Annotated in this window: 54 protein-coding genes (2 of these 54 running past the window's edge); 18 read left to right on the top strand and 36 right to left on the bottom strand. The window is 53.3% G+C overall.

From position 1 onward, the window contains the following. On the top strand, window positions 1-257 hold the 3' portion of the coding sequence (locus tag PYCH_RS08465) for a TIGR00288 family NYN domain-containing protein (protein ID WP_048058298.1). It extends 220 nt beyond the left edge of the window; 257 of the gene's 477 nt are visible here — the last part of the coding sequence; its start codon lies off the left edge, out of view; its stop codon occupies window positions 255-257. Here the strand turns inward: PYCH_RS08465 and cobO are convergent. After that, on the bottom strand, window positions 254-781 hold the full coding sequence (gene cobO, locus PYCH_RS08460; RefSeq protein ID WP_013906443.1) for a cob(I)yrinic acid a,c-diamide adenosyltransferase: 528 nt from the start codon (window positions 779-781) through the stop codon (window positions 254-256). The genes PYCH_RS08465 and cobO overlap by 4 nt on opposite strands. An 88-nt stretch (window positions 782-869) precedes the next feature. On the opposite strand from cobO, the gene PYCH_RS08455 reads away from it, so the two are divergent. From PYCH_RS08455 to PYCH_RS08445, 3 genes are read left to right on the top strand one after another with little or no spacing between them, the layout of a single operon-like run. Continuing rightward, entirely contained in the window at window positions 870-1,733 is an 864-nt protein-coding gene (locus tag PYCH_RS08455) for a DUF835 domain-containing protein (protein WP_148236230.1), read from the top strand. Further along, the gene (locus PYCH_RS08450) at window positions 1,730-2,815 is read left to right on the top strand and encodes a DmpA family aminopeptidase (protein WP_013906441.1); all 1,086 of its coding nucleotides are present in this window, start codon (window positions 1,730-1,732) and stop codon (window positions 2,813-2,815) included. The genes PYCH_RS08455 and PYCH_RS08450 overlap by 4 nt, the downstream gene beginning before the upstream one ends. Further along, on the top strand, window positions 2,812-3,882 hold the full coding sequence (locus PYCH_RS08445; protein WP_013906440.1) for an SPOUT family RNA methylase: 1,071 nt from the start codon (window positions 2,812-2,814) through the stop codon (window positions 3,880-3,882). Before PYCH_RS08450 ends, PYCH_RS08445 begins: the two co-directional genes overlap by 4 nt. Here the strand turns inward: PYCH_RS08445 and radA are convergent. Together radA and PYCH_RS08435 are read right to left on the bottom strand one after the other, a co-directional pair. Then, window positions 3,879-6,239 carry a DNA repair and recombination protein RadA gene (gene radA / locus PYCH_RS08440; protein WP_048058297.1) on the bottom strand — a complete coding sequence of 787 codons (2,361 nt, stop codon included), beginning with the start codon at window positions 6,237-6,239 and terminating at the stop codon, window positions 3,879-3,881. The two genes, PYCH_RS08445 and radA, sit on opposite strands and share 4 nt — an antisense overlap. Before the next feature lie 131 nt (window positions 6,240-6,370). Next, window positions 6,371-7,372, bottom strand: coding sequence for a potassium channel family protein (locus PYCH_RS08435; protein ID WP_013906438.1), 1,002 nt, complete (start codon window positions 7,370-7,372; stop codon window positions 6,371-6,373). A 200-nt stretch (window positions 7,373-7,572) separates the two neighbouring features. Here PYCH_RS08435 and PYCH_RS08430 point away from each other — a divergent pair, with 200 nt between their 5' ends. Continuing rightward, complete coding sequence (locus PYCH_RS08430) at window positions 7,573-8,031, top strand: PPC domain-containing DNA-binding protein (RefSeq protein ID WP_013906437.1); 459 nt, start codon at window positions 7,573-7,575, stop codon at window positions 8,029-8,031. Here the strand turns inward: PYCH_RS08430 and PYCH_RS08425 are convergent. Genes PYCH_RS08425 through PYCH_RS08405 form a run of 5 tightly spaced genes read right to left on the bottom strand, consistent with a single transcriptional unit; the run spans window position 7,985 to window position 11,722 of the window. Next, window positions 7,985-8,944, bottom strand: a complete 960-nt coding sequence (locus PYCH_RS08425) for a 5-oxoprolinase subunit C family protein (protein WP_013906436.1) — start codon at window positions 8,942-8,944, stop codon at window positions 7,985-7,987. The two genes, PYCH_RS08430 and PYCH_RS08425, sit on opposite strands and share 47 nt — an antisense overlap. Then, window positions 8,937-9,587 carry a 5-oxoprolinase subunit PxpB gene (gene pxpB / locus PYCH_RS08420; protein ID WP_013906435.1) on the bottom strand — a complete coding sequence of 217 codons (651 nt, stop codon included), beginning with the start codon at window positions 9,585-9,587 and terminating at the stop codon, window positions 8,937-8,939. Before pxpB ends, PYCH_RS08425 begins: the two co-directional genes overlap by 8 nt. Continuing rightward, window positions 9,584-10,348, bottom strand: coding sequence for a LamB/YcsF family protein (locus PYCH_RS08415; RefSeq protein ID WP_013906434.1), 765 nt, complete (start codon window positions 10,346-10,348; stop codon window positions 9,584-9,586). Before PYCH_RS08415 ends, pxpB begins: the two co-directional genes overlap by 4 nt. Next, window positions 10,338-10,964, bottom strand: a complete 627-nt coding sequence (locus PYCH_RS08410) for an HVO_0476 family zinc finger protein (protein WP_013906433.1) — start codon at window positions 10,962-10,964, stop codon at window positions 10,338-10,340. The genes PYCH_RS08415 and PYCH_RS08410 overlap by 11 nt, the downstream gene beginning before the upstream one ends. A gap of 59 nt (window positions 10,965-11,023) precedes the next feature. Next, window positions 11,024-11,722, bottom strand: a complete 699-nt coding sequence (locus tag PYCH_RS08405; protein ID WP_013906432.1) for a DUF92 domain-containing protein — start codon at window positions 11,720-11,722, stop codon at window positions 11,024-11,026. A gap of 330 nt (window positions 11,723-12,052) precedes the next feature. On the opposite strand from PYCH_RS08405, the gene speD reads away from it, so the two are divergent. From speD to PYCH_RS08390, 3 genes are all read left to right on the top strand, one after another. Further along, entirely contained in the window at window positions 12,053-12,475 is a 423-nt protein-coding gene (speD, locus tag PYCH_RS08400) for an adenosylmethionine decarboxylase (protein ID WP_013906431.1), read from the top strand. Window positions 12,476-12,634: 159 nt separating this feature from the next. Beyond that, entirely contained in the window at window positions 12,635-13,378 is a 744-nt protein-coding gene (locus PYCH_RS08395; protein ID WP_013906430.1) for a KaiC domain-containing protein, read from the top strand. A 12-nt stretch (window positions 13,379-13,390) separates the two neighbouring features. Beyond that, complete coding sequence (locus PYCH_RS08390; protein WP_013906429.1) at window positions 13,391-14,146, top strand: transcriptional regulator; 756 nt, start codon at window positions 13,391-13,393, stop codon at window positions 14,144-14,146. A gap of 39 nt (window positions 14,147-14,185) precedes the next feature. On the opposite strand, the gene PYCH_RS08385 is transcribed toward PYCH_RS08390, so the two are convergent. From PYCH_RS08385 to PYCH_RS08360, 6 genes are all read right to left on the bottom strand, one after another. Next, window positions 14,186-15,313 carry an ABC transporter ATP-binding protein gene (locus PYCH_RS08385; protein ID WP_013906428.1) on the bottom strand — a complete coding sequence of 376 codons (1,128 nt, stop codon included), beginning with the start codon at window positions 15,311-15,313 and terminating at the stop codon, window positions 14,186-14,188. Between the two features lie 28 nt (window positions 15,314-15,341). Then, complete coding sequence (locus tag PYCH_RS08380) at window positions 15,342-18,638, bottom strand: glucodextranase DOMON-like domain-containing protein (RefSeq protein WP_013906427.1); 3,297 nt, start codon at window positions 18,636-18,638, stop codon at window positions 15,342-15,344. Window positions 18,639-18,648: 10 nt separating this feature from the next. Then, on the bottom strand, window positions 18,649-19,890 hold the full coding sequence (locus tag PYCH_RS08375) for an ABC transporter permease subunit (protein WP_013906426.1): 1,242 nt from the start codon (window positions 19,888-19,890) through the stop codon (window positions 18,649-18,651). Beyond that, window positions 19,887-20,786, bottom strand: coding sequence for a carbohydrate ABC transporter permease (locus PYCH_RS08370; RefSeq protein WP_048058296.1), 900 nt, complete (start codon window positions 20,784-20,786; stop codon window positions 19,887-19,889). The genes PYCH_RS08375 and PYCH_RS08370 overlap by 4 nt, the downstream gene beginning before the upstream one ends. Window positions 20,787-20,824: 38 nt before the next feature. Then, window positions 20,825-22,111, bottom strand: a complete 1,287-nt coding sequence (locus PYCH_RS08365) for an extracellular solute-binding protein (protein ID WP_048058295.1) — start codon at window positions 22,109-22,111, stop codon at window positions 20,825-20,827. Between the two features lie 109 nt (window positions 22,112-22,220). After that, window positions 22,221-24,191, bottom strand: coding sequence for a glycoside hydrolase family 13 protein (locus PYCH_RS08360; RefSeq protein WP_013906422.1), 1,971 nt, complete (start codon window positions 24,189-24,191; stop codon window positions 22,221-22,223). A gap of 77 nt (window positions 24,192-24,268) precedes the next feature. Here PYCH_RS08360 and PYCH_RS08355 point away from each other — a divergent pair, with 77 nt between their 5' ends. Then, window positions 24,269-25,111 carry an SDH family Clp fold serine proteinase gene (locus tag PYCH_RS08355; RefSeq protein WP_013906421.1) on the top strand — a complete coding sequence of 281 codons (843 nt, stop codon included), beginning with the start codon at window positions 24,269-24,271 and terminating at the stop codon, window positions 25,109-25,111. Window position 25,112: 1 nt separating this feature from the next. Here PYCH_RS08355 and PYCH_RS08350 read toward each other — a convergent pair whose 3' ends face one another. The 4 genes from PYCH_RS08350 to PYCH_RS08340 all read right to left on the bottom strand — a co-directional run bounded on the left by PYCH_RS08350 (window position 25,113) and on the right by PYCH_RS08340 (window position 28,870). Then, the gene (locus PYCH_RS08350) at window positions 25,113-25,625 is read right to left on the bottom strand and encodes an NIP7 pre-PUA domain-containing protein (protein WP_013906420.1); all 513 of its coding nucleotides are present in this window, start codon (window positions 25,623-25,625) and stop codon (window positions 25,113-25,115) included. After that, complete coding sequence (locus tag PYCH_RS09990; RefSeq protein ID WP_158306794.1) at window positions 25,615-25,791, bottom strand: hypothetical protein; 177 nt, start codon at window positions 25,789-25,791, stop codon at window positions 25,615-25,617. Before PYCH_RS09990 ends, PYCH_RS08350 begins: the two co-directional genes overlap by 11 nt. Window positions 25,792-25,876: 85 nt before the next feature. Beyond that, window positions 25,877-27,403 (bottom strand): dihydropteroate synthase-like protein, encoded by a 1,527-nt coding sequence (locus PYCH_RS08345; protein ID WP_013906418.1) that lies wholly within the window; start codon window positions 27,401-27,403, stop codon window positions 25,877-25,879. Then, window positions 27,404-28,870, bottom strand: coding sequence for a DHH family phosphoesterase (locus tag PYCH_RS08340; protein WP_013906417.1), 1,467 nt, complete (start codon window positions 28,868-28,870; stop codon window positions 27,404-27,406). It lies immediately after the preceding gene. A gap of 108 nt (window positions 28,871-28,978) precedes the next feature. Between PYCH_RS08340 and PYCH_RS08335 the strand changes: the two genes are divergently transcribed. Next, window positions 28,979-30,667: a hypothetical protein gene (locus PYCH_RS08335; protein WP_148236229.1), complete on the top strand. Its 1,689-nt coding sequence runs from the start codon at window positions 28,979-28,981 to the stop codon at window positions 30,665-30,667. 46 nt (window positions 30,668-30,713) lie between these two features. Here the strand turns inward: PYCH_RS08335 and PYCH_RS08330 are convergent, their stop codons facing one another. Further along, window positions 30,714-31,307, bottom strand: coding sequence for a DUF7411 family protein (locus tag PYCH_RS08330; RefSeq protein ID WP_013906415.1), 594 nt, complete (start codon window positions 31,305-31,307; stop codon window positions 30,714-30,716). 116 nt (window positions 31,308-31,423) lie between these two features. Here PYCH_RS08330 and PYCH_RS08325 point away from each other — a divergent pair, with 116 nt between their 5' ends. Genes PYCH_RS08325 through mce form a run of 3 tightly spaced genes read left to right on the top strand, consistent with a single transcriptional unit; the run spans window position 31,424 to window position 33,254 of the window. Continuing rightward, window positions 31,424-31,855, top strand: coding sequence for a cobalamin B12-binding domain-containing protein (locus PYCH_RS08325; RefSeq protein ID WP_048058294.1), 432 nt, complete (start codon window positions 31,424-31,426; stop codon window positions 31,853-31,855). A gap of 40 nt (window positions 31,856-31,895) precedes the next feature. Then, the gene (gene meaB, locus PYCH_RS08320; protein WP_013906414.1) at window positions 31,896-32,852 is read left to right on the top strand and encodes a methylmalonyl Co-A mutase-associated GTPase MeaB; all 957 of its coding nucleotides are present in this window, start codon (window positions 31,896-31,898) and stop codon (window positions 32,850-32,852) included. Beyond that, the gene (mce, locus tag PYCH_RS08315; protein WP_013906413.1) at window positions 32,853-33,254 is read left to right on the top strand and encodes a methylmalonyl-CoA epimerase; all 402 of its coding nucleotides are present in this window, start codon (window positions 32,853-32,855) and stop codon (window positions 33,252-33,254) included. 40 nt (window positions 33,255-33,294) lie between these two features. On the opposite strand, the gene PYCH_RS08310 is transcribed toward mce, so the two are convergent. The 4 genes from PYCH_RS08310 to PYCH_RS08295 form a co-directional block, all read right to left on the bottom strand. Beyond that, entirely contained in the window at window positions 33,295-33,573 is a 279-nt protein-coding gene (locus PYCH_RS08310; RefSeq protein WP_013906412.1) for a hypothetical protein, read from the bottom strand. 3 nt (window positions 33,574-33,576) lie between these two features. Continuing rightward, entirely contained in the window at window positions 33,577-34,224 is a 648-nt protein-coding gene (locus tag PYCH_RS08305; protein WP_013906411.1) for a phosphoribosyltransferase, read from the bottom strand. A 46-nt stretch (window positions 34,225-34,270) separates the two neighbouring features. Then, window positions 34,271-35,155 carry an asparagine synthetase A gene (locus tag PYCH_RS08300; protein ID WP_048058409.1) on the bottom strand — a complete coding sequence of 295 codons (885 nt, stop codon included), beginning with the start codon at window positions 35,153-35,155 and terminating at the stop codon, window positions 34,271-34,273. Window positions 35,156-35,292: 137 nt separating this feature from the next. Next, window positions 35,293-37,191, bottom strand: a complete 1,899-nt coding sequence (locus tag PYCH_RS08295; RefSeq protein WP_013906409.1) for a phosphoadenosine phosphosulfate reductase domain-containing protein — start codon at window positions 37,189-37,191, stop codon at window positions 35,293-35,295. Window positions 37,192-37,293: 102 nt separating this feature from the next. Here PYCH_RS08295 and PYCH_RS08290 point away from each other — a divergent pair, with 102 nt between their 5' ends. Then, a complete protein-coding gene (locus tag PYCH_RS08290) occupies window positions 37,294-37,827 on the top strand; it encodes a CBS domain-containing protein (RefSeq protein ID WP_013906408.1) in 534 nt (177 codons plus the stop codon). Here PYCH_RS08290 and PYCH_RS08285 read toward each other — a convergent pair. From PYCH_RS08285 to PYCH_RS08250, 8 genes are all read right to left on the bottom strand, one after another. After that, window positions 37,810-38,613: an RlmF-related methyltransferase gene (locus PYCH_RS08285; protein ID WP_013906407.1), complete on the bottom strand. Its 804-nt coding sequence runs from the start codon at window positions 38,611-38,613 to the stop codon at window positions 37,810-37,812. The genes PYCH_RS08290 and PYCH_RS08285 overlap by 18 nt on opposite strands. 37 nt (window positions 38,614-38,650) lie before the next feature. Then, window positions 38,651-39,859, bottom strand: coding sequence for a M20 family metallo-hydrolase (locus tag PYCH_RS08280; RefSeq protein WP_373419038.1), 1,209 nt, complete (start codon window positions 39,857-39,859; stop codon window positions 38,651-38,653). Window positions 39,860-39,932: 73 nt separating this feature from the next. Further along, the gene (locus tag PYCH_RS08275) at window positions 39,933-40,259 is read right to left on the bottom strand and encodes a PqqD family protein (protein WP_013906405.1); all 327 of its coding nucleotides are present in this window, start codon (window positions 40,257-40,259) and stop codon (window positions 39,933-39,935) included. 32 nt (window positions 40,260-40,291) lie between these two features. Continuing rightward, window positions 40,292-42,169: an OPT family oligopeptide transporter gene (locus PYCH_RS08270; protein ID WP_013906404.1), complete on the bottom strand. Its 1,878-nt coding sequence runs from the start codon at window positions 42,167-42,169 to the stop codon at window positions 40,292-40,294. Between the two features lie 98 nt (window positions 42,170-42,267). Next, window positions 42,268-43,224 (bottom strand): radical SAM protein, encoded by a 957-nt coding sequence (locus PYCH_RS08265; RefSeq protein WP_013906403.1) that lies wholly within the window; start codon window positions 43,222-43,224, stop codon window positions 42,268-42,270. A 5-nt stretch (window positions 43,225-43,229) separates the two neighbouring features. Further along, window positions 43,230-44,402 (bottom strand): MFS transporter, encoded by a 1,173-nt coding sequence (locus PYCH_RS08260; RefSeq protein ID WP_048058292.1) that lies wholly within the window; start codon window positions 44,400-44,402, stop codon window positions 43,230-43,232. Continuing rightward, window positions 44,403-45,323 carry an isoaspartyl peptidase/L-asparaginase family protein gene (locus tag PYCH_RS08255; protein ID WP_013906401.1) on the bottom strand — a complete coding sequence of 307 codons (921 nt, stop codon included), beginning with the start codon at window positions 45,321-45,323 and terminating at the stop codon, window positions 44,403-44,405. A 53-nt stretch (window positions 45,324-45,376) separates the two neighbouring features. Beyond that, window positions 45,377-46,297 carry a phosphate signaling complex PhoU family protein gene (locus PYCH_RS08250; protein ID WP_013906400.1) on the bottom strand — a complete coding sequence of 307 codons (921 nt, stop codon included), beginning with the start codon at window positions 46,295-46,297 and terminating at the stop codon, window positions 45,377-45,379. A gap of 85 nt (window positions 46,298-46,382) precedes the next feature. On the opposite strand from PYCH_RS08250, the gene PYCH_RS08245 reads away from it, so the two are divergent. Beyond that, window positions 46,383-47,552, top strand: coding sequence for an MFS transporter (locus PYCH_RS08245; protein WP_013906399.1), 1,170 nt, complete (start codon window positions 46,383-46,385; stop codon window positions 47,550-47,552). Here PYCH_RS08245 and PYCH_RS08240 read toward each other — a convergent pair whose 3' ends face one another. Then, window positions 47,553-48,134 (bottom strand): indolepyruvate oxidoreductase subunit beta, encoded by a 582-nt coding sequence (locus PYCH_RS08240; protein ID WP_013906398.1) that lies wholly within the window; start codon window positions 48,132-48,134, stop codon window positions 47,553-47,555. Window positions 48,135-48,227: 93 nt separating this feature from the next. On the opposite strand from PYCH_RS08240, the gene PYCH_RS08235 reads away from it, so the two are divergent. After that, window positions 48,228-48,911, top strand: a complete 684-nt coding sequence (locus PYCH_RS08235) for a class I SAM-dependent methyltransferase (RefSeq protein ID WP_048058291.1) — start codon at window positions 48,228-48,230, stop codon at window positions 48,909-48,911. On the opposite strand, the gene PYCH_RS08230 is transcribed toward PYCH_RS08235, so the two are convergent. Beyond that, window positions 48,896-49,822 carry a hypothetical protein gene (locus tag PYCH_RS08230; protein WP_013906396.1) on the bottom strand — a complete coding sequence of 309 codons (927 nt, stop codon included), beginning with the start codon at window positions 49,820-49,822 and terminating at the stop codon, window positions 48,896-48,898. The genes PYCH_RS08235 and PYCH_RS08230 overlap by 16 nt on opposite strands. Before the next feature lie 189 nt (window positions 49,823-50,011). Here PYCH_RS08230 and PYCH_RS08225 point away from each other — a divergent pair, with 189 nt between their 5' ends. Beyond that, complete coding sequence (locus PYCH_RS08225) at window positions 50,012-51,844, top strand: hypothetical protein (protein WP_013906395.1); 1,833 nt, start codon at window positions 50,012-50,014, stop codon at window positions 51,842-51,844. A 9-nt stretch (window positions 51,845-51,853) separates the two neighbouring features. Here PYCH_RS08225 and lysS read toward each other — a convergent pair whose 3' ends face one another. Next, window positions 51,854-53,413, bottom strand: coding sequence for a lysine--tRNA ligase (lysS, locus tag PYCH_RS08220; protein WP_013906394.1), 1,560 nt, complete (start codon window positions 53,411-53,413; stop codon window positions 51,854-51,856). Between the two features lie 156 nt (window positions 53,414-53,569). Between lysS and PYCH_RS08215 the strand changes: the two genes are divergently transcribed. After that, window positions 53,570-54,178, top strand: a complete 609-nt coding sequence (locus PYCH_RS08215) for a diacylglycerol/polyprenol kinase family protein (protein ID WP_013906393.1) — start codon at window positions 53,570-53,572, stop codon at window positions 54,176-54,178. On the opposite strand, the gene PYCH_RS08210 is transcribed toward PYCH_RS08215, so the two are convergent. Continuing rightward, complete coding sequence (locus PYCH_RS08210) at window positions 54,175-54,741, bottom strand: DUF366 family protein (protein ID WP_013906392.1); 567 nt, start codon at window positions 54,739-54,741, stop codon at window positions 54,175-54,177. The genes PYCH_RS08215 and PYCH_RS08210 overlap by 4 nt on opposite strands. 40 nt (window positions 54,742-54,781) lie before the next feature. Next, window positions 54,782-55,983: the 3' portion of a DUF2139 domain-containing protein gene (locus PYCH_RS08205; RefSeq protein ID WP_148236282.1), read on the bottom strand. The gene runs 277 nt beyond the window's last position; the window shows 1,202 of its 1,479 coding nt (coding positions 278-1,479); its start codon lies beyond the right edge, outside the window; it ends in the stop codon at window positions 54,782-54,784.

Genomic DNA, 55,983 nt, shown 5'->3' with positions numbered 1-55,983 from the left:
TCAATCAGGGCTTTGAGCCAATCATAGTGGCAGGAGATACAGATGTACGCGTCGCGATTGAGGCCATGGAGCTCATATACAATTCGGACGTGGATGTCATAGCCCTCGCAACAAGGGATGCCGACTTTCTGCCCCTCATTAACGAGGCCAAGAGAAAGGGGAAGGAAACCGTCGTCATAGGGGTCGAGCCTGGCTTCTCCGCAGCTCTCCAGAACGCGGCCGACTATATAATCAAGATGGAGGCCAAGAAGGCTTAATACTCGACGCCCTTCCTGGCAGTGATTCCCCGGTGGTAAGGGTGCTTGATTTCCCTCATCTCCGTCACATAGTCGGCCAGCTCGAAGAGCTCCTCCGGACAATAGCGACCCGTAAGGACGAGTTCCGTATTGGAGGCCTTTTTCGTGATGAGAGCCTCGACTTCCTCTACATCAAGCATGCCGAAGCCAAGGGCGACGCATATCTCGTCGAGGATTACCAAATCCCACTCACCACTCGCCACTACTTCCTTCGCCCTCTCAAGGGCTCTCTTAGCTGCTTCTATGTCATCAGGTTCCGGCCTGCCATGAACAAACTTGGGAGGGCCGTACGACTCGATGCGGAAGCCACACCTCTCGGCCATATGATATTCCCCATAAACTCCCGGGGCCTTCATGAACTGGATTATAATAACTCTCCCCCCGCTTCCCAGCATCCTAAGAGCAAGGCCTAAAGCGGCGGTAGTCTTCCCCTTCCCATCCCCCGTATATATGTGGACGAGACCAAGCTTCTCTCTCCAAGACACAGGAACCACCACCAGAAGCGTTTCCCTCGGACTTATCAACGTTATCCAAAAAAGATATTTAACTGAAAGCGATTTAATCATAATCAGGATGCCGGCTATAGTATCCCTAGGATACTTCCTAAGAGACCTTATAATTATGACGATAGCCCTCCTCGTTGTGCTAACGATACTTAAACTTATGGGGAAGGCCAAGGAGATGCTCAGCTACAGGGCTTTCAAAGTCGGCATCCTCACGGCCCTCCTAAGCTTCCTTCTCATTATCACCGCTCAGGTTATAGGGATACTCATAAACACAACGATACTCTTCCACCGCTATGAAGACTGGCAGGTAATCCGCTCAATCCTCCTAACGGTCGCCGCCATACTCCTTTTCGTAACGGTCCTCCTTTTCTACCTACCCTTCGGCAGGGGCGAATACATGGTCGTGAGGATAGCCACAGAGCCAAGTCTCGAGAAGTCATGGGGGGCCTACTGGGGCGAAAGGGAGAAGTGCTACGGCGTATTCAAACGCCTCCTTGAACTCCGGCTCCCCGGTATCGCTGTGAGCAGAGACCCACCCGAGGTCTTCAGGAGAAAGCTCGGCCTCAAGATAACGCCCGTGATTTGGATATCAAAAGTGGAACACGAAGAGGCCGTAAGTCCCACAAGGCTGGAGTACCTAATAGAGTACCTGAAGAACTTCCTTACAAAGGCCGAGCTCGATAAGGTTGTCTTAATTGACTGCATCGACTACCTCATACTGGAGAACGGGGAAAGGGCGGTGTTCAAGTTCCTGACAACTCTCAAGGACCTCGCAGCTCTGAACAGAGGGATAGTCCTCGTGACGATAGATAAGGACACCCTCAGCGAGAGGGCATTCTCCTTCCTAACCAACGAGCTAAGACCCATATCGGAGCTAAAGGTGGAGGAGCCGGAAGCCTTTTATTCCGAGGGCTCGAAGGGGGAAGCATGAAGGCCCCGGACCTTGGCATAAGGATAGGGAGGCTGGAGCCGGGAAAGAGAAACAGCATAAGCGACGTGAAGGGCGTTAAGGTGGGCCATGTAACGCTGATTAAGGGTGAGGGCAAGCTCGTGCCGGGAAAGGGACCTGTGAGAACTGGGGTCACAGCTATTCTCCCCCATGAGGGCAACATTTACAAGGAAAAGCTTCTCGCGGGAGCCTTCGTCATGAACGGCTACTCCAAGCCCGTCGGTCTCGTTCAGGTTTGGGAGCTCGGCACGATAGAGACACCGATAATCCTCACGAACACGCTGAGCATCGGAACGGCCGTTGAAGGCCTCTTAGACTACGTTCTTGAGGAAAACGAGGACATAGGTGTTACAACGGGCTCCGTAAACCCCATAGTTCTCGAGTGCAACGACTCATACCTGAACGACATAAGGGGAAGGCACGTGAGGAGGGAGCACGTTGTCGAGGCCATAAGGAATGCCTCAGAGGACTTCGAGGAGGGGGCCGTTGGAGCCGGGACAGGGATGAGCGCCTTCGAGTTCAAAGGCGGCATAGGGTCGGCCTCGAGGATTGTAGAGGTCGAGGGAAGGAAATACACGGTGGGAGCCCTCGTTCTGACGAACTTTGGAAAGAGGGAGGATCTCACGATAGCGGGCGTTCCCGTCGGCCTCGAGCTCAGGGGGTATCCGGGCAGAGGCGAGAGCGGAAAGGGAAGCATCATTATGGTTGTCGCAACGGACGCCCCCCTAACGGCAAGGCAGCTGAACAGGCTCGCGAAGAGGGCCGCGGTGGGGCTCGCAAGGACGGGCGGTTACGCCTACAATGGTAGCGGCGACATAGCCTTAGCATTTTCCACAACCAACAAGATAAAGCACTACGAGAAGGAGCCCATCGAGATTAAGGCAATTCCCGACTCGGTTATCTCGCCCCTCTTTAAGGCCGCCGCTGAGGCCGTCGAAGAGGCCATCATAAACTCCCTCCTCCAAGCGAGAACGATGACAGGAAGGGACAACAGAATCAGATACGCCCTCCCCAAGGACGAACTCGTGAGGATTATGAAAAAGTACGGGAGGCTGGAGCCATGAAGTTCATAGTAAAGACTCAGATGGATATGGAGGCCGTCGCGGGGAACTACATCAAAGATGCCCTGCCCGAAGCCAAAGTCCAGATAGCTCCTGAAGGCTATCCCGGTCTCATAATAGTCGAAAGCGACGACGAGAAGGCATTGGAGAAGCTGCTGGAGATTCCCGAGGTCGAGAGGGTCATACCCGTGCTCATAGAGGTTCCAGCCGACCTGGAGGCAATAAAGGAGGCAGCCGAGGAGATAGTTAAGCACATAAAAGAAGGGGAGAGTTTTGCCGTCAGGACGAAAAGGAGGGGGAAGAAGGACTTCTCAAGCGTTGACGTGAACGTCGTCCTCGGGGCGAGGATAAAGGACCTGACGGGGGCGGAGGTGAACCTAAGCTGGCCCGACAAGGTCGTCCAGGTCGAGATAATAGGGGACAAAGCTTACATATCCGTGATTCCCGGGGAGGAGTACCTGAAGTACAGGAAGTACACGCCGGATAAGCCCGACTGCAGGAAGCTCTTCAAGAAAGTCAGCATCGTCCAAATGCCCTACTGGGGGGACTACAAAACCGCTAGAGCCTTCGGTGAGAAGATAGGGAGGGCCGCCCAGGCCTTCGAGGTTAAGGAACTGATAATTGCCCCTAAGGAGAAGATGAACGCCTACGAGCTCATGGCATTCATTAGGGGAGTCAAGGAAGGACAGGAGAGCCGCTATCAAATACAGAGGGAGGCCTATCCGTGGGAGGTCGAAAAGGTCCCCATCTACGTCTGGGATCTTTACCAAGTCATAAGAGACAAGAGGAGAAACAGAAGGCTCATAATAATCACGGACCCAAAGGGGCCAACGCTGAACGAGGTCAAAGAGAAGCTGGCAAGGGACATGTACTACGTCAAGGAGATTGTGGTTCTCATCGGCTCGAGGGAAGGCATACCCCGGGGCCTCTTCCGCTTCGCCGACTACGTTGTTGACCTTGCCCCCTACATGACGTTTGCGACGGAGCACGGCATTCCAGCAACCCTAATAGCCCTCTGGACGATATACGAAGAAGAGCTGAGGAAGAGAGGGGAGATAGGGGAGGACTAATCCTCGATTCCCTTCTCCGTTATCCTGAAGACCGCCTCACCCTCCGGAAGGTGGGGGGCATCGATTAGCCTTGCAACCCTCTTTCCTCCCTTGCCCTTCCTCAGGTAAACCCTGAGCGTCGCCGAGTGGGCAAGTATGTGGCCACCTATAGGCCGCGTCGGATCGCCGAAGAAGGCGTCAGGCCTCGCCTGCACCTGATTTGTAACGAAGACCGCTATCTCGTAGAGGTTCGCCAGCCTGTGAAGGTCGGCGAGGTGCTTGGCCAGCTTCTGCTGTCTCTCGGCAAGGGCCCCCCTGCCCACATACTCGGAGCGGAAATGGCTCGTTAGCGAGTCTACGATTAGTAGCTTTACAGGCTTGTCCGTGTGGAGGAGCTCCTTTATTTTATCTTCAGCCTGCTGGACGAGGAGCATCTGATGGTTACTGTTGAAGGCCCTGGCCACGTATATATGCTTGAGAACATCATCGGGGTCGAGGCCGCGGCTCTTAGCAATCTCCCTTATCCTCTCGGGCCTGAAGGTGTTCTCGGTGTCTATCCAGATAACGGAGCCGTTGAGGCCGCCCTCCTCAGGCGGTAGCTGGACCATAACGGCCAGGGTGTGAGCGAGCTGGGTGTTGTGGAGGACAAGACCGTTAGGGGCTATGAAGTTATGGGTTTCAGGTACGACAAGGTCGTAAACCCAGTCGTTGTAGTCAACGAGCTCAACCGAGAGAACCTCGTGGAACTCAAGCTTTCTTGCGAGGTTTATCATCTCAATGGCCTTCTTGGCGACTTCTCTGCGGTGTTTTATTTCCTCGGGCGAGGCTTTCTCGGCTCGATCGAGAAGCTGGAGGGCCTCCTTGAAGTAGTCCTCAATGCGAGCCAGAGTTTTTTCGGTGAACCAAACATCTTCCCGCCATGGTAACTCATCGTCTCCCTTTAGGAGGCGGAGCTCGGAATAGAGTCTCGATAAATATTTGGCCAAAGCTGGAGGATACCTACCAACTCTCTCGCCATGAAGCCTTACTGCTTTGAGCTTGGCCCTCTTAAGGATTTCTGAAAGCCTCTCTCTGTCCTCGCCAGTGATAAAGATGCGGTAGTAAACAGCACCGTCCAAAAGCTTCTCAGATAGCGTTGGGGAAATACCGAGGCGCTTGAAGAGGAAGATTAGCCCATCAGCCAGCTCGCGGCTCTTCGTAACCATTTCGAGTGTAGACTCAGTAACATGTCCATCCCCGTCAATATAGCCGGCTATGAAGGCGGCAATTGATTCGGGGTCGGCGTTAAGCACTTCCCCCGGAATAACCTTGGTCTCCGGGTTGGACACCAAAAGCTTTCCAAGCCATTCAGCGGTTTTCTTACGGAGTAGAACCCTGTAGAGACCGCGACGTTTCTCAACTTTTGGCTTGTAGCCGTCATGGCTCTCAATGAACTTGACCACGCTCTTAACGAGCTCCTCTGAAGGGATAGTAATGGATAACGGGTTAGAGGTGCCCCCGGCAACGAAGAGACCAAGGAAGTAGGCCTTCGAAGCGTCCATCTCAATAGAGTTCGCAGGAATTTGTCTCATGCCAACGACGATATCACCCGGCCTAAGCTCTCCAGCAGGAACCCACTGGAGGCCATCGCGGAAGACGAGAACAGGGTGCCGCTTGGTTATCTTTAGCACCCTACCTTTAGAGAGACGAACCTCAAGAATCTTCCTAACTCTCTCCCGGTAAAGGTAAGAGGCCTTGGTGCGCCTGACTTCACCCGTCCTTACGTCAAAGGTATAGACGCTGACCGTGTCAAGGGGGACAGCAAAGCCGGTGTCAAAAGGCATCTCGCCGTTTATTGATGCATATTTCTGATACATCTCCTCGATTGACTCAAAGTGAACCAGTGTATCGTTCTCGTAGTAGATCTTTGTGTCTTTGGCGAAGCACTTGCCGCTTCCGAACTCTCCAAAGACCTCCGTTATGGCCTGTGTCTCTATCCCGCCACCAAGGAGCTTGTCGAGGCTCTTGCTTCCCGTGGATATTCTCCCTATGCTCTGCCTCTTCCTCAGGTACTCGTCGGCTCTCATGAAGGTCCCGATGTTGGCGGCCTTCCTCGCGGCTTGGATTATCCTGAGGGCAGCACCCTCGCTTATCCCAGCCACCTCCTTGAGCTCTATGGGAGATGCAACCGCTATAGCTTCAAGGGTGTCGTAGCCAGCCTCCCTGAGCTTCTCGGCAGTGGCAGGGCCAACGCCGGGCAGGTCCTCTATGGTCCTTATCTCCCTCCCCTTCTTTTTCTTCTTAGGCTCCTCCTCTTCTTCCATCACATCCAGCTCCATCTCCTCGAACTCCTCCAGCTCCTTCACCTCATCCTCGACTTTCTTTCTCGCCACAAGCATCACCCATTAGCATGATTTTTCGGGGATGGTTGCCGGCCCCGGGTTATATACTTTTCCCTTTCCCAGAAATCTGCCAAAAAAAGCTGGAATTTCGAAAACAAAGCTTAGTAAGTCCAATTCTCGGCAGAGGTCTAATCCCCAGAAGGCCTTATGCACACGATCTTGGCACCTTCCGGAATCCTCTCGTCGAGGGATGGAGCAAGTCTCAGGGAACCTTTAGCGTAGCCAACGGGGAGGCACTTACCGGACAGCCTTCTCAAAACCTCCCCAAACTCAAGACCCCAGAACTCTTTTTCCTCGATTATCACGAGGTCATAGCCCCTACTTGACCTCATGAGATCCTCCAAGACGTCGACGACCTCTGGCTCGAAGATGGAGCTGGCAAGCAGACGGCCCGCTATTCCCCTGCTGAGGATTACCCTATCGGCCCCCGCATTTTTCAGTAGCTCGAGGCTCTCCTCCTTGAGGGCCTCCACGTAAACTTTCGCCCCCGACATACCCTTGACCATAAGCGTAACGAAGACGGCCTTGCTATCATCTTCCAAGGTCAGGACAACGTGTCCCGCATCCTCTACCCTCGCCCTTCTCAGGGTCTCCCTGTTCGTGGGATCTCCGATTATCACATCCACTTCCTCGGGGAGCTCCAGCTTTCTCCTCTCTTCCTCGTCTGGCAGTATTACTACAAGAGGCCTCCTCTTGACTTCACCACGTTCCATCGCCGGGAGCAACTCCTCAACGAAGGCCTTCACGCTGGCCCCCTGCCCTATGACGACGTAATGATCCCTAAACTTCACCGAGTGCATTCCCATCATCCTCCTAAGCGACGAGGTGAGGAAGTATTCCGCTATAAGGGATACGAGAGCCGTGAAGCTGGATATGCCCGCTATCGCCGCTACCATCGCCACTATCCTTCCGGCCTCCGTGCCCGGCGTGATGTCACCGTAGCCTATTGTAGACATCGTTATAACGGCCCAGTAGAGAGCCGTGAAGAAGTCGAGGCCTTCAAAGACCATGAAGAGCAGAGAAAAGGTTACGGCGAGCCCAACAACGGCCACACCTAACCATAGGAGACGGCTCCGCTTGAGCCTTATGCCCAGCTTCATGAGCCTCCGGAGGAGGGGGACGGGCAACATCGAAGGAGGTAAAGGGGGAGGATATTAAAAGATTTGGGCATTATGAAGTTCATGAAGGCAAGGGTCAGGTAGCCAAGGGTGTTATGTCCACCAACGGGAAATAATGAGCACTATACTGATGGGGGGCTATATGCCCCCCTACAAACAGGATGGCAGCAAAGAGATTAAATATCAACTGCCAACCTATCAAGGTGGTGCCGATGGAGTTCAACTCAGGCAGGGTCTTCCTGTTCAGGGTTCCGGAGGGAGAGGAGCTCGTAACATTCATAACTAAGTTCGCCGAGGAGAAGGGAATAAAGGCAGCCGTTGTAAGTGCCATTGGTAGCCTTAAAAGTCCGAGAATTGGCTACTTCGACGAGGAGAGGGGCGAGTATAAGATTATTAAGCTCGAAGGCACCTACGAGCTGGTCTCCCTGATGGGAAACATAAGCCTGAAAGAGGGCGGACCCTTCGCCCACCTCCACGCCGCGCTGGGGGATTCCGAGGGGAGGCTCTACGGAGGCCACCTCTTCGAGGGCGAGGTCTTTGTGGCGGAGGTCTTCGTCCAGGAGCTCATCGGCGAGCCCCTTGAAAGGAAGCCCCGGAAAAACGGCCTCTCCTTGTGGGACGCCATCACTCGACGAACGCCAGGAAATCTCTCCCTCCAACCCTCACCTTGAAGGCCCTCATCTTACCTTCAAGGAACATGCTGAGGGCTTTCAACCACCTCTCCTTCCTCAGGAACGCCTCCCTGGCCTCTCTTACGTCCACGGCCTCGAACCTTACGGTTTCTCCGGGCCTCCTCTGGGCAACCTTATACAAATCTGCCCTTATGACAACGGCTATTCGAGAGTACCCACCCGTAGTCTGGGAATCGGCTAGCATTACTATTGGCTGACCGCCCGGAGGGACCTGAACTGTTCCGGGCGTCAGGGGAGAAGTTACTATTCCCCTGCCATGGAGTTCGGGGCCTTCAAGCCGAATCCCCATCCTGTCGCTCTCGGACGTCACCCTGTATTCAGCCCCAAGAAACTTCTCGATGTCTTCTTCTCCGAATTCTTCTGGCCCTAAAACGACCCTAACGGGTCCGTCAAACCTCGGCCTTAGCTCCTCGGGCAGGTGGCGACCGGCCCTTCCCATGAGAAGCACGGACTCAAAGGGGAGGACGTCCCCTGCCCTGAGGGGCCTTCCGAGGCCAGCCCTCGCGTAGGTGGAGCAGCTCCCGAGAAGCTTGGCGCAGCTTATCCCACCGGCGAAGGCGATGTAGCCGTAAACACCCCTCTTGAGGACGCCAACCTCAAGGATATCCGCTGGCTTGGCCCAGTAACTTGTGTAGGGCTCGATAGGAACGCCATTCAGCCGCACGTCCACATCCCCAACGACGGCGAACACCGAGGAACGAAGGAACCTGATGGTGGGTCCCGCGAGGATGAATTCCAGGAGGGGAGCATCCCCCGGATTTCCTACGAGGAAGTTGGCCAGCCTTGCCGAGACATCGTCCGCGAAACCCCCTACCGGAACGCCGAACCTCCTCATCCTCCTCCCGTTATCCTGAACCGTTAAGATGGAGGGAACCTTAAGGATCTCAATCATGGGGCCACTCCTCCACTGGAATGAACTTTACCCTATCGCCAGAACGCAGGAGAACGGGCGGCTCCCTAGAGGGATCGAAGAGCTTCAGAGGCGTCCTCCCGATTATCCTCCACCCGCCCGGACTCTCCACAGGATATATGCCCGTCTGCCTACCCGCTATTCCCACGCTACCCGCCGGAACCCTGAGCCTCGGCCTCTCGAGTCTCGGAGCCGCTATCCTCTCATCGACCTCGCTGAGATAGGGAAAGCCCGGAAGGAACCCTATGAAGTAGACCTTATAGATTCGGGAGCTGTGGATTTCGACGACTTCTTCCTCGCTTAGGCCGTTGTGTTCGGCCACGAAGCCAAGATCTGGACCGAATTCGCCCCCATACTTCACAGGTACTTCAACGAGCCTGCCCCCGGCATCCTCGGGCTCAAAAGGAATTCCCTCTATAATCCGCCTAACATCGTCGTAGCCGATGAGGGATGGGTCGTAGAAGACGGCAAGGCTAGAGTATGCCGGCACGACCTCGGCGAGCCATTCAAAGCCAGCTCCTTCGATTGCCCGAGCGAGGCCCCTTACCAGGGCGTTGAGGTCCTCCCTTATCTCCTCACCGAAGACAACGAGAACGGCAGAGTCTCCAAGGGGCCTGATAATCATAGGAATTCACCCATGGGGACTACCCTGACACCCTCCTCTTCAAGGGCCCTCCTCACGGCCCTTGCGATTTCAACGGCGTGCGGATTATCCCCGTGGAGGCATATCGTATCGACCCTCAGGTCTATCCACTCGCCGTTTATCGCCCTAACGCCGCCGTCCTTGACCATCGAAACGGCCCTCTGCACGACCTCGGTAGGATCCTCGATGACTGCCCCGGGTTTCCCCCTCGGCACGAGGGTTCCGTCGGGATTGTAGGCCCTGTCGGCGAAGGCTTCATGGGCAACCCTAACACCCATCTCCTCCGCGAGCTCTGCCGGCGGGGAGTTGGCGAGGGTCACGAAGATTAGCTTCCGGTCGAAATCCGCTATTCCCTCAATGACAGCCCTGGCGAGTTCCTCCTCTCTCACGAGGGCGTTGTAGAGGGCTCCGTGGGGCTTCACATGCTGGAGCTCCAGCCCTTCAGCCCTCACGAATGCATAAAGCGCCCCCACCTGGTAGAGTATGTAGTTCCTTGCCTCCTCGGGGGTGAGCCTCATGTACCTCCGTCCAAAGCCCATTAGGTCGGGATAGCCGGGGTGAACGCCAACGGCGACGCCCTTCTCCTTAGCAAGCCTCACGGTCCTCCTCATAACCAAGGGGTCCCCCGCGTGCCATCCAGCGGCGACGTTGGCGCTCGTGATGTAGTTCATGACCTCCTCGTCAAGGCCCAGCCTGTAGCGACCAAAACTCTCGCCGAGGTCGGCATTCAGATCAACCCTCATTCCCCCTCCCCCCAACGCTTTCGTACCCCTCGTAAATCTTCAGCTTCCTACGGGCCCTTCCCCTAATTGCATGGCCCATGAGCCTGACTATTTTATCAGCCTTGGCTTTGCCACTCCTCATGAGCTTCCTCTCGGTCTTTATCATCTCGACCCTGAATGTATATCCCCCCACCTCGATGACCTCCCCGATTACGAATTCCTCGTCCCTGTCGGCCATGACCTTGAAGGATTGGGTTATACCCCCCGGTAGGTATATGGAGACTCCGAAGACCTTCGGATAGCGAAGGCTCTCGCCCCAGAGGGCTCCGATTTCACTTGCCTTGGCCTTCCTGACCCGCTTACCCTCAGGAAGCTCTATTCCCGTTATCCTGACCTCATCATCTTTGAGCTCGACCACGTCGCCAACCTTCACGACTTCGTCCTCGGGAAGCTCCGCATACTTCCTGAAGCTCCTTTCGTGCTTGCTGACGATAACCGGAACCTTTAGAAGCTTTGGCAGTGTCATTACCCACACGTGGCCGCACTCGTTGCACCTGAGCGTTACCTCCCTACCCCTCTCCCTGAGGACTTCGACGTCCTCGCCACCACACTCTGGACATGTGAAATAGTCACCCATTCATATCACCCCGGTCAGCCCCTAAGGTCCTCCTCACCGCTCGGCAATCCGCCTTTTCATCACGCCAGGAGGAGGAATGTAGCCATTCCAACAAGGCCGCCTGCAAGTGTTGCGAGGAAGTTCGTCCCGTTATTCCCTATATAACCCTTTTTCTCAAGGGCCGCCCCGATGAGACTGTCAACGTTCGCACCGGCAAACCCACCAAGGGTCACGGCTACCAGCATGCTGGCGTCATGGGACGTCAGGGGAAGGGCGAACAGACCTATGGAGAGTGCCCCCAGGAGAGCCGCGAGCTCTCCCTCGGGCGAGATGGCCCCCTCCTCCCCCGGCCTCGCGGGCCTAAGGTTCGTTATCAGCCTCGGCTTCCTCCCGAACACCTTACCTATCTCGCTCGCGAGGGTATCGGCGTTTGCCGTGGCTATGGCGGAGAACACGGCAGCCCACCCATAGTCGGCGCTAGTGGCGTGCTCAAGGAGCAGGAAGAGAACAGGACCAAGGCCGTTGCCAAGGACGTTGCCCATTCCCCTCCCCTGAACCTCATCGAGCAGGCCGCGAGCCATTTTCTCGCGAGCCCGAAAGCGAGTGGCCGCAGTTCCCATTACTAGGAAGGCAAGCATGGCTCCGAAGACTAAGAAACCGCCAAGTGTCAAAACTGCATAGCCGAGAAGGACGGCCGTAAGGGAACCCCAGAGGTTTAGGGCCCCCATTCTGTAGCTGATGTAGCCAAGGGCTGCGAGCAGCGGTATCGTGTACTCCATGTCCGCCACCTAAAGCCTGAGGATTACTACTGGCCCATTTCAGGACTTTGAGGTTTTTAGGATTTACTCTACTCCTCGCGTCGGGATGACGAATTGCGGACGGGTCTAGACTGTTTAATAAACATTTTTTAGCTTTAAATTCAAGTAGACCGGGGCTCAACGCAACTTTCCCAAAAAAGTCATTAAATGCCAGTTTAAATCGAAAACGACCAGGCGATTTCGCTATAAATCCACGAAATCCCGCTGATTTCTTTCCATTGAACCAAAAAACTTTAAAAGCATCTCCAAACCATCCCAGAAATGTAATAGAACCTAGTGGGGGTGAGAGGAATGGACACGATAGGGCATCACTATGTCGTCGAGGCTGCGGGTTGCGATCCTGAGATCATCGGTAACGCTGACAAGATAAGGGAGATATTCCTCGAGGCCGCGAAGATAAGCAACATGGAAGTCAAAGCTAGCTACTTCTTCAAGTTCTCACCGACAGGCGTGAGCGGGGTCGTCATAGTTGCCGAGAGCCATATATCCGTGCACACCTGGCCCGAGAAGGGATACGCCGCCCTTGATGTATACACCTGCGGTGAGAAGGCCGATCCAGAGAAGGCCGTTGACTATATCCTCGAGAAGTTCAAAGCCCAGTACGCCCACGTCTCCGAGCTCAAGAGGGGCATAGAGGAGGATGACAGCACCTTCACGCACACCATCCTTACCTGGGAGGAGAAGCTCGATAGGAGGAACGGCAAGAAGGCCTGACTTCCCTTTTCTTAATTTTCGGCTCTTCTGTGAGTGACGCTTCTCCACACTGGTAAATTTTATAAACTCCAGAAAACTATAATTCCAATAGGTGACTAAAAACCCGCTTAGGTTCTACCCAGCTTAAATCAGTTCTCGATAACTTAGGGGGTGATGGAAGTGATTAGGAGAGTCAAGACTGGAATCCCGGGAATGGATGAGATACTGCATGGAGGAATACCCGAGAGGAACGTCGTCCTGCTAAGTGGGGGACCCGGGACGGGTAAGACAATATTCAGCCAGCAGTTCCTTTGGAACGGACTCCAGATGGGAGAACCAGGTATTTACGTTGCCCTTGAAGAGCACCCTGTCCAGGTCAGGCAAAACATGGCCCAGTTCGGTTGGGACGTTAGGAAATACGAAGATGAAGGCATGTTCGCCATGGTAGACGCCTTCACTGCTGGAATCGGCAAGAGCAAGGAGTATGAGAAGTACATAGTCCACGACCTCACGGATCTCAGGGAATTCATCGAGGTCCTCAAAACCGCGATAAGGGATATCAACGCGAAGCGCGTTGTTATAGATTCCGTCACAACCCTCTACATCAATAAGCCCGCCATGGCAAGAAGCATAATACTCCAGCTCAAGCGTGTCCTCGCGGGAACGGGGTGCACTAGCATATTCGTCAGCCAGATAAGCGTTGGAGAGAGGGGATTCGGTGGGCCCGGTGTTGAGCACGGAGTTGACGGAATAATAAGGCTCGACCTTGACGAGATAGACGGCGAACTGAAGCGCTCGCTAATGGTCTGGAAGATGCGTGGAACGAGCCACAGCATGAGGAGGCACCCCTTCGACATAACCGACAAAGGAATAGTCGTTTATCCGGACAAAGTTCTGAAGAGGAGAACAATTGTGGAAGTTTAAGGGGGTGAGAGCATGGAAGTTCCACTAAACCCGATAACGAGGAGCGAGATACACCAGCTCGAGAGCCTCCTGCTGTTCGCGACGCTCTTCAGGCCGGAGGTCATAGAACTCATCAAGGATCCCGCCGAGAGGCTCACCTGGGTCGACAGCCTCGCGGTAGCTGCGGGGGCGATAGCTAGGGAGAAGGCTGGAATGACGGTCAGCGAGATAGCTAGAGAGCTCGGCAGAACGGAACAGACGATAAGAAAGCACCTCAAGGGGGAAAGCAAGGCCGGCCAACTCGTCAGGGAGACATATGAGCTCATAAAGCAGGGCAAGCTCAACGAGCTGATAAAGACTATCGAGATGATAGAGAAGGGCGGCCTGAAGGAAGTCGTCGCGAAGGAGGAGTACGAGAAGCTGGTGCAGGAGTACGAAAAGCTCAGGACTGAATACGAAAGGATCAAAGAGGAGCTCGAGAGAATGAGGCAGACCATCGAGCTCGAGAGCCTCGAGAAGGCAAGAGAAGAGATAGAGAGGCTCAAGAAGGAGCTTGAGGAGGCAAAGGTAGAGCTTGAAAAGACCAAGAAGGACAAGAAGGAACTCGAAAAGGAGCTAGCAGAACTTAAGACCAGGCTCATGGAAGCCGAAGCATGGGAGGAGAGAGCCAAGGAACTAGAGGAGGAAGCTAAGAGGCTCAGGGAAGAGAAGGAAGCTCTCGAAAAGAAGCTCGAAGAGATCAAAGAAACCATCCGGAAGGTTAAGGAAGAGCTGGAGAACCTTCTCTGATTCCTACCGTTATAATTTTCAAGTGAAGGAGAAAAAGCCTCAGAAGACGGCCTTCCCGCTTCCCTTCTCGAAGACGTGCGCCTTCTTCATGTCGAATACAACGTCAATTTCCTGGCCCTCAACTACCCTAGACTCCGCAGGGAACTTTGCCGTAAAGTTAATATCACCAGCGCTTAAGTGCACGATCTTTTCACCACCGAGGTTCTCGACGATTTCAACGAACGCCCTGGCCATGTTCTCCCCCGGAATCTTGACTTGGGCGAATAGAGCATCGTAGATATCCTCCGGCCTTATTCCGAAAATGACCTCCTTGCCGACCAGGTTCTTCTCTCTAAGGACTTCAGCCTGGTCATCGAGGAACTTGAGTCTGAACTCACCGAAGTCTGCCCATACTCCATTCTCGTCCTCCACCACCGATGAGTCCATGAAGTTCGTTGGCGGTGAGCCGATGAATCCTGCCACGAAGGTGTTGGCAGGTCTCTCATAAACATCCTCCGGGGTTCCAATCTGCTGAAGCTCACCGGCGTTCATCACTGCAATTCTGTCGCCCATAGTCATGGCCTCAACTTGGTCGTGGGTAACGTAGATTGTCGTTACCCCCAGCTGCCTCTGAAGCTTTTTTAGCTCGGCGCGCATCTTCACCCTCAGCTTGGCATCGAGGTTGCTCAGCGGCTCATCCATGAGAAAGACCTTGGGTCTCCTAACGATGGCCCTCCCGAGGGCGACGCGCTGCCTCTGTCCGCCCGAGAGTTCTCTGGGCTTCCTGTGGAGGAACTCGGTGAGGCCAAGCATCTCGGCAACTTCCCTGACGCGCTTATCGATCTCCTGCTTGGGGACCTTCCTGAGTTTAAGGGGAAAGGCTATGTTATCGTAAACGGTCATGTGAGGGTATAGAGCGTAGCTCTGGAAGACCATGGCCACGTCCCTCTCCTTCGGAGGAACGAAGATGCCCTTCCCGGGATCAGCGACTAGCTTATCATCGATGTATATCTGCCCCTTCGTGGGCTCCTCCAGGCCTGCTATCATTCTCAGGGTCGTGGTTTTACCGCAACCGCTTGGCCCGAGCAGAACAAGGAACTCCCCATCCTTAACCTCCAACGTGAGGTCCTTGACCGCCGTGAAATCCCCAAACTGCTTCCAAACCCTGACAAGCCTTACCTCGGCCATCCACACCCCCCCAAAATTAAGAAGAAAGTCAGCGCCTCCTCCTGAGGAGCAGTGGTGTCATGACAAGTCCGAGGAGAGCCACAGGCCCACAGATGCCACCGCCTGTCTGGGTCTCAGTGGGACCCTGTGAGGTAGTCGTGCTCTGGGTTTCGGTGGGAGCTTCTGTAGTCGTGGGACTCTCCGCGGGAATCGCCGTTTCCCTCGGGGTCTCGGCAGGCTCCTCGCCACCGCTCCCCTCTATGAGCGGTATCATGAGCACGGTAGCGAGGATCTTCTTCTCGAGGTCGTAGCTGCTCAGCTGCTCTTCCTGCGTTGGCTTGAAACCTTCTGGAACCAGCAGGTCAACCACCCTTGGAGCGAGGTTGTCGATGACAGCCTGTTGGTCGGCGCCACCGAGCCTCCACTGCTCCGCTTCAACGGCAACAGGCCTCCACTTATCAGGACCATAACCATCCTGACTCCCGACGAGGACGACTCCCCAGAGTCCGTAGTCCTCGTCTATCTGGATGTACTTCTTAGGAACCTTGACGATGATCTTGTTGTTAACCGGGTCCGCTGAGATCTGAAGCTCACCCTGATAAACCGTTCCGTTCGGGAGGACTATAAGGTTGCCGTAGTCCCAGCCGGCTATTCTTAACGCCAAATCCCATGGATGCTCGGGATCGAGGTTAACGTTCGCACCCGGCCCGTCCGGGAACATCTTTATCGCCGAGGTGTTACCGCCTTCCCTGAAGTCAAGGTAGACCTCGATTATTTGGAGGCTGAAGCCATTTGGAGCGTTCCACACGTTGCCGCCAAGCTCCTTGAAGTAGAACTCCATGACGTATGCATCAGTCTGCTCGAGTATCCTGAAGCGAAGGAGGTCGAGGTGATGGGGGACGAAGACCGGATCGGTCGGGTAGGTATAAGTGCCAGGCCCGTAATCATCTCCCTCAGGATCGACTACATCCACTATCGGAACGCCCTTGACCTCCATCGGGAGCTTAAGCTCTATCGGGGTCGTTATGATCTCAAGCTCACCGTCCTTCACGGTTGAGACGGCGAAGTAGAAGTCCTCGGGCGTTTTGATGTAGTCGAAGGGAACTACGATTTCAACACCGCCGTCTACCTGCTTCACGGAAGCTTCTCCAACCTTCTCGGTGTTCTCGTAATCCGTGGCTGCGTAGATTTCTGCCTTTCCATCCCTATAAACTACGTGCTTAGTTATCAGCAGACCAACGCTGTCCCTTGAGAACGGGAAGAGCGAGTATTTCAGCTCGCCGGGCCTCTCTTGAAGGAGGGTAAATGTGTTTCCAACCCTCTCGCCCTTCTCGTAGATGCTTATCTCAAACTTCTCAAGGTTGCCCTTAACGACGAAGTGCACTCCCTCACCGTCGAAGTAGACGCTTACCCCCTCGGCCAGGGGAGACATGCTTGAGTATTCCTTCACCTGACCCTCCCCAAGACCCTCAAGTGCCCTTATGGTATATGGCTCTCCATCGGGGAAGTAATTGCCGTAAAGGTAGCTCGGCGGTTCGAGGCCGGCCAGCCTGTAAATCTCGTAGAGGTACGTCTTAAAGTAGCGGTCGAAGGTGTAGTCCTGCCCACTGCTCTGGTCACTTCCGTACCACCAGAACCAATCGCTTGCCTCGGCTCTCAGCAGGTACTCGTAGGCCTTCTCCCAATTTTCTTGGCTCATCTTATCTTTCTGAGCCATTAGAGCCTTTCTCGCCAGGTAGAGCCAGTACCAGCCGTAGTTCTCCTGGGGCTCGCCTATCCACGTTGAGAGCGTCCCATCAATCCAGCTGCTCTCGGGCCACTGCATCTCCTCCTTAACGCCAATCATGTCGTAAAGCTCGCCAAGGCTCTGGGCCTTCAGCAGGGCTTCAACATTATCGCCCGTCAAATCAAGGCGCTCCATCATCTGGGGAGTGAGCTTATTAGCCTTATCGCCGTAGAGCTTGATGTACTCGCTCGGGGTAAGCGTCCTTATGAGGCCCTGCCTCTGGAGTTCGGTGAGGCGCTTGTAGAGGGTCTCAAGGAAGAGCTTGCCGTCGTAGGGATAGTGCTCCCACGGATTCTCTCCGTCGAGGGTTATGACGTAAACGAGAGAACCATCATAATTCTGCTTCTGAATCCTGAGGAGCTCATTTATGAAGTCTTCAACCGCCTGGTACTGGTTCATTCCGCTGTATGTGAAGCCAACCCTGTCGCTCAGCGCGTGGTCACGCGGGAAGAGGTATATCTTCCTCCCGTTAAACTCAGCCACCCATGGCTTGTAGTAGTTCTCGACGGTGTATGGAATGCCCAGCTTTTGAAGAACGAGCTGATCGGTCATGACCCATTGCCAGCCGTTCTCAGCCAGTATCTCCAGAGTCTTGTCGTTAAGGGCACTTTCAGCGGCCCATCCACCCTTGGGTGTAACCTTACCGGCGCCGAGGTACTTCTTGTAGAGCTCGTGGGCCTTCTTAACGTGGGCATCGAAGTCTTCCTCCCAGCCGAAGTCATTGAGTATCGGCCCTATCGGGTGCGCGTACGGAACAACGGTAACCTCGACGTTGCCGTTGCCGAGAAGGAGGTTTATCTTCTCGTGCTCCTCGAAGGTGTGGTTGAGAAGCCACATCTGATGCTTCAAGACGGTCCTGACGTCCTCCCTCGTGTAGCCGCCCTCGTCAACTTTCTCGTAAAGGGCCTTGAGCTCGGGGGTGTTCATTATGTAGTTGTAATCAATCCAGGCAAGGTTGAAGAGGACTGCCAGGTCAATGTAGTCCTGCTCGGTGAACTCATTGGTTACCGCAACCTTCTGCTCCTCAAGTGGCAGATTGGCGTACTTGGCCTTCGCTTGAAGCATCTTGTTCTTCAGCTCTGTGTAGCGGTTCCAGAAGTCCCTTATCGGGTTGCCGTTTTTATCGGTGACGGGCTCTCCGTTCCAAGGAATCGTGTGGTCGAAGAACCCTCCAGGTGCCTGGAGCATAAGCCACTTCTCCTCAACCGTAAGGGGTTCGCCTTTGGCTATCTTCTCCGTGATTATCTGATAAATATCCTTGGCCCCGTTCATGTAATCTGCAAGCTGGGCTATGAGGGAGCCTGATAAATCGATGGTGGCGTGAACATCCGGATACTTGCTGAGATAGTAGGCCATCTTCCAGTAGTTGTTGGCCGCGTGGAGTCTGACCCAAGGCCTCGTGTAGATGCCCTGAACTGGGTCGTAGTAGTATGGCTGGTGCTGGTGCCAGACTATTATAACATTGAGCGGTTTGGGCTCCCCAGCCTTTACTTCTGGCTGGAGGGCCAGCAAGCTTCCGAGAACCACGAAAACCACAAAGAGAGAAAGGACCCTCCTCATCTTCACCACCTCACTCCTTTAGACCTCCAATTGTTAGGCCACTCCTTATGTAGTTCTGGGCGAGCATGAACATGACGAAGACAGGCAGGGCGAAGAGCAAGGCGGCCGCCGCGAAGTAGTTCCAGTCTATCCCTCTGCCGATGCCACCCATAAGGGTGTAGATCCACACGGACATTGGCTGGTTCTCCTCAGTTAAGAGCAGACTCGCCAGGATGAATTCCGTCCATCCGCCGATGAAGGCGAATATAGCCACGGTCGCTATTCCCGGTAAAGCCATTGGTAGGAGGACGTGGCGAATTATTTGGAAGTAACTGGCGCCATCAACGAGGGCCGCCTCATCGAAGTCCGGGTTTATGGAATCTATGTATCCCTTGAGTAGCCAGGTGTTGAAGGGTACACTACCTGTGGCATAGACAAAGGCCAAGGCAGGCAACTTGTTGTAAAGGCCAAGCTTCACGAGTATTCCATAGAGGGCTATTAGCCCAGCTATGCCAAGACCTCCGGCAACCTGAGTGAACATCAAGTAGAAGTACAGGATGTGATCCCTGCCGAAGAACTTCAGGCGTGAGAAGGCATATGCCGCCGGGACGACGAAGATCAGCGTTAGCAACACGGTCAGTGTGGCCAGTATGAGGCTGTTCTTGAGGTAGCCGAAGAACTTTGAGTTGATGAACTTGCCAAGGGTCGTGAACTCGACGCTGCCCGCGTTCCTTATGATTATGTATTTTTCCATAGAGCCCGAGACCGAAACGCCGCTTACCTCTCCCTTCGTTAGTTCAACGTTCTTTATCACTGAAAAGCCTATGCTTCCATCCTCATTGACCTTCGTCAGGACGAACAGCCCTTTCACTTTACCGGTCAGCGCTCCCTGAACGCTCTTCCCCCCGGAAACTGTGAAGACTACGCCGGACAGGGGCACCTCAAACTTTATCCCCGTGAATGGCCCGTATTTAACGACCCCTTTAAGCGTGCCTTCCTCCAGATAGAGTCTGCCGTTCTCCAGCCTCGCCTGCCCCTCTATCGTTCCTGTGAAGTTCCCCTCTATCTTGCCCCCTTTGAAGCCGAAGAGAACTTCCCTGTAGGCGTCTAAGGTGACGTTGCTCGGAATGAGTTCTATTTCCGTCGTGGCCAGCGTCGAAACGGGCTTTATAGAGACGGTGAAGATGTAGTAGACTGGAAAGAGTATCATAAACATTACGAGCATTGCGACGAGCGTCATCAAGGCGCTTTTAAGAAGCTCACTCCTCCTCATTCCTTAGCACCCTCCTGTAGCCGAGTTATCTTAACGTTGATGTACATGTAGATGGCGAGCACGAGCGTGGCTATCACCATGACCGCCGTCGCCCTCCCATAATGCGGAACCGCGCCGAAAGCTTTTCTGAACCCATAGAGCAGGATGAACTTGTCCTCAAAGAGACCCGCGTTGTAGATATAGGGTACCATGAAGTACTGGAAGCTGGCCGCGCTCGTCAGTATAGTTGCGAAGGCTATGGGCTTGCCCACCACCGGTAGGACCACGTGCCTAAACCTCTGCCAGTAGTTGGCTCCATCTATTATGGCGGCCTCTATTAGCGTGTCTGGAACGGACTGAAGCGCCGCAGTGATGACCGTCATCATGAATGGATAGGCCAGCCAGACTTCGATTATGTTAAGGGCTATAAAGCCCCAGAAGGGATCGTTCGTCCAGTTGGGAAGGTTGCTCACGCCAAGCGATTTGAGCACTTGGTTCACAGGCCCGAACACGGGATCGAACATGAATCTCCACACGGTTATCGAGAAGAGGAGCGGTAAAGCCCAAGGTATTATCAGGAGCGACCTGTAGATCATTCTACCCTTCACGTATCTGCTATTGTAAAGCAGACTTAGCAGTATGCCGACGAGAACCTTGAGCGTCACGCTCGTAACCACGAATATCCACGTCCACTTGAAGGCATTCCGGAACTTCTCATCGCTTAGTATCCACTTGAAGTTCTCAAGGCCGACGAACTTAAGAGGCTCAGCGGTTGGCGCCTGAACGGGAAAGTTGCCCAACTGAGCGTTAGTAAAGGCCAGGTATATAGAGTAAATTATCGGCCATAGGTTGAAGAAGAGGAACGCTGCAATCCCGGGGAATATAAGGACGAGGGCCGCGATAGTGGTCTTTTTCATTCCCCTCTCCCTCCAAGGAAAAGAAAAAAGTAAAGCCGTCATCCTTGAATGTTCTTGAGAATCTCCTGCTGATACTTCTGGAGTATCGCCGGGATGTCAGCGGTGGCCGGGTCCTGGAGGATCTCATTGATAGCATTCTCAACGCCGCCCCAGACGGCGCCCATCTTCGGGCTCTTAGGCATCAGATAAGCGTGCTGGACGGCCTGACCGAAGCCGTAGATAACGGGATCCTTCTGTATGTCCGGGTCATTGAGGACCTCGGTGAGTACTGGAATATAGCCAAGCTCAAGGGCAAGGGTCTTTATGACCTCGGGGCTCGTTGTGAACCACTTGGCGAACTTCCACGCGGCATCCTTGTTCTTTATTCCAGCCGCGAAGTAGATGAGCTTCACGCCACCGTAAGGCCTCGGCCAGTACTCTTTGCCATCCTTGATTATCGGCGGGAGTGGGGCGACGCCAAAGTCAATTCCTGCGTCCTTGACGCTTCCAATGCTCCACGGACCGTTGACCATCATTGGGGCCCTACCTTCAAGGAAGATGCTCTGCTGGGTGTTGTAGTCAGCGGTCGGGGCCATGTAAGGCCAGATGTTCTCGAAGAAGAACTCAAAGCCCTCTATGGTTTCAGGCTTGTCGAGACCTGGCATCTCAGTCTTGTCGTCGAAGTAATAACCGCCAAAGGCCTGGGCCCATGCGGAGATGAAGTATGCGTTGACCGGGTAGGCTATGCCGTACTTCTCGTTGCTCGGGTCGTAGTACTGCTCCATTATCGCCTTCATTTCATCAAAGGTCTTCGGAGGTTCGCTTATCATGGCCTTGTTGTAGATTATCGCGACGGTCTCGGCCGCGAAGGGCAGGGCATAGTAGTGCCCCTTGTACTCCATAGCCTCCTGACCCATTGGGGCGAACTTGTTCAGCAGGTCCTCGGTGACGTACTCGTCAACAGGCTCAAGGAGACCAGCGTCAGCGAACTTCCCGATCCAGTCATGGGCCCATATGAACAGGTCCGGACCCTGACCGGCTGGAATGGCAGTCTTAAGGGCCCCCTCGAGGTCCGGCTTCTGCTCGAAGACTATCTCAACCTCTGGACACATGGCCATATACTCCTCGGCAAGGCTCTGGAAGACCTGGAGCTCATTCGGTTGCATGGCGTGCCATATCACTATCTTCCCACTACCACACTCAGTCTGAGGTGTGGTTTCCGTTGGGGTCTCGGTGGTAGGGGTCGTTGGGCTGGTGGTTTCAGTGCCCCCGCCTATACAGCCGCTTGCCACGACTCCAAATATCAAAACTCCCACCAAAACCAGGGTGTACAGGACTTTCCCCATGGTCTTACCCCCATCAACCTCTCAGTGAAATATCATCGAGGGTGATATATGCCTAGGGTATATATACCTTGTGCTCCCCTGTACGGGGTTGCATGAATGGACGAGAATCTCAAGGCCATGACAAGAGTTGGACGTCGTTGAACCTGGAGAAAACTACGATAAACGACCAAGGAGCCAGCTCGATGGATGTCTTTCCAACTATGGGGCGGTACTTTTCCGGTATTAAAACACTCTCGACTCTCGACGAGCAGTTAATGGCTACCAGGACATGCTCCTTCTCATAAATTCTTTCGTAAACAAGGAGCCTCCCCTTGAACTTCAACGGTCTAAAAAAGCCCAGTTGGAGGGCCCTGCTATTCCTCCTCAGCCGTATCAATGCCTTCGTGACTTTCAGTATCTCGGTGTCCCATTGATTCCCCTCCCACCTCATGGGTGTTCTTGAGACCTCCAATCCTTTCCCTTCCATACCACTCAATCCTATCTCGTCACCATAGAAAATAGATGGAATCCCCTTGTATGTCATGAGGAAGGCCAGCGCGCAGAGATACCTCTTCCTGTCTCCGACGAGGTCTAGGAAGCGCTCCACGTCGTGGTTGTCCAGGAAGTTGTACATCATGTATTCCGCGGGCCCGTAATATGTGCTGAGGAGCTCGAGATAGTTAAGGAACTCTTCGGCGGTTATTTCACCCGTAACAAAGAACCGTAGAATTGCCTCGTAGAGTGGATAATTCATCGTCCCATGGAACTTATCGAAAAGCCACATCCTGGCGTCGTCCATAACCTCCCCAACGAGATAGGCATCTTCCGGCATCTCCTTCCTAATTTCTCGCCATAAGTCGGGTGGAATGCCGTGGGCAACGTCCAAACGCCAGCCGTCGATACCCTTCTCAAGCCAATAATTCATGACCTTAGCTATGAACTTCCTGACCCTAGGGTCATCGTGGTTCAAGCGAGGCATAAGCCAAACCGAAAAGAAGCTCTCGTAGTTCCAGTCAAGATTCTTCAACCTCTTGAACTTCTCTTCCCAGGGCTCTTCCGAGTTTAGTATCTCCAAAAACTCCTGCGATACGACGGGGAAGCCTGTTATGCGATAGAAATCCCGATATACACTTTCCACACCTTTTCTCACGACGTCCTGGAAGTGGGGATGGAAAAAGCTTGTATGGTGGAAGACGCCATCGAGAATTAGCTTGATGTCCCTCCTCTTCAGCTCCCTTACAAGCTTCTCAAACGCGGCATTGCCCCCCAACCTCTTGGCGACGTTGAAGTAGTCGATGACGTCGTAGCCGTGGTAGGTTATAGACTCGAAGATGGGTGTCAAGTAGAGGGCGTTCACCCGGAGCCCTTCGATATAGTCGAGCCTTTTCAAAATTCCCGGCAAGTTCCCGCCGTAAATCTTTGGATCGCCTCCAACCTTCTCCTCATTGCTTTCTCGTTCGAACCTGTCGGGCATTATCTGGTAGAAGACCCTGCTGAATATCCATTTCGGGGTTGAAAGCTCCTTCGGCGTGGCCGTAAAGTCGCCGTATTCGACACTCCCTTCCTCAGTTTCTATCTCAAAGGTGTAGCTCAGCTCCTTTACCCTCGGAAGAATGGCCTCAAAGTAGTCGAAGAGTTCGTCGCTCGCCTTCTTTCTCATCCCTACGCTCTCATCCGTAACCAAGATGACGCGGAGGGCCCTTCCCCTGACGGCCCTAAACAGAACGTGGGTTCTGTCGGCAAAAGAGTAGATGTAGAGTAGAGAAGGCTCGTGGTAGAACTCATCCCCAGCCCATATCCTCGCGATGCTAACCTCTCTCTCGAACTTGTATGAAAGCCGGCGGTAAAGGGTTCTTTCGGGGTTCTCGATATCCGGCGTGTATTTCCCGTCGAGGGAAAAGCCGTAATACCAGATGGCCTCAGGTAGGTCTATAACAATGTGCCACCGGTCCCCCTTCTCCCTCATCCGAAAGCTGCCCTCGTTGAAGGCATTGAAGCTCCCCACTAAATATGCGTAGCCCCCCCTCTTAGGAAAAGAGAATTCGACCTTCGCGACACGACCGAAATACTCGTTATGGCCGAATTCGAGGATTTTATACATGACAAGCCTCCCCCTCCCATTTGGTAAAACGAAACGTTATTAAGGCTTCCACCTCAAGCTTAAATCCGGTGCCTACGATGGACACCCTCGGCGGCTTTTTAGGGTCACTCATCTGGTGGTTCCTCTTCCTATACCTCCTCCTCTGGCCCCAGATGCAGTATCGCCAACTGCAGTTCGCGAGAGCCAAGATACTTGAAAGGCTTGCAAGGAAGAGGAACTCCACCGTGATAACCCTCATCCACAGACAGGAGAGCATAGGTCTCTTTGGCATCCCCGTTTACAGGTTCATAAGCATAGAGGACAGCGAGGAGGTTTTGAGGGCTATAAGGATGGCACCAAAGGACAAACCAATAGACCTTATTATCCACACACCCGGCGGCCTGGTCCTTGCGGCGGCCCAGATAGCCAAAGCTCTGAAGGACCATCCGGCTGAGACGAGGGTGATAATACCCCATTACGCCATGAGCGGTGGCACGCTGATTGCACTCGCGGCAGACAAGATAATAATGGATCCCCACGCCGTTCTCGGTCCCGTTGACCCTCAGCTGGGCCAGTACCCAGCGCCGAGCATACTAAGGGCTGTCGAGAAGAAGGGCGTTGACAAGGTAGACGATGAGACACTCATACTGGCAGATGTCGCGGAGAAGGCCGTCAGGCAGGTCAGAGACTTTGTATATGAGCTCCTGAAGGACAAATATGGAGACGAGAAAGCCAGGGAGCTCGCCCAGATACTCACAGAGGGTCGTTGGACCCACGATTATCCAATAACAGTGGAGGAAGCCAAAAAGCTCGGCCTCCATGTCGAGACAGATGTCCCCGAGGAGGTCTACGCTCTGATGGAGCTTTACAAGCAGCCAGTGAAGCAGAGGGGAACCGTGGAGTTCATACCCTATCCCGTCAAGCAAGAGGGAAACAAGTAACTTATTCTCTCCTTTTTCTTCTTAGGAACTCACCCACGTCCCCCATGTTTTTTATGAACCTCTCCTCGTCCTTAGGATCCACGAGGCCAAGGCCTATTATGTTACCCTGCCCGTCAAAGATCACGAGTCGCTTGCTTCCCCTCCATACGAGCTTTCTGACACCCCTCCTTGGAACGTCCTTTCCCGTCGTGAAGAGAAAGGCAGCCTTCGGACCAAGAACGGCATAGTTCTTCTGCACATCAACAAAGTAGAAGAACTCAATGTTAGGATAAAACTTTTCGACGAGACTCTCATCAACCTTTATCGTTCCGACGAAGGTTCCAAAAGCGTAGGGCCTCATTCCAAGAGCCTCGACTCTTCTCCAGACCTCCTCATTGACGGCATAAACGTCCCGAAACCTTCCTTCGACGAGAGCAAAGAAATCATGGACAAGCTCCCCGTGCTTTTCGGCCTCCTTCAAAAGTAAGTCAAACTCCCAGGCGGAGAGCCTCCTAACTCTTAGCTCACCACTCATCCTCTTCCTCCCACTCTTCCTCCTCTTCCCAGCCCTCCTCAAACTCCTCCTCGTACCACTCCTCCTCTTCCCAATCCTCCTCAAGCCACTCCTCTTCCTCCTCGACGAGGGGCTCCTCCTCGAACTCCTCCATTTTCTTCTTACGCCTAGGCTGCATAATCCTCACCCTCAGGCCATCTTCTCGGAAGGGGTTATAAACGTTTCGAAGGAAAGAACGCCCGAAAGGGCTTACTTAGGAGAAAGGAGGGACCTCACAGTTCCGGCGTGTAAAAGTCGGGAAAGATCTCGGCCTCCTGGACGTAATCCTTTCCGAGCCTAAGGGCGGTGTAGGCTTTCTCAAGCTCCCTGCCCAGATAGAAGGCATGACGGGGAGAGATGTTGAAGTTGTCGAGCAGGGTATCCATTATGGCGGCAGGGTCGTTGCCAACTACCGTTAGAATTAAGGACGTGCCTCGGTAGGCGTTTACCCAAATCTTACCCTCCCTAATGTATATCCGGAAGTACACCGGCTCTAGCTCAACCTCTCTCTTCTCCGCCTCCACGATATTCTCTGCTGGATCGAACGTAAGGTTGACGGACCGCTTGTCCTTAAGTATCAGGAGGTTCAGACCCACGTCCTTCAGGGAACCTAAAAGCGTCATGTCAATGGCCCTCTTCAGCTCCCTTACGCTTCCCCTACATTTTGGGCTGACCTCTGTTGTGAGGAGGAGAGATATTCCGAGCTCAGAGGCTATTCCCGCGAGAAGGGCGTTTATACCCGGACTGTCCGCGTCCGTCATCTCCGTGACGTTGCCGACGCCGGCCAGCATGATGTCCCTTGGGTTACGGGCCCTGTAAAGGTGGAAGGTGGCGATGGAGCGGGCTAAGTGCGGGTGATGTTCAAGGATTGGGTCGGCGATGACCCGCTTATAACCGAGGTCGAGGGCCTTCTTCTTCAGACCCTCCAGAAGCCTCACCCTCTCCTCGGGCCCCTCCGGGAACAGGCCCTCCCTCTGGTTCGTTGGTATGAGAACGACCGGCTTCTCCGTAACGAGGGTCTCAACGTTCCCGTAGTCTATGCTAAGGAGCAAATCAGCTACGTCGATCGCAACTTCAAGCTCCCTTTCGTTCAGGGAATCGACGCTTATGGGCGGCTTATAACCCCTCTCCCTAAGGGCCTCCCTTATCTCAGGGACCTCTTCAACGAAGTCAACGTTCTCCTCGCCTGCCACCATGCCGACATCTATGATGTCAGCTCCCTCCCTGAGATAGTAGATGGCTCTCTCCACGGCACCTTCAACGCCTAGCCTGGGGGCGTCAACGATCTCAGCGAGAATCCTCTGGGGGAAGTCGAGACCCACGGGAAGGCCTCCCACGAGAAAGTTCCCGGGCCTCTTGAGGGCCTCCTCGATGTATTTCCTGTTTCTCGTCCTGTTCCTTATGTCCTCAACCCGCCTGAGGGCGTCAAAGGAAAAGAGGTCGTCAGCGGGGACAGTCTTGCTAAGCTTGAAGCCCTTTCGGACTGCATTTAAAACGGCAGGCAAGTCAACGGCGTTCCTCGGTCCCTTGAAGGTCGGAACTCCTATCCGCTCCTCGACTTCTTCCGCAGAACCCCTGACGAGGCCAGGAATGAGTATCATGTCGTAGTCCCTGATTCCCGCCCTCTCAAGATAGTCCGCTATCATGCGAGGAGTCAAGAAGGCTGCAACGCTAACAGGTGTTACGAAAACGTCGCATCCCTTTCCATACTTCCTAACGAGCGGCTCGGCCAGCCTCCCCGTAACAAGGAGTATCCTCACTCAGGCGCCCTCCCTCATCCCGAGGGCTTCAAGAAACTTCTCCGTTATGGCCTCCTCCACAAGCCTCAGCAAGGAGACCTTGTCCTTAGCTAACTTGAATATACCAAGATTTATGCGGGCCCCACCAGCCTGAGCATGCCCTCCCCCGCTCCCTATGTCGCCAAAGGCCTCCTTGAGAACCTTTCCTATGTTAACCCTCACGTCCCTCGTTCTCGCCGATATCTCTATCCTGTCGTCAACTATGCCGAAGACTAGGACGGTCGTTATACCCTCGAGGCGGAGCAAGAAGTCTGCAGCCTCTGCTATCGCATCTCTGTTGGTTATGAAGCCCACATTGCTTATGACGACGTTCTTGTATATCCTCCTGTTCATTATAGCCCTCGCCAGTATCTCCGCTGTTTCGGTGGAGATGTCGGGGAATTCGATCTTGTTGAGGAGGTCGTAGTCAACATTTCCGGCCAGAAACTCAATCGCCTTAAGGTCCACACGACTCAGCTTCGAGAACTTCTTTGTGTCCACATACATGCCATAGAAGAGGGCGGTCGCGAGGTTTTCGGTCACGGGTATCTCGAGGGATCTCAGGTACTCCACCATTATGGATGAGGTTGCGTTCACGTCGGGTCTTATGTCAATCAGGCAACCCTCGGGAAGCCTCTCCCTGAGATTCTGGAGCATCTGGTGATGGTCTATAATTATTTGGACCTTCCTCAGGTCATCCTCATCCAGAATCGTTATGTTACCATTGGGTTGAGCATCCACAATGGCTATCGCCGGGTGCCTCTTTATCTCGTAGCTTCCCCTCGAAACTTTCCTGAAATCCATGCCGAGGACGTTAACCATAGCCCTGTTCTGATGATGGGTTATCTCCCCGCCGTAAACTATCATAGGCCTCAGACCAACCGTCTGGGCTATTGTTGCGAGGGCGGAAGCGCTCGCCATGCTGTCCGGGTCGGGATTGTCATGCATGACTATCAGGAGGGTGTCGCCCCTCTCCTTTATCTCATTGAGCTTCTCAAGTAGCTTGAAGGAGTTCTTTCTCTCCCCAACCTTTTCCACGGTCTCAAGGACAGATCTAACTATAGCACTCCGCGGGTTTATCACGTAATCAATCTTGGAGTCGCTCTCATACTCCTCCCTGAGAATGTTCTCCACGTCCTCGGCGGAGATGTCCTCAGGCAGTATCACGAGGATCGGAACACTTTTGTTGTTTGTCCTGACCACGTGCACGGTTTTAGCTATTGTTTTGACATCCATCGTCGTGATTATCACGAGATCTGCCCTCTCCACGTGAGCCTTTAGGAGGGTTGCCGTGTATGAGAAATCGCCCTGAACAACCTGGAGACCACTCTCGGCGAGTGCCTGGGCCCTTATCTCATCCCTTTCGATTACAGTGACGTCGAACTCTCCCGTAAGGGCCTCGGCAATTGCCCTTCCTAGCACTCCGCCACCGAGTACGAGCACCCTCATGCCCTTCACCCATCAATAATGTTTAAATATTGGCCCACATGTATCTATCTGTGGCTTAACATCGCTCCTCTCCGAATGTAACTTGTCAGCTATATATAGGTAATGGTGATGGTAATGAAGTTAACGAACGCTAAACCAGTGCTTGAGAATTTCGTATGCCTCTCGGGAGTGGAAGCGTTGAAAGCAATTCTTGATGTACTGAAGAGTTCTGAGGCCAGAGGAGCCTACGTGAGGGTTTTCGCCAAGGATGAAAAAGGCAGATATTACTTCGAGCTTCTCATAGACTCATCGAGAGCTCTCGCCACCGAGTGTGAGCTCGTAGATGAAAATAGACGGATTGAGGGAGACGAAGCTCTCAGAAAGCTCGCGGAGGTTGTAAACAACCCACTCATTATAGACGTTTACCCTCTCGACGACCTGTCCTTCAAGCTAACCCTCGCCGAGAACTTGAGCCTATACTCTAAGACGCACGCTGTACCTCTTCAGGACCTCTTCGGCGGGGAAGCCAAGGAGAAGATAAATACCGCCATAGAGAGGGCGGAAGCTGAGAGGGCTGCGGAAGAGGAAGAGAGAAGGAAGCAGGAGAGGCAGAGAAAAGCCACAAAACCTAAACCCAAGCCGGTTCCACGGGGCGAGGTCATAATAGAGGTTACGGGAGATGAATCCCTGAAACCCAAGATTGAGGAAGCCTTCAAGGAATACATCAGGCTCACAAAGGGGGAGATAGAGGACCTTGAAGCTAAAGTTGAGCGAGTCGAGATGAGGGGCGAGATAGGGACGGGTATCGTGAATATAACGGGAACCTTTGGCATTATAATTGAGGATGAGAAGAAGGCTGAGATAACAAAGAGAAAGGCCATGTTCATACTCAACAAGCACGTGCCCAAGATAGGCAGGATTTCCGGCTTAAAGCCTCTCGTGAAGAGCCTTAAGGTCGAGGTAATAGCTGGGGAGCGCGTGGAGGCCATGGAAACTAGAGAGAGGGAGGACATGGAACTATGGAGGCTCAAGAAGCCGCCGACGACACAGCTGGGGCCCAACCTCTTCCTGACAGTTGATCCCGAGTTCAAGACGTACTTTACAGGGTTTGCGAGGACTCTTCTTAAGGACATAGAAAACAGCGGAATACGGGTGAAGAGGCTTGAAATAGAGGTCTATGGGGGTGTCAGGGAGCACGAGATAAACGTTTACCTGGAGGGAACAGCTCCTAACATGGACGAAGCCAAACTTAAGTCCTACGTAACCTCTCTGGCAAAGAAGCACGCCTCTGAGCTCAGCAAGATTCTCAACAAGTACGTCTGGGTTAATAAGGTAGTCGTGAGAGCCGAAAAACCAGCAGAGGAAGAGGTATCCTCCAAAGTTTCAGAGGTTCTCAAGAAGAAAGCGGAGCTTGAGAGGGAAGTGGAAAAATTGCTGAAAGAGGCCGGAGTAGATGAGCTCGCCTATCTGATGGAGGACAAGAAAAAGGAAAGCGAGGAAATTCTGCTTAAGAGCCGTGTTGAACCCGCCATAGAGGTCCTTAGGAGAAAGATGCAGGACGCCCTGAGAGCTATTCCTAGGGCAACCCTCAGATGGGTCAAGCTTAAGTGGGATGTACAGGGCTCAGCTGTGGAGGTCTCGATAGAGGTCAGCCTCGCGAAGCTTGAGGAGGAGGGGCTGTTCGGTGTGTTCTCAGGAGTCTCGGGTGAAGAAGTAAAGAGGAATGCTACGGACATCATCACAAGGCTCATAAGGGAAGTTTCAAGGGAGTACAACGTTCAGATAAAGATAAGGAGGCTGGCAATCTTCGTGCGTTAATCAGCACTCAAGATCGTCATCACCGCTCAGCAACCTGCCGAGGTCATCATCTCCATCCCAGCACCCTCGACTGCAAGTGCCGCTTGGGAAATATCCGGGCTGGATCATGACCAAGCTCCCTGAGGATGTGTCTGAGTTCGACCTCGTAGTCCGACTTTTTAATCTCTTCGCTTTCCCGGATCTCAACGAGGAATAATTTCTCAACGAGCTCCCTTATCGTCCTGTGGCCGAGACCGAGGAGGGGCCTTATGTAGGCGACGTTGAATCTATCTTCGAGGGAGCGGGCTTTCGGCAGATCGAGGAAGGGAACTCTATCATCTCTTCTCGTGCCGTCGCTGATTCTCTCTACACCCCTTCTGGCGGCCAGAGTTTCTAGAGCCCTTTCATGGAGGAACTGGATTGCTCTTCCCGGCCTGCCATCCTCGATGCACATGGCGGCGGCCCTTTCGAGCATTCCTCTGGGGAGTTCCATGACCTCATGATCAAAGCCGAGACTCTCCGCGGTCTCTCTCGCATACTTCCACGCATCAAGAACACCGAAGGTCACGGTCACAAGCTTAACTTCGTAGCCAAGCCGACTTAGTATCCAAGCTGCCAGCGACGAATCCTTGCCTCCGCTGAAAAGGTGATAGACCTTCATGAAGGCCGATTCAAGGGGCTGCCTTTTAGCCCTTTTCCAAGGATAAATTATCCAAATTCTTGACGTTTGGCAACGTTTAAATACTATTTTTAGTGAACAAAATTTTGGTGGTGCTCATGGTCGAGAGGTCGAATGTTAGGGTTCTCATCGCCAAGCCCGGGCTTGACGGTCACGACAGGGGAGCAAAGGTCGTGGCGAGGGCCTTACGCGATGCGGGTTTTGAAGTTATATACACGGGAATACGGCAGACGCCCGAGCAGATAGCGGAGGCCGTAGTACAAGAGGACGCAGACGTCCTCGGCATAAGCATACTCTCAGGGGCCCACATGGTTCTCATCCCGAAGATACTGAAGCTCCTGGAGGAAAAGGGCTTGAAGCCCAACAAAGACATTCTAGTTGTGGCCGGAGGTATAATCCCGCCTGATGATGCTGAAGAGCTTAAGAAGATGGGAGTCGCCGAGGTCTTCGGCCCGGGAACCCCGCTTGAAAAGATAATCAGCTTCATAGACGAAAACGTCCCGAAGCTCAAGAAGTTTAGAGGAGCCTAACCTTTATATTAGGTCTGGATAATTCCTCCAGGGGTTCGGCATGATAGACGACCTCATAGAGCGGATGAAGAAAGGGGACAAAAGAGCCGTTGCCCGGCTTATAACCCTTGTCGAGAACGACGAGGAGAAGGCGAAGGAGATAATCAGGAAGATATACCCGATGACCGGCAATGCCTACATAGTGGGCGTGACGGGCCCTCCGGGCGCCGGAAAGTCAACGCTTCTCGACAAGCTCATCAAGGAGGCCAGAAAGGAAGGCCTAGTCGTCGGGGTCATAGCCGTTGATCCGACATCCCCCTTTACGGGCGGGGCCCTGCTCGGGGACAGGATAAGGATGCAGAGGCACTCCACCGATCCAGGAGTCTTCATAAGGAGCATGGCCACTCGCGGCTCCCTAGGGGGCCTAGCCAAGGCCACGGGAGACGCCATAAAGGTGCTTGACGCCTACGGATGCGATGTCATATTCGTGGAGACCGTTGGTGTTGGCCAGATCGAGGTCGATATCGTCAAGACGGCCGACACCGTTGTCCTCGTAACCGTTCCGGGTCTTGGCGATGATGTGCAGGCCATAAAAGCCGGCCTCATGGAGATAGCAGACATATTCGTCGTCAACAAGGCCGACAGGGAGGGGACTGAAGCAACAATTTTTGAGCTCGAGCTAACTCTCGACCTGGAGGCCGACAAATGGAGGGAAAGAGGCTGGAGGCCCCCCATCGTCGAGACGGTAGCGACGACAGGGAAGGGTATAGGAGAGCTCTGGGAGGCCATTAAAAGGCATATGGAGTTCATGAAGACGTCCGGGAAAATAGAGGAGAAAAGGAGACTCAGAGCCGAGGAGGAGATAAAGACTATAGTCTCGGGGTGGATCGCGAGAAGGGTTGAGGACGCAATTAAGAGGGGAGAACTCTCCAAGGTCGTTGAGAGTGTCGTTAGGAGGGAAACCGATCCTTACTCGGCAGCGGATCTTATCACGAGAACCCTTTTGGAGGTGGTATGAATGTTCAAGAAGATTGACCACGTTGGTATAGCCGTCAAGAATTTGGATGAATCCATAAAGGTTTGGGAGGGTCTTGGTTTCAAGGTTGAGGAAGTCGAGGAAGTCCCCGACCAGAAGGTCAGGGTGGCCGTCATAAGGGTTGGAGAGAGCAGAATAGAGCTCCTTGAGGCAACGAGCGAGGACTCCCCCATAGCAAAGTTCATAGAGAAGCGTGGTGAGGGTATCCACCACTTAGCCATCGGGGTCGAGGACATAGAGGCTAAGCTTGAGGAGCTGAAGAGGAAGGGGTACAGACTCATAGATGAAAAACCAAGGATAGGGGCAGGGGGCGCCAAGATAGCCTTCGTGCACCCGAAGAGCGTTACGGGAGTTCTCCTCGAGCTCTGTGAGAGGTCTGAATAATTTTTCCAATTCTTCACATGATTCCCAATTTTTGGCCTTTTTAGATATCATCCCGCCTAACGTAAGGCTTGCCAATGGCTATCGTGAAGCCCTTGAAGCTGTCATCTTTCCTATTGAACTCCATTGCAAGGGGCAGGCCGTTGTCATCGCTAAAGACTATTCTAATTAAACGAGCCCTCGGATGGTCGTCGAGGTAGCTCTCCTTAAGGGCCTCATAGCTGTCGAGGGTCTCGTTTATGGCATCTTCGTGCATCTCATAGATTGTGCGGGAATAGTTGCTATGAGACTTTATTTCCTCGACGGCTTTCTTCTTGTCCACGAGCTACACCTTGACCCAGAAACCGTCCTTGAACTTAAAAATGTTCCTCTTCTCTGCCATCTTGAGGGCTTCCTCGAGCCTCTCCCTCGGAACCTCGATACCATGGAGCTCCTTGAAGAGAGCTATTATCTCGTCGGTGGTGAGCTTCTCCTTCTCCTCAAAGAGATTACTGGTGAGATTTATCATGTCCTCGACGAAGTTCCATGGGAAGATTATCCAGGCCCATTCAATGTCCTTCGCGTAGTAGTCGGGGACAAACTTGGAGCCCTTTATGTTAAGGAGCGTCGCCGTTCTTATCTCCCCCGGATTTCTGGTTTTTACATATTCGTACGCGAGGCTCAAGCTCTCGCCCGTGTCCGTGATGTCATCGACGACGAGGACCCTTTTCCCCTCGAAGTCGTACTGGGCACCGTATTTAAGCCTCGCTCTGCCGTCCGGCGTGGCCGTTACTCCCCAGTGCTCGACCTTTATGCTCACGAGGTCCTTGACGCCGAGATAGTCGCAGTAGAGCCTTGCTGCAATCCAGCCGCCCCTCGCGAGGCCCACTATAACGTCCGGCATCCAACCGCTTTCGAGAACCTTCCAGGCTCCAGCCTTGGCCCATTCCTCTATGTCCTGCCAGCTTGCAAGATAAGCCGGGAACGCCCTCATGACTTCCCTTCCGAAAGGTTGAGAAAAAGTCCTTTTAAGCCTTTCCTCAAATGACGGCTGGTATTCCAGGCACTCGAGGGAAGGGTTGAACTTCGGCGATGTGCTTCGCCCCGACTATAAAGCGGACGAGCCTCTCAACGCCTATACCGGCTCCTGCACTCGGTCTCAGCTTTCCAGCCCTCGCTATCTCTAGGTACGGCCTAAAGGCCTCCTCGCTGAGCCCAGCATCCCTAATCTTCCTGATGATCTTCCCGTACTCCCACTCCCTCTCACCGCCGCTCATCACCTCCCCGTAGCCGCCGGGAAGGTATAGGTCATAGTTCCTCCAGTATCCATTTACTTCCCTGTCGTAGAACTCCCTCGGTATGTTCACGATCCAGAAGGGTTCCTCCATAGCTTTGCTGGCCTCCTCTTCGCTTCCAAACTCCTCGAGGATCTCCTCGTATTCAAATATCTCAAACCGCTTCGCCCTCGGTAGCTCCCTGCCAGTCCATTCCTCAGCCTCCCTGAAGAGACCTGATACGAGCTCTTCGACAAGCCGCATGATGTCCTTCATGCTCGCCCCCTCAATCTCGAAGTCGAGCTGAGTGAACTCATAGGCGTGTCTCCCATCGTCCTTCGAGCGACCCTCTATTCTCACGTTTGGAGAGAGGACGAAGAACCTCTTGAGGCCCATGGCGATAGCAAGCTGCTTGTGAAGTATCATGCTATGCATCAGGCGCATCCTTACCCCGTAAACGGTGACCTCGAGGGGCTCTATTCCCTCCCCCGCAGGGTCAGGCCACAGGGGGTCCGTTATGGGGCTCAGCATGACTGGGAGGAGCCATCTGAAACCCCGCTCAAGGAAAAAGGCCGTCATGTAATGGAGCACCCTCGTCTGGATGTCTATTGGTTGGGCCACATCCCTGGATATCAACCGGACTGCGTTCACCATGATCACCGAATTTCCCTTACGCGGAAGATGTTTATGCCATTTGTGCAAAAAATTTTGATTTTTGGTCAAATTTAGACATTAGAATTGGCATTATTTTAACAATTTGACAAAAAATAGGTAGATTTTTTGGAAGCTTAGAGTTGGCTCCCCTCCTCAGGGTTCTTTATCTTGAGGAGCGGGCAAACCTCCATACACTCCCCGCAGTGGGTGCAAAGCCCCGGATCCACGAGTATCTTTTTACGCCTAGGATCTATCCCTATGGCCCCTGTAGGGCACTTCCCGACGCACACACCACACCCAACGCACTCGTAGGCCCTTTTCACAAGATAATATGTCCGGACGGCCTCCTCGTGTGTCGGGGCAATTGCAACGTTCGTTCCGGGATAGAGCTCGACGGAACCGGCCCTTATGAGCCTCCCTCCCTCGAAGACCTCCCCCAAGATTGGCGCGACCTCTAGTATCCGCCCCTCGTTTATCACGGTGTTGAACCTGACGACGAATCTTCCTTCCTCCTCCCGTATCTCGGCCCTCACGGGCTCCCAGAAGCGTTCCGCCGGGATGTCAAGACCAAGTGCTTCAGCAAGCTTTTTCTCCCTCCCACCAAGTCTCCTCCATCTCCAGAAGCCGTAGGTTATCCACTCCCTCGGAAGGTTAAAGCGCCTCCTCCACCTCTCCAGTTCCCGTTCCCATTTCGCCCATAGCTCGGGCTTCTCCTCCCTCAGCCTGTGCATCTCGGCCAAGGACTGGCTCGGGCAGAGGAAGCATCCTATCCTGTCGAGGCCCTTCTTGTAGAGCTGGTTGAACTTGAGGCCTCGGCTGAAGATGTAGAGCCATACCTCAAGGGCGTTCCAGTGGAATATCGGTGACGCCCCGATTTCGTTGGGAACCCATTTGTTCCTCCAGACGCGACCCTGCTTAAACCTCTTGAAACTTTCGTACTTCCTCTGGCCCACGAACATGAGGACGCCCTGGGGAAAGTGCTCCTTTATGGCAAGCGTTATGGGACCAAGCTTCGTTACCTTGCAGCACCACCTGTAGTCCATACCCGGCGGCGAGAAGACGTGCAGTGCCCTCCAGAAGGCGTCACCCGCGTCCGCCACGACAAACCTTATTCCTCTCGGCTCCAGCTCCCTCCGGATCTCATCAACGTACTCGATGGTTTCTGGAAACTCTATGCCCGTGTTGTTGAAGAAAACGGCGAAGCCTTTTCCAAACTCCTCGAGAGCGAGACCTAGAACGGCAAGGCTATCCTTCCCGCCCGAGAAGGCCACCGCCACCGGAAGCCCGAACCTCTCGGCGATCCTACGCATGAACTCCCTGGCTTCCTTTACCTTCTCCTCTATTCCAGAGAGGTTCGCCTTGATAACGTCTTCGATGGAAGCTCTTCTGCCGCTGAGACACCTCCCGCCCCCGCCGACCTTCCTCTTAACCTTTATTCCGGTCCCCTTCTCGCCGGCCATTAGCTGGGCGTAATCCTTCTTGGCTATCCCAACACCTACGACCTCGTTGCCCCCAACTATTATAACCTCATCCCCCACCTTTATGCTCTCCTCGGCCTCGAGGATGCCAATGGGAAGGACGTTGGCTCCGTTCCTGACGGGCTCTATAGCACCCTCATCGATTATCACCCACTTTCTCATTTCCTTCCCGAAGCGCTCCCAAAGCAGCTTAGCACCTTCAAGCTTGAGTCCCGGCTTCCATCTCAGCTCCTTTGGATCGAACTTTATGATACCAAATATGAAGCCGTCGAAGATTATTTCATAGGCATCATCTTCCCCCGGAATCTTGTTCAGGAGAACGATCTTCCCCTCAAATAGCTCCCCAACATCGACCCCATAGTGCTCCAAGAAGACCCTCCGAATCAACGCTAGGTCTCTCTCAAAGGCGAACCTCAAATCCCCCGGGGGTGTGACCTCTATCCTGAAGACACCCTCCTCCCCGTGAACGTCGCATCTTTCCTGGATGAGCGGGACGTTGCACCTCTCGCACCAGTAAACGTAGGACCTTCCAAGGAAAACGGGACCTCTCCTCACATCATCACCGGGAGGAGCTTTAGAAGAGGTGCTATTAAACTTTGCCGTCCCAAAATGTTTTTAAATTACTCCTCCCATCACGTTCTGAGCGGAGGGATAGGCATGGCGACAAAGATACTAGTGGAGCAGATCGTCAAGAGGAAAGCTGTGGTCGTTCGTCCAGACGACACGGTCCACAAGGTTGCGAGGGTTCTCTCGAGAAACAAAGTCGGCAGCGCCGTTGTCATGAAGGGGGATGAGATACTCGGGATAGTTACGGAGAGGGACATTCTAGACAAGGTCGTCGCGAAGGGCAAAGATCCGAAGGCCATCAAGGTAGAGGAGATAATGACAAAGACCCCCGTTAAGATAGAGTATGACTATGATGTTCAAGAAGCCATAGAGGTCATGATAGAAAAGGGCGTCAGGAGGATCCTCGTTACGAAGTTTGGAAAGCCCATAGGGTTCGTTACCGCTACAGACCTCCTCTCGGCAATTGCATCTCAGAACAATGAGGAAGAAGAGTACACACCGGACACCGAAGTTTACGGAATGTGCGAGTTCTGCGGTCAGTACGGGGCCCTCTTTAAGGTCATATATGAAGGCAGGGAGATGTGGGTCTGCGAGAGCTGTAAGGACCTAATCGAGGGACGATGAAGAGAGAGCACCTCCACCGAGCGGTGAGGAAACGCCCACGGCCCGAGTCCCTATGAGGGCATGCCTCCACCTCGTTCCTACCTTAAATCTGATATCCCTTATCTCATAGCCCAACTCCTTTCCCTTCTCTTTCACCGCCTCTATTAGCGGGCCCTTATCTGGGAGAAATAGGGCCACCTTACCTCCCGGCCTCAGGTAGTCCACAGCTTCCTCCAAGAGTTTAATGGAGAATGCTTCCCCGAACCTCCCGCCACCAACGGCTTCCCTCTCCGTGAGGACGCCCCTTACATGTCTCTCATAGTAGGGAGGGGCAGAGAATATTACGTCAAAGGTTTCTGGAGGCACGACGCCCCTGATTATCCCGCCGTTGCTCTTTATGAGTCTCACCTTCGCGTTGTTCCTTTCCACGTTGAGCTTAGCGTAGGCGAAGAACTCGTCGTCGAGCTCCGTGGCGGTAACGATGCAGTTGAAGAGCTTCTCTGCCATCAACGCCATCATCGCCGTGTGGCCAGTGCCGATTTCCAGAACCTTCTCGCCACCCCGTAGGAATATCTTCAGGAAGATGTAGCGCGAGATTGGAGGGGTCACAAGGCCCCGGGGATGATACTCGATGTCGAGGCCGAAGAGGGCCTTAGCCACCGCTTTGTTATAAAGGATGCGCGCCTCCCGATTTGAGAAATCAAGCCTTCCTCTCTCGTCGAGGTATCTACCAAGCTCAGGAAATAGCCTAACGGCTTCCATTATGGGCAGGCCAAGTCTTCCGTCCTTCCATCGGGGGGACCGCATGGTTGAATTAGGGAAGAGGGGAAGAAAAGGGTTTCGCTCAAAGCAACGCCAAGGCCGCCATAACCTTCGCATCCTCGACCATGTTGTCTATCTTGGCGTACTCGTTGGGCTGATGGGCCGTCTCATCGAGCGTCGCCCATACGACTGCCGGTATGCCGAGCTTTCTGAAGAAAGCCGCAAAAGTTCCGCCCCCGATTCCACCGACCTTAGCTTCCTTTCCGCGGAGCCTCCTCAGGACCTCCTGGAGGAGCCTTACGATTTCGCTGTCTGGATCGGTTGGCGCTGGGGCATCGAGCCTCTGAAGGACCTCGATTTCTATCTTTGGTAGAAGTTCTCCATCGAGTTCCTTTCTGTACCTCGCCTCGACTTCTTTGGCAAGCTTCTTGGCATCGGCTAGAATATCATATAACCTATATTTGGGAAGGACGCGGCAGTCAAAGACAACCTCGTGCTCACCCGGAGCGATGTTAGGGGAATCCGCAGGACCCTTAACCATCGTCGGCTCGAAGGTGCTCTCTGCTGGCTCAAAGAGCTCGTCTCTGTCCCCGTATTTTTCGTGGAGGAGCTTGTCAAGGTGGTAGGCGTAGTCGAGGGCAACGCGGTGGGCGTTTAAACCTTTGTTGGGCATGCTCGCATGGACCTGTTTGCCCCTTACCTTAACACGGAACCACAGAATGCTCTTCTCCGCGACCTCTATGAATGTTCCATCCCCGTTCCCGCCGTCCGGAACGAGGACTAGGTCGTCCTTCTTGAAGAGCTCTGGATGCTCTTTCATTAGCCAATCAATGCCGTATTTACTCCCGGTTTCCTCGTCACTAACGAAAGCCAGGATAACTGTTCTCTTCGGCCTTATCCCGAGGTTCATCATGGCCTTTACGGCGTAGAGCGAAGCGACGATGCTCTGCCCGTTATCCTCGCTCCCCCTTCCGTACACCTTCCCATCCTTGATAACGGGCTTGAAAGGATCACTTTCCCACTTGCCGATATCTCCTGGAGGAACGACATCTAGATGAGTTAGAATCCAGAGTCTCGGCCCTTCGGGGTTTTCGCCGTAGTAGTATGCCAGGATGTTAGGCCTTACGCCATTCTTTGCCCGCTCGTCGGGGGCGTTATAGACTTCAACCTTATCGAAGGGCCAGTCCTTGATTATCTCCAAAAGCTTCTGAGCCTTGTCGTACTCGCCCTCGTAGCCGTAATCCGGGCTTATGGCTGGGATCTTTATCAGCTCAACGAGTGTTCTGACCATATCCCCCTTGAGGTTCTCTATCTCCCGGACAACCTTATCAAGAATTTCCACGAGGCCCACCCCCATAACTTCATTACTCAGGTTCCTTAAATGTAATCAGCCCCCTCTTGGCCAGCTGGAGGAGGAAGGTTACAAGCCTCTCGTAGAGGGGCTCTACTTCATCTCCAAACTTCTCCCTGAGCTTCCTCCCAATCTCCTCGACGTTCCTCCTCCCGTCGCAGAGCTGCCAGACGTAGGCGCCGACCTCATCGAGCTCTAGGCGGCGGTAGTCTCCATGGAGCATCCTCGCGAGGAAGTCGAAGGGAGAGTCCATGGGAATCATGAGGCAAAACTTCCCCTCAACCCTCTTCAGTTCGACCTTCGGATTCCTGACCGGGATCAAGGGCAGATAGTCTTTCATCTGCATCACCAAAAGAAAAGAGAGGAAAAAGCTCACTCAACGCCCTTCCTGCCCGTGTAATAGAGCCAGCCGGCTATGGCTGCCAGGAGGAGGAGACCGAGGATGTTGCTGCTGAAGCCGACGGAGGGCGCCATGTTGCCCACAATCAGAGCGGCGAAGATTATGCCCATTATTGCTTCACCGGCGATTATTCCCGCCGCTCCAAGGACACCGGCGTCGGTAGGCTTCTCGCCGCCGCCCCTGGCCCTATCCACGAGCCACCTAAGTATGCCACCGATGAATATCGGAACGCCGAGGCTGAGGGGCAGATATATTCCGACGGCGACAGGCATGACGGGTGTTCTGAACTTCGAGCCCTTCAGCCTGAGGAACTCGTCAAGTATTATGAGGACGATTGCTATACCTGCTCCAATGTAGACCATTGCCCACTCAAGTGTTCCCATAAAGACACCCTCCGTGACCTTAGCCATGAGGAACGCCTGTGGAGCCGGGAGCGGATTCTCCTTGGCCGTTGGTGTGCCCGCTATTCCGTAGGCCTTGATTAGGAGGTTGAGCACAGGGGCCATGATAAGGGCAGCCGCGAAGGTTCCAAGGACCTCAAATATCTGCTGCCGCCTGGGCGTTGCGCCTACGAGATAACCCGTGGCGAGGTCTTGCATGGTGTCGCCCGCTATGGCCGCGGCCGTACAGACCACGGCAGCCACGAGTATTGTAGCGACCATTCCCTCCGTCCCGCTGAGGCCGAGCCCCTTAAGTATGAGGGCCGTGAAGAGGAGGCTCATGATTGTGATTCCCGACACCGGGTTGTTGGATGAGCCGACGATACCGGCCAAGTAGCCGGCTATCGCGCTGCCGAAGAAGCCAAGGATGAGCATCAGGATTGCCATCACGAACGCCATGCCGATGGAATCAAGGATGTGCAGGTATAAGAGGAACAGCGGGATAACGAAGGCGCCTATCAGCATGAGCACGTAGTTCAGCGGTAAGTCCTCCTCTGTCCTGAGAACGCTTTCGCCAGCCTGCCTCCTCCTCGCCGCCTCAAGGCCCGACCTTATTCCCCTCGCTATCTGGCTCCTAAGCTTGACCAAGCTCCACAGACCACCGACGATCATCGCACCGACGCCCATATACCTTATCTTCGTGCTCCATATTGTCCATGCGATATCGAGGGCACTACCCTCGAGACCTGTCATCTTGGCAGCGTATATCGGAATCGCTATAAACCACGCTATGGCACCGCCGAGGAAGACCAGAAAGGCTATGTTAAGACCAACGATGTAGCCGACGCTAACGAGGGCCGCCGAGAGGTCGCTTCCTATGTAGAGGACCCTCCTGCCAACCATCTTTGCAGCCTCAATGGTGCCAGCCCAGAGACCTGTGCTTCCAAGAAACTTGTAGGCGGCACCTATTATGCCACCGATGAATATCGGCTTAGCATGAGCCCCTCCCCTGTCACCTGCTATAAGAACTTCCGCACAGGCCGTTCCTTCAGGATAGGGGAGCTTCTCCTCGACTATGAAGGCCCTCCTCAGAACTACCGTGAACAGCGCACCGAGGGAACCACCAAGGGCCGCAATTATCGTCACGAGATAGTAGGGAAACTCCGTGTAGACCTCAAGAACTATCAGTGCAGGCAGGGTGAATATCACGCCCGCCGCAAGGGCCTCACCGGCCGACGCTGCAGTCTGAACCATGTTGTTTTCAAGGATGTTCCTGTCCTTGAAGGCGAGGAGAATTGCCATCGAGATAACCGCCGCAGGGATACTGGCGCTGACGGTCATACCGGCGTACATACCGAGATAGGCGTTTGCTGCGCCCATGATCACTGACAACAGGAGGCCCAGTACCAGAGCCTTAATTGTGAATTCGGGCAGGGATTTTTCAGGCGGCACATAGGGTTTGAACTCCATGCCAAGTTCCCCCTGAAATGTTTTGCAACTTAATATTGATATTGTTCAACATAAAAGGGTTTCGGAAGTTTAGCGTAAGAACCTAATGCCAATAAAAGTCACAGGATACCAAGCTCCTTAATTATTCTCTCAAAATCTATCCTGACCCAATAAACGTCCGGATAGTTATAGGGCTCCCTTCCCGGTCTTTCATTGTAGTGAGGCCTGTTGCATCCCGGACATCCATGGGTCACAAAGACCCAAGGGCCGAGCACCCCCCTCAGCTCATCCTTCGAAATCCCAAAGGAGACGAGGTTGCCCTCTTCGTCGTAATGGAATTCTTCGGCCCTCGCAATCCCGAGCCTTATGATGTGGAGGGCAACCTGAACCCTGCGGTACCGCCTAAGTGGTGGGGACTTCCCGTTCTCGAGGGCGGTTCCCTTCACCGGGGTGAAAGCAAAGAGAGACACTTCTGCCCCCATATCGTAAGCCCCTTGGATGGTCGCCAAAAGCTCCCTGTCCGTCTCACCAAGCCCAGCTATTAAGTGTACGATAGCCTTCCCCTTTCCCAAGACCTCGATGACATCCTCCGTAAACTTCCACATGTCTCTCCATGAGTACAGGGAGCGCTTTATCTTTCCGTAAAGGGACTCACTGGCGACGTCGAGCCCGATTCCTACGTGGTCGACGCCAAGCTCCCTGAAGGCTTCAAGAACATCCTTAGAAACCGGAGTTATGGATATGGACACTGGAAGGCCGAGTGGATGAAGAGCTTCGAGGAGTTCGAGGACGTCGTCAACGAGGCCAGGGTAATCTACCGTCTGGAGGCATATTCTAGAGAAGCCCCCCTTCGGGAGGACCTCCAAGACTTCTTCGAGCTCGAAGACTGGCCAGACGACCCGCGAGAGCTTCTCGAGGTTGGCCCTGCTGGACCTCGCTTGGGGACAGAAGGCGCAATCGTTGCGACAGTGACCCGGGAAATAAGTCATTAGGTAGGCGGTCGTCGGACGGGCAAGCATCCTTGCCCTGATAAGGCCCATTGCTATCGCGGTTCCGTAGGAGATTCTTATCAGCATTCCCATCACCCTTCGGCTTCCACTTTCTTCTTTAAAAGCCTTGGGAGCTGGGCCGCGAGGAGAGAGAGGAGCACTATCGCGGGTAGAGGTGGGAAAACCGCCCGATACCCCCAGAGCTGGGCAACGTACCCAAGGAGCACTGGCCCAGTTAGGTATCCGAGGTCAAAGAACATCGTGTATACGCCGGAGCCCAAGGACCTTATCCTTTGTGGAAGGCGGGCAAGGGCCATCATCTGAAGGGAAGGAACCGCCAGGCCGAAGCTCGCGCCCAAGAGGGCGGCGCTAACGTAAGATAGGGGTGGCTCAATGTAAAGTACCAGGAAGATGTAGGCAAAAATGAGGCCGATGAGTCCGACGGTCGCTACCGGCAGGGGGCCCCTCCTGTCAGCCTCCCTTCCCCCGAATACCCTTGTCAGTAGGCTAGCACCTCCCATGACGCTGGCATAGAGACCAAAAGCGCTCGTCCCGAGGCCAAGGGACTTGTAAAGGGCCGGAAGGAAGGTCATAAGTCCACCGTAGGCGAGGGACATGAAGAAGAGAGACGTTGATGCCGCTATGAAGCTCACCCTTAGGAGCTCCCTGTAGGAGGCCCCGCCCTTATCTCCATGCTTCTTCAGCCTCTTTCCAATCTTTGAGTATGTAGCCAGAACGAAGAGAGCGGCGAGGAGTGAGAGACCGACCGTGAGGACGAAGGCCGCTATAAAGCCCCTAGCATCGGCAATGAAGCCCCCAAGGGCCGGTCCTATCAGGTTGCCTAGGGAGAACATCATACCCCTCCAGCCAAGCGTCTCCCCGACCCTACCCTCTGGGGCAAGGTCTATGGCCGTGGATAGGGAGGACGGGAAGAAGAGGGCCATTCCGAACCCATGGATTGCCCTGCCAATGGCGAAGAGTAGGAGGCTACCAAGGAGGGTAGCTCCGATGTACAGACCGCCAGCGAGAGCACCGAGAATGGCACCAAGGGCCATCATGTGGAACTGAAGCCCCCTATCCCCAAGCATACCACCCAAGGGCTTGAAGAGGAGGGCAACAATGGAAGCCACCGCGGCGATGCTCCCGACTATTAAGGGAGAAGCACCTAGGCTGATGGCGAGGGGAGAGATGAGAGGATTAACTATCGAGATGCCAAGGAAGAAGAAGAAAGTTGAGGTGTGAAGGAGCCAAATCTTCCCCTCCATTCAGACACCCGCGTAGGGCTCATCCATACCCTCTTTCATATAGGCCACGCTCATATGCCTCGTGTTCTTCGCAAAGCCCACGTTGCTCTTGGCATCCACCATGATTATACCCATAGTGTCGGGCCCGAAGTATCTCGTGGCCAAACTTATTGCCGCTTCGCTTGCAGCTTGGGCATCCATACCGAGGCGAACGAAGTCCGTAGCAGTCTTCGCGAGAGCGAGCCTTATGGCGACCTCGCCGAGACCCGTGCACGAAGCTCCAGCCACTTCGTTGGCATAAGTCCCGCCTCCGATTATTGGCGTGTCACCCACGCGGCCGAACATCTTTAGGAAGACACCGCCCGTGGAGGTACCGGCCACAACTTCCTCGCCGTCGAAGGCTACCGCTCCAACGGTGCTCCTCAAGACCTCCGGGTACTCCTTTATGAGCTCGCTCAGCTTCTTCCAGTGCTTAACTTCACCTGTCTCGATGAGCTTCTTCCTCAGCTCCCCCCACTGTTTCTTCCGCTCTTCAGTAGTCGGGTCATACTCGGGAAAGCCCATGAGACGGGCGAACTTTACAGCACCTTCTCCTATGAGCAGGACATGATCTGTCTTCTCCATGACTTTCCTCGCCACGCTTATTGGATTCTTGACGCCCCATATTCCGGCAATAGCTCCAGCTTCCAGGGTTTTGCCGCGCATTATGGCCGCATCCATCTCAACCTTCCCGTCGAGGGTCAGAACTGACCCAGTACCCGCGTTGAAGACGGGGTTGTCCTCGAGAACCTTCACCGCCTCCTCCACGGCGTCGATAGCTGAACCTCTCTTTAACTCCCTCCACCCTGCGAGAACTGCCTCTCTAACACCCTCGATGACCTTGGGGATGCGCTCCTCCTTTCTTATAGTCCCGGCGCCACCGTGGACTATAATTGCGACCATGAGATTCACCCAATAAAGGCCAAAATCGAAGGGTTAAAAGGCTTGTGGAAACGCTAGCTTATCGCCATGTTAATTATCGTCTCTCCTATGTTCTCGATGTACTCGAGTATCCTACGGTAGCTCTCCATGGCTATGGACTTCCTGTAGTCTATCTGGCCCACCCTCTCCCTAAGCTCGGACATGAGGGCGTCCACCTTATGGAGATTCCTCTCCCTTATTTGAATCATCATCTCATCATACTTCTCCTTCATATAGACCACGTCAACGTCCTCATCGAAGTTCTCAGCTATACGGGTTATGTGGTCTCCGATCCTCTCTACATTCCTCACTATGAAAAGCACGCCGAGGAGGTCGAAGTTACGTCTTATTATGCCCTCTTCCGGGCTCAGCCTTGCCCTGCTAGATAAGAGCCTGTTGACGGCCCTTAAAGTCAGGAAGTAGAACCTGTCAAGCTCGTTTTCGAGGTCGTTTATGTCCCTGATTAATTCCTCGTTCTTCGACCTTTTCATAAGCTCAAGGTCTTCAAACATCGCGAGGAGTATTGAGCTCAGTCTGTGTAGAAGCTCCTCCACACTTATCTCCTTCTCATCAAGTAGGCTTTTGGCGATTATCCTAACCGGTTCCTCCGAGATTATCTCAAGTCCGGGAAGGGACTGGAGTGTCTTCCGGACGTTTATCCTGTATTCAGGAATCTCAGGAGGAAACCTCAGCTCTATAACGTCATAGCCCTGGATATAGGCTGATATTGCCAGTCTTATTGCCATGTCGGGGGAGAAATCCTTAGATATCTCAAGTGTCTTCTTTTCCTTCCGCAGCTTCTGTCCCCTTGGAAATATCGTTAGAGAACCGTCCGGATTCACAACGAGTATTACCGAGTCGCCCTTCTTCAAGCCATGCTCCTGAATCCATCCCTTTGGTAAGGAAACAATATAGGAGCTCCTACCCGTGAACTGTATCTTCCTGAAGAACTCCATTGATACCACCCAAAAATATATAGCTCAGTCCAAGTAAAACATTCACTTCGATAATCTTATAAACGCTATGATTTAGATAGCAAACATGCTGAAAGGGTATTCCAAAGACGCTCTCATGCTCATCTTCGCGAATGCCATCGGCCAGCTGTTCCTTCAGTTATCAATATTCATAATGCCCTTCTACTTGACGGTTCTCGGCTACGATATGGGTGAGATGGGACTCTTCTTCTCGACCCAGACGCTGGCCGGCGGGCTGTTCTTCCTCACGGCGGGTCAGCTCTCCCTGAGGCTTGGCTATAAGAAAACCCTCATCCTGGCCGCCCTTTTAGGTCTTGGCGGAAGGCTCCTTCAGGTGCTTGCCCTCAACGAGTACCTCTTAGCCCTCGGCTTCTTCCTCGTGGGGGCAAACATGGGACTTAGGCAGCCAAACTTCTCAGCCCTCTTGAGCGAGCAGGTTTCCGAGGAGCAGAGGCACCACGCCTTCTCTATAAGCTTCGGCCTTGGAACGATGTTCAACGCCTTCGGAGTTCTCATAGCGGGCTTCGCGCCCGATTACCTAATCGGGAGGCTCGGACTAAGCGAGGAGCTTGCCTACAGATTTGTCGTATCATTAGCCCTCCTCCAATTTGCCCTCGTCATTCCGGCTCTCTTGATTATCAAAGACGTGCCAGTAAAGAACCCCAAGATAGACTGGGACAGGGAGCTGGTTGTCAAGATCTTGAAGTTCTCGCTTCCAAGCGCCCTGATAGGTCTTGGGGCGGGGATAACGATCCCCTACATGAGCCTCTACTTCAGGCTCAGCTTCGGCAAAACCCTCACTGCCATAAGTGGTGTCTTCTTCCTCCAGCAGCTGACGATGTCCCTGGGCTCCTTTGGGCTTCCAAGGCTCGTGAGGAAGATAGGTCCAGTGAAAGTAATAACGCTCTTTCAGAGCACGGCCGCCATCCTTTTCCTCGTGTTCCCCTCAATCAAAACCTTCCTCCTTGCGGCGGCCATCTACGTGCTCCGGTCAATTCTCATGAACATCGTGTGGCCAATCAACGATTCCTTTATGATGGGGTTCTTCTCAACGGAAGAAAAGGCGACAGCCGCGGGAATAAGGCAGGCTTTCTCGACGTTCATGCGCGGGGCTGGGAACTACATAGGGGGCATTCTCTTCGGCCTGTCCCTAAGCTACCCCTTCTACACCACGGCCACCCTCTACATCCTAGCCACACTCATGTTCTACGCCTTCTTCATAAAACACAACAAGTAGTCAGCGGGCAAGCTCGATGCCCCGCTCAAGCGCCCTGAAGTTGATCTCCCAGAGCTTCTCTCTTAGGGTGAGCCTTATCCCTTCTAGCAGACTATCCTTCTTCAGAGGAATAAGACCCTTGCCGTAGGCGTAGCCCAGCATGACAACACCTAACGTCCTCGGGTTTATCTTGTCGGCCTCCCTCTGAAAATCCAGCATGTCCACGGGGCATATCCTCTCTATCGCGGCCCTTATCTCAGACAGTTCGGGATAGCGCTCCTTTCCGACGAGTGTCGTGGCGGTATGTATCGGGTAGGCATTTATAATGGCGTGGCTCTCCTTGCCGAGAAAGCGGGCATTTCTGAGGGCTTCAACGGGTTCCAGAGCAAGCATGAGGTCTGCCTCTCCCTCCTCAATGAGCGGTGAGTAAACGTGCTCACCAAAGCGAAGGTAGCTTAGCACGCTACCGTAACGCTGGCTCATCCCGAGTGTCTCACCGATTCTAACCCGATAATCCTCAAACATGGCGGCGTTTCCGATGATGCGCGATAGCGTTAGACCACCCTGACCGCCGACCCCAGCTATTATCAGGTTGAACTCCATGGACACCACCAAGCTGGATTTCATGCAAGATTAAATATAAAGGCATCGATGAAGAGGGAAGGGTTTATATGCAACGCAATCAATCCTTTTAACATGGGGTTCGCCGAGTACTACCGGGCCTTCCCCACCTACACGGACATACATTCGGAGGAGTACAGAAGGAGACTCGAAGAGTTGGAGCCCCTCTTGATCAAGTACATGCCGAGGAGAGGGAGAGTTCTCGACTTAGCCTGCGGCGTTGGTGGCTTCTCTTTCCTCCTCGAGGATCATGGGTTTGACGTTGTAGGCCTCGACGTGAGCGAGGAGATGATAGCGAAGGCAAAGGAGTATGCAAGGAAGAGAGCCTCTAAGGTCGAGTTTATCCAAGGAGACGCCAGGGAGATTCCATTCGAAGACAACACCTTCGACTACGTCCTCTTCATAGATAGTCTAGTTCATTTCGAGCCCCTCGAGCTTAATAAAGTCTTCAAAGAAGTGAGGAGGGTTCTAAAACCGGAGGGAAAGTTCATAATATACTTCACGGACCTAAGGGAGCTATTGCCCAGGCTGAAGGATGGATTGGTTGTAGGTCAGGAGTATTGGATAAGCAAGATTATCCCGGACAGAGAGGAGAAAACCGTTGTTATAGAGTTTATGAGCGAAAAGGACTCCTTTAGAGTTCGTTTCAACATCTGGGGGAAGACGGCAGTAGAATTATTGGCCAATTTATATTTCGCTCAAGAGGTCGCGGAAAAAGTTGGAAATTACTCTTACTTCATAATCTATAGACCAAAATGATTTAATCTCAAAGCCATCTCGAAGACATCCCTGTGATTGCCAAAAGCCTCGAACATCTTATTTGAATAGTTCCTGGACGCCGTTTCAAGGAAAAGCTTCAAGTTTTGAGTTATCTCGTTGTTCATGGGCACATGAAGCGGCATTGGTTCATAATAGTCAAGGCCTTTCATCAAGGCGGTTGAAAAGTACCAGAGGGTTTTCCTAACTTTTCTTCCGCGTATTGGGGAGAAGCTTGCCTTTCCACAGTTGAAGGCCGCATGAAGGAGGACTATTGTATCTATCTCAACCCCCTTCCTGAGGGCGTTTCTTCTTTCAGCGTCGTTGATTTCTTTTATTCGATAACCACTCCTCGTCCGCTCATCGTAGGGGGCCCTAACGCCATAAACTTCTTCTATCCTCGGATCGTAGACAAGAATCTCGGTGCCGCTAACGATGTAGAGCTTATCATTTCTAACCTCAATAACCGTGTTCTCCGTGCTAAGAACGGTTAGCCCATGAACCATTGCAAGAACCGACATAGTGCTCTTCCCTGTGTGAGGGTAGCCAATAAAGAGAATTGCCGTGCCGTCTTCCTTTAAAATTCCAACGGAGTCCGTGATGAATATCCGCCCGAGCTTTGCTCCCGCCCTTGCGACAGCCTGGAGAAGGAAGAACACTGGTGCCTCGTTGCTATATGGAGAAGGAACTCCAGATTCTATCTTGTATTCATCCTTCCCCTCATGGTCGTAAACCGCGCTAAAGACTCTGAAGGACTCTCCCTTAAAGCGCTCGATGAGAACGTGAAAATCCCCAGAGGCTTTGCTAACATCCGGAAGATAACGCCTCGCAAAGAGTCCCCTAAAGGCCTCCTCAAAGCTATCGTCAAGCTCCCCAGAGAAGGCAATATTTATACCTCCAACGCTAATTCCCATCGATTATCCCTTGCTAGGTAGGATAGGGAATTATATAACTTTTCCCTCTTTGCTCAGCTTCAACGAATATCGCCAAGACCTAAAAAAGCGAAACTTATGGCAACCTTCAGAAAACTATTAATATGGCAAAGGCTATCCTTCTATTAATACCTCCCGCTTTTAGTTTCTTGCGGGCTTGGAGGGGAAAATATGAAAAATTTGATGTTGACGCTGTTCGTGGCGGGACTAGTTCTTATAAGCGGATGTATTGGAGGAGGCCAACAGGAAACGGTAGAAGACATCAAGAAAGAGTCGGATGGCATGACCCAGACCCAAACATACGCCGAAAGTGAAGGTCCTTACGTCACATGGCAAACCCCCTGGGACGCCTACAACCCTATCCAGATTAACGGGGAAAGTTACCACATAACCTACATCAGATACACCTTCGCCATCAAGAGCCCTGATGGAGAGCGCTCATACGAGGTAATAAAACAGAGGGGCTACGTGAGAGCCCATATATATGCGGACGATAACGGAAAGAAAGACTTGGGCGAGTACAACTTCTTCGCCTACTACGGGAAGATAACTCCAATAAACGACCCGGACATGAAAGGCCCGCTTGAGTACCTGATACTGATAAAGGAAAGAACCAAGGACAGCGATAGCTATTTCCTCACCCCTTTCCCGGACTTCGGGGCCATGATGTCCGGAACAACCGCGATTATAGAAGCATCTTACGGTGGAGACTACTTCTACTGGAGCAATCCTGCATCCATAGGAAAGTATTCAGAGCTTCCCTACACTGAGGGTGACCCAAACACCCTTATGGGAGCGATTCCGGGCACGGCTTTTCAGGGCTGGATGGTCATGGTTGGCTCGGCCGTCTGGGCTGGAATTGAAGATCACGACCTGAGCAAGCCAGACGAGTACAGCTTCTCATTCATGGGCCTCGGCTACAGCTACAAGGTTAGCCCGGATGAAAGCGTGAGCTTTGACGGAAAGAGCTTCAGGGTGAGCAACGTCGAGTGGAGCTGGGCGATTGGAAACGTTAGGGGACAGGGAAAAGCTAAGATAGCCCCAGCACTGCCGGTTCCGGTTGAGAGTGAGGGGACCTTCAGCCAGATGGGCGGTGAAAGCTACTACTCCAGGCTCAAGGTTGGAGACATGAAGTTCTCGAAGGAATTCGAGGGGATAAACGTGGGGATAGAGCAGGCCACGTCCCAAGGAGAAAGCACGGGGACGGATACGCAAACCGGAACCCAGACGGAGACATCAACGCCGGAGCTCTCCGACAACTGGAAGCTCGGATGGGACGCGAGCAATCCAATACCCATAAACGGTAGAGAGTACATTGTCAAGGAGGCAGCCTTTGAGGTCGACTACAAGGTTTCAGGGGGAAAAGAAAGGCACCTCGTCATCACCAAGGGCTACCGTGAGGAAGAGCTAAACGGCAGGAGCGTTTACCTGCTCTACGCCAAGGTTGAGACAAGCGGAGAGAGCTACGAGTACAGGGTTTACGTTGAGCCCAGCTATCTGGACGAGTACACTTCCGGAACACTCTGGATTCCCTCAGTTTACGACCTAATCAACGGTCCGGACTTCGTCAAGGTCGAGATAATCGGCGAGAACTGCCACTACTCCATTGATGAAAACGGCAACATCGAAGGCGATATGAGCTGTGGAGCCATAAGCGAGGACTTCGGGAAATACAACATGGTGTGGAGTTACCCCACCGGGTTTTACGGCGGAATCTACGGTGACGTGCTAACTTACGTTACCCTAACCGAGAATGGAAACGGCTACACCGTTGAGGCCGGCAATCAGGTGGTCATAGGGGGAATGACGTTCGATACGTACAAAGTTATTTGGAACGGGCTGGTCCAGGGCAGCCTTGCCCAGGGCAACGGCGAAACGGTGGTCGCTCCGGAGCTACCGTTCCCGGTGGAGGTAAGTGCATCACTCACGATGCCAGGAATGGAAGGGCTCTACGTCCATGCCAGGCTTGTTGATCTGAAGCTTGAACTTATTCCTTCCGGTTAGCCGTCTTTTCTATCCTTCCATTTTCAACCTTCTTACAACGAACTCCCTATCGAGGGAAGCAAGGAAGGGGGCTAACCTCGGGCCTTTGTCCTTCCCTATGAATAGCCTATAGAGAATCTTAAACCACTCCTTACTCGGGATCCCCCTCTTCCTGGCGACGTCATATATCGCGTTTTCAAGAGCTTTAACGCCTAGCTCCGAGGATCCTATTATCTCAGCGAGCTCGTTCAACGCTTCCCTCACATCTTCCGGAACTTCAACTTCGGGAGGCTCCTCGAGTATCTTGAACTTCACATCATCCGGGGCATACTTTTCAACCCAATTCCTAGCCAAGCGTATTCTGAGCCTTATCCTTTCCATGTCCTCCCTTTCGAGGGCCTTTGAGATATGCCCCTGGTCTATCAGTGTTGATATTATCCTTTCCTCATCCATGTGAGGCATCTGAACGAGCACAACTAAGAACCTGAAGGGAGCTTGTGCTATTAACCTTCTAGGCTTCTCCGGCACGGAGAGCTCGTAGGTCCTTCTCTTCTCTTCACCCCCCTCCTCGAGACCGAAATATATGCGCTCCACTTTGTCGAACTCATCATAGAGGTTTAGCAACCCCAAACCGAGGTCTATCTTGATCTCCTTGTTGGGTCTATGCTTGGCATAGAGAAATCTTACGAGACCAGGCTCCATGATTTCATACAAGTCAGAGAGCAGAATTACATTTCCCTTGCTCCCGCTCATCTTGCCCTTCTGCCCCTTGATTCCAACGAATTCATACATAAGCGTTAGTGGAGCCTCTATTCCATAGATGGTCTTTATTATCTCCTTCCCCGTGTCATAGCTCGAGCCTGCAGCCAAGTGATCCTTTCCAGCTGGTTCAAAGTCAACCCCGAAGTGAGCCCAGCGCATGGGCCAGTCCACGCGCCACCTCAGCTTAACGTTGCCCTCCCTTATGTCCGTCCAGCCCTCGTGGCCTTCGGGACATCTGTACCTGACGCGCCAGCTACCGTCCCATCCTATTACCTCCGCCTCTCTCCTGTGCTTGGGACAGTATACCATCGCAGGCCACCAGTCCTCGGGGAGAGGCGGCTGCTTGGCTATCTCCCTGTACTTGTCGAGAACTGCCTTTATCTCATCCCTCTTCTCGAAGGCGATCCTAATCTCCTCGGCGTATTCACCCCTCTTGTAGAGCTCACTCGCCCTCAGGAAGTCCACCTCGATACCAAGCCTCTCGACCTCAGACTCAAAGAGCTCCATGAAGTGCTCCGCATAGCTCTCGTGGCAACCCCAAGGATCTGGAACCTCGCTGACGGGCATGCCAAGGTACTCCTTCCATTCTGGGGGAACGTTCCTGGGAACCTTCCTGAAGCGGTCGTAATCGTCCCACATGTGGATGTGCCTCACCCTCTTTCCCTTGTCGCGGAGGGCGTGGCCCACGATGTAGGCGGTGAAAAGCTCTCTGAAGTTACCGATGTGAACGTAACCGCTTGGCGTTATACCGCTCTCGACGATGTACTCTTCCTTATCGCCCCTCTCATTGATAATCTTCTCGGCCATGTGGTCGGCCCAGTGAACCATAATCTCACCCTAAGGGAGTTGAGGAAGGTGCTTTTAAGCTTAATTAACCCTCGTGCCCACCTTTCTATCTTCGCTAATTGGCTAAAGTTAGTAAGACACCAAGCGAAAAACATATCAATCTTACCTTACTTTCAAATCCGAGAGGTGATCAGGCCCATGAACACATGGCTCCCCTATGCGATTGCTGCAGCAGCCTTTATAATTGCCGCAATTTGCCTAACTAGACATCTTGGAGAAGAATGGGCATGGGTGAACAGAAAGCTTATTCATTTCAGCATCGTCCCGGCGATTCTGATGTATTACTTGGGCCTAATACCAAAAGAGGTCTTTAGTATCGCGGCATTCTCCTTCGGAGTCTTTCAGCTCTGGCCGCACATAAGGAAAAGAGAATTCTCATGGTACCAGATAAGGCACAATTACGGCGAGGTGTTTTTTGCATTCTCGGCATCCGCTATCGTTGCATTCTTGCCCAGGGAATATGCGGTGCCGCTACTCCTCGTGATGGCCATAAGCGATGGAGTAACCGGGATAATCAGACATTATTACTTCAGAAGACATGGGTTCAACGTCAAGCTGAAAAAGCACTGGACGGGAAGCCTTGGTTATTTAGTGACGGCTATCCTGATAGCGTTTCTCTTCCTCAATGGGGGGACAATCATAAAAGTGGCGTGGGCAGGCATCCTGATGATTGCGGAATATCAGCCCTACCTTGACGACAACCTCGCAGTTCCCCTTGTGGGAAGTTTGCTGTTCCTTGCCTTTTAGCCCGCCCACCTAACCTTGAGGCTATCCCTCTTCACCTTTTCGAACTCCTCCACGAGCGCCCTCCCTGTCCTCTCCATGAACTCTTCAACGTCGTTAATACCCAGCTCCCTTAGGCCGGTAGCTTCAATGCCCTCCGGAATTCCCTTGGCTTCAACGTTGATGCCTATGTGAATTTTGATGCTGACCGGGGAGACGGTTGCTATCGATATGCTCAACTTCTTCCCATTCACGTAGATGTCGTCTCCCTTTCTCGAAGTCTTGATGCCGTATTCACCCAGAACCTCACAGAGTCTAGCCACGAAGAGCTTCTGGAGGGCCGAGGCCAGCAAGACGTTGGGGACATCGAAGACTTCAACGATATAGTGCACCATATCATCGCTTCTTATCTCCTTCTTCGCCCTCAGGTCCTCGATGTCGATCATCTCCTCGACCCTAACATTACACCTCCCCCTAAAGACGACGAGAGAGTTGCCGAGTATTCCAAAGTTCCTGTAGGCCCAGTGGCTCCTTATGGCAGAACCATCATAGTCGATTCGTCTATCCCTAACGACGAGCAGCTCCATTAAAATCCCTCCAGTCAAAGTTCTTACTATTCACCGGCCATCACCTCAGGTCGATTCTGGCATTCCCCTTAAAGTCGGGCTCCTCAAGCTTAAAGGAGACAATGCCACTAAAGGAGCTCAGGTCGATGACATTTCTTCCCTTCTTGACGTCAAACTTCTCTTCGTCCGCGGAGTTGAGCGGTAGCGAGAGATCATACTCATAGATTGTCAACTCGTTATCCCTCGATGCCTTGAGGATGAGCCTTGGCTCCTTATAACCGTCGAGCGGTATCCCACCGAACGTCCCGGCGCCGAGTTCCATAGCTTTCGAGGGAAAAGCTAGTGGAAGCGAGAAGCTGACGGCCGGGGGCCTTTCTTGCAGTATCTTCTCATCCAGAAGAACTATATCCCTGTTCCCCGTATCGAAAGGCGTGGCATCTAGAGCTCCAACATTCGGCGTCGTGTTCGTTCCTAGAAGTAACTTGCCCATGGCTTTCTCCAAGCTTGTAATCCTAGCACCGAAGGTTCCAACTATCTTGACCATTGGAGGAGCGATGTAAACTAGGACGCTCGGCCCGACTATAGTGTTCGTGAACCTTGAAAATTCAGCTTCCTCCGGAGTTCTAGGCCTGTAGAAGGCGTCATGATGAGAGTTAAAAGCTATTAAAATCCCGCCACCCGTGTGCAGGACATTGGTTCTGAAGGGGGCATAGAAGGTGTAGAAGTCGAAGAGGCGCACAAAGTCAAAGGGTTCGTCATTGAATGGGTTGCCAATGAAAATGCCACCCCTCACGAAGGCGAATGCCCTGTTGTAGGCGCCTCCCATCGCCCCAAGATGGGGATGGACATACTTGCCTCCATCAACGCTCTCCCCCAGCCTAAACTTCTCCCACCTACCCGTCACTAAGTCAAGGGCGTGTATTTCCCTAAGTCCCTCTGTGAAGTTGTTTCCAATCCCGAAGAAAGCCGTGTCATGGACTAGGGCACCTTTCGCACTTGGCTCCGGGCTAAGCAACCTAATTTTTCCAGTTCTCCTGTCCAAGGCGTACACGCCAAGGTTTTTGTGCCCATCCTCCCTTGCCAGTAACAGCTCATCCATGTAGGGGTTGTATATTATGTCACTAACCTCTCCGGCCCATTCCCGCGGATGATGAATTGACTCCTTCCAAACCAAGCGAACCGAGTCATTCTCGGTGTCGTATTCATGCACGTGGGAGTATTTGTTTACAAAGCTTATTGTGGCTTTTCCATCCCCTTTACCTT

The organism is Pyrococcus yayanosii CH1, assembly GCF_000215995.1.
Classification (GTDB): Archaea; Methanobacteriota_B; Thermococci; order Thermococcales; family Thermococcaceae; genus Pyrococcus; species Pyrococcus yayanosii.
The sequence above is the reverse complement of the archived record's forward strand: the minus strand, read 5'-3'. Positions and strand labels throughout refer to the sequence as shown.

Bases quoted from the DNA above. Each gene is read 5' to 3' on its own strand.
- PYCH_RS08235 (WP_048058291.1), top strand. From the start codon at position 48,228: ATGGGGTTCGCCGAGTACTACCGGGCCTTCCCCACCTACACGGACATA.
- PYCH_RS08365 (WP_048058295.1), bottom strand. From the start codon at position 22,111: ATGGGGAAAGTCCTGTACACCCTGGTTTTGGTGGGAGTTTTGATATTT.
- PYCH_RS08335 (WP_148236229.1), top strand. From the start codon at position 28,979: ATGGTAATGAAGTTAACGAACGCTAAACCAGTGCTTGAGAATTTCGTA.
- PYCH_RS08305 (WP_013906411.1), bottom strand. From the start codon at position 34,224: ATGAGGGCGTTCCCGGCTTATCTTGCAAGCTGGCAGGACATAGAGGAA.
- PYCH_RS08360 (WP_013906422.1), bottom strand. From the start codon at position 24,191: ATGTATAAAATCCTCGAATTCGGCCATAACGAGTATTTCGGTCGTGTC.
- PYCH_RS08265 (WP_013906403.1), bottom strand. From the start codon at position 43,224: ATGCTGATAAGAATCTCCTACGGAACCGCGATAGCAATGGGCCTTATC.
- PYCH_RS08215 (WP_013906393.1), top strand. From the start codon at position 53,570: ATGAACACATGGCTCCCCTATGCGATTGCTGCAGCAGCCTTTATAATT.
- PYCH_RS08250 (WP_013906400.1), bottom strand. From the start codon at position 46,297: ATGGAGTTCTTCAGGAAGATACAGTTCACGGGTAGGAGCTCCTATATT.
- PYCH_RS08230 (WP_013906396.1), bottom strand. From the start codon at position 49,822: ATGGGAATTAGCGTTGGAGGTATAAATATTGCCTTCTCTGGGGAGCTT.
- PYCH_RS08255 (WP_013906401.1), bottom strand. From the start codon at position 45,323: ATGGTCGCAATTATAGTCCACGGTGGCGCCGGGACTATAAGAAAGGAG.
- PYCH_RS08270 (WP_013906404.1), bottom strand. From the start codon at position 42,169: ATGGAGTTCAAACCCTATGTGCCGCCTGAAAAATCCCTGCCCGAATTC.
- PYCH_RS08445 (WP_013906440.1), top strand. From the start codon at position 2,812: ATGAAGTTCATAGTAAAGACTCAGATGGATATGGAGGCCGTCGCGGGG.
- PYCH_RS08435 (WP_013906438.1), bottom strand. From the start codon at position 7,372: ATGTTGCCCGTCCCCCTCCTCCGGAGGCTCATGAAGCTGGGCATAAGG.
- PYCH_RS08415 (WP_013906434.1), bottom strand. From the start codon at position 10,348: ATGAGGGTTGATCTGAATGCCGACCTCGGCGAGAGTTTTGGTCGCTAC.
- speD (WP_013906431.1), top strand. From the start codon at position 12,053: ATGGACACGATAGGGCATCACTATGTCGTCGAGGCTGCGGGTTGCGAT.
- PYCH_RS08370 (WP_048058296.1), bottom strand. From the start codon at position 20,786: ATGAAAAAGACCACTATCGCGGCCCTCGTCCTTATATTCCCCGGGATT.
- PYCH_RS08225 (WP_013906395.1), top strand. From the start codon at position 50,012: ATGAAAAATTTGATGTTGACGCTGTTCGTGGCGGGACTAGTTCTTATA.
- PYCH_RS08340 (WP_013906417.1), bottom strand. From the start codon at position 28,870: ATGAGGGTGCTCGTACTCGGTGGCGGAGTGCTAGGAAGGGCAATTGCC.
- PYCH_RS08375 (WP_013906426.1), bottom strand. From the start codon at position 19,890: ATGAGGAGGAGTGAGCTTCTTAAAAGCGCCTTGATGACGCTCGTCGCA.
- PYCH_RS08330 (WP_013906415.1), bottom strand. From the start codon at position 31,307: ATGAAGGTCTATCACCTTTTCAGCGGAGGCAAGGATTCGTCGCTGGCA.
- PYCH_RS08430 (WP_013906437.1), top strand. From the start codon at position 7,573: ATGGAGTTCAACTCAGGCAGGGTCTTCCTGTTCAGGGTTCCGGAGGGA.
- PYCH_RS08425 (WP_013906436.1), bottom strand. From the start codon at position 8,944: ATGATTGAGATCCTTAAGGTTCCCTCCATCTTAACGGTTCAGGATAAC.
- PYCH_RS08280 (WP_373419038.1), bottom strand. From the start codon at position 39,859: ATGGTCAGAACACTCGTTGAGCTGATAAAGATCCCAGCCATAAGCCCG.
- pxpB (WP_013906435.1), bottom strand. From the start codon at position 9,587: ATGATTATCAGGCCCCTTGGAGACTCTGCCGTTCTCGTTGTCTTCGGT.
- PYCH_RS08285 (WP_013906407.1), bottom strand. From the start codon at position 38,613: ATGCGGTCCCCCCGATGGAAGGACGGAAGACTTGGCCTGCCCATAATG.
- PYCH_RS08210 (WP_013906392.1), bottom strand. From the start codon at position 54,741: ATGGAGCTGCTCGTCGTTAGGGATAGACGAATCGACTATGATGGTTCT.
- PYCH_RS08325 (WP_048058294.1), top strand. From the start codon at position 31,424: ATGGTCGAGAGGTCGAATGTTAGGGTTCTCATCGCCAAGCCCGGGCTT.
- radA (WP_048058297.1), bottom strand. From the start codon at position 6,239: ATGCTTGTGGCGAGAAAGAAAGTCGAGGATGAGGTGAAGGAGCTGGAG.
- PYCH_RS08355 (WP_013906421.1), top strand. From the start codon at position 24,269: ATGGACACCCTCGGCGGCTTTTTAGGGTCACTCATCTGGTGGTTCCTC.
- PYCH_RS08455 (WP_148236230.1), top strand. From the start codon at position 870: ATGCCGGCTATAGTATCCCTAGGATACTTCCTAAGAGACCTTATAATT.
- PYCH_RS08385 (WP_013906428.1), bottom strand. From the start codon at position 15,313: ATGGCCGAGGTAAGGCTTGTCAGGGTTTGGAAGCAGTTTGGGGATTTC.
- PYCH_RS08405 (WP_013906432.1), bottom strand. From the start codon at position 11,722: ATGGAGTACACGATACCGCTGCTCGCAGCCCTTGGCTACATCAGCTAC.
- PYCH_RS08240 (WP_013906398.1), bottom strand. From the start codon at position 48,134: ATGGAGTTCAACCTGATAATAGCTGGGGTCGGCGGTCAGGGTGGTCTA.
- PYCH_RS08275 (WP_013906405.1), bottom strand. From the start codon at position 40,259: ATGAAAGACTATCTGCCCTTGATCCCGGTCAGGAATCCGAAGGTCGAA.
- meaB (WP_013906414.1), top strand. From the start codon at position 31,896: ATGATAGACGACCTCATAGAGCGGATGAAGAAAGGGGACAAAAGAGCC.
- PYCH_RS08380 (WP_013906427.1), bottom strand. From the start codon at position 18,638: ATGAGGAGGGTCCTTTCTCTCTTTGTGGTTTTCGTGGTTCTCGGAAGC.
- PYCH_RS08245 (WP_013906399.1), top strand. From the start codon at position 46,383: ATGCTGAAAGGGTATTCCAAAGACGCTCTCATGCTCATCTTCGCGAAT.
- lysS (WP_013906394.1), bottom strand. From the start codon at position 53,413: ATGGTTCACTGGGCCGACCACATGGCCGAGAAGATTATCAATGAGAGG.
- PYCH_RS08290 (WP_013906408.1), top strand. From the start codon at position 37,294: ATGGCGACAAAGATACTAGTGGAGCAGATCGTCAAGAGGAAAGCTGTG.
- PYCH_RS08390 (WP_013906429.1), top strand. From the start codon at position 13,391: ATGGAAGTTCCACTAAACCCGATAACGAGGAGCGAGATACACCAGCTC.
- PYCH_RS08410 (WP_013906433.1), bottom strand. From the start codon at position 10,964: ATGGGTGACTATTTCACATGTCCAGAGTGTGGTGGCGAGGACGTCGAA.
- mce (WP_013906413.1), top strand. From the start codon at position 32,853: ATGTTCAAGAAGATTGACCACGTTGGTATAGCCGTCAAGAATTTGGAT.
- PYCH_RS08450 (WP_013906441.1), top strand. From the start codon at position 1,730: ATGAAGGCCCCGGACCTTGGCATAAGGATAGGGAGGCTGGAGCCGGGA.
- PYCH_RS08350 (WP_013906420.1), bottom strand. From the start codon at position 25,625: ATGAGTGGTGAGCTAAGAGTTAGGAGGCTCTCCGCCTGGGAGTTTGAC.
- PYCH_RS08260 (WP_048058292.1), bottom strand. From the start codon at position 44,402: ATGGAGGGGAAGATTTGGCTCCTTCACACCTCAACTTTCTTCTTCTTC.